Below are 57,671 nucleotides of genomic sequence, written 5' to 3'. Positions count from 1 at the left end.
CGTTGGGAATGAAAGGGACAAAAGTTTTATCGTGAATGTTAATCATTTTCTGAGGTGTCATTTTAGCAAAAGCTCTGAGGATCAATATTAACTCTTTTTTCAAAAACCGGGCCGCTGACAAACGTAAAATATAAATCGCTCGTTAATAGGACAAGTTCACCCCTGCTATGAAAAGTATCATTAACACCATCATATTCTGCTGTTTAGCTGTCATTATCACCTCCAAGGCAACTGCTCAATTGTACTCTTCGGCCGAACTGGACAAGAACTACGATATGATCCTGAAAAACCCGAGCGTGCAGATCGAATCAACCGAGGCGATCAATATGCTTTATAATTATCAGTTTCATGAAGCCGATGCCGAGTTCAGGTGGTTGAAATACAGGTATCCGAAGCACCCGATGCCGCACTTCCTGATGGGCCTGGCAGAATGGTGGAAAATTGTGCCGAATACAGACAATGAAGCCTACGACAAGACCTTCCTGGCACAAATGGATTCCACCATTAACCTGGCTGAGGAGCTGTACGCGAACGAAAAGAACAAAGTGGAACCCGCATTCTTTCTGGCTGCTGCTTACGCATTCAAAGGTAGGTTATACGCGGAACGGGAGAGCTGGACGAAAGCTGCATTTGCCGGAAAAAAGTCATTGAAATATTTTGAACAATGCAAAGGAAATGGCGATTTGACACCGGAACTGCTCTTTGGTGACGGACTTTATAATTATTATGCGGAATGGGTGCCCAAAGAATATCCCATTCTCAAACCTATCCTGGCGCTTTTTCCAAAAGGAAATAAGAAGCTCGGCGAGCAGCAGCTTGAAAAAGTAGGTAACAATGCATTTTATACGCGGGTAGAAGCGAGATACTTCCTGCTGCAGATTTACAGCATGGAAAATGAGCACAACAAGGCTTATGAAATGGCGAAGTACATGTGGCAGACTTACCCTAACAATCCCTATTTTGAAAGGTATTTTTGCCGGACTGCATTTGTCACCGGTAAAATGGGCGAAGCTGAAAGAGCAGCACAGAATATCATCGATAAAATCAGCAAGGGAATGCCGGGTTATGAAGGAGTAAGCGGCCGAAATGCAGCTTACGTGCTCGCTTACTACAACATGAACTACCACCGCAACTACGATCTGGCGGGGCAATATTATCAAAAAGCCATTGATTACTCCACGCAGACAAACTCGATGAATGCGGGCTATTACGTCTCTTCGCTCATTGGTTTGGGTAAAATCGCGGAGATGAAAAAAGACTATGAAGCCGCATTGAAATACTACAAACTAGCCGCTGACCGTGCTGACAAAAAAACCAGCCAGGACCGGGAAGCAAAAGCCGCGATTTTGAATCTGAAAAAAATGAAACGCGAGCAGCGGCGGAAGAGGTAGTTGTGCCTGCCCTTCGACTGCGCTCAGGGTGACAGGTGCTTTTGTCACCCTGAGCCCCGGGACGCCGGGCGGTCGAAGGGCAAGGCGCTATCGCTTCAACTCAGCGTAATGCTTGAAAAACAGCGGGATCGTTTCTATTCCTTTATAATAATTGAATAACCCGTAGCTTTCATTGGGTGAATGCAGTGCGTCTATGTCCAGGCCGAAGCCCATCAAAATGCTTTTACAGCCGAGTTCCTGCTCAAAAAGCGCTACTATCGGGATACTTCCTCCGCCTCTTGTCGGGATTGGTTTCTTACCGAAAGATTCTTCCATTGCCAACTCAGCCGCCTTATACTCGATCGAATCAGTAGGTGTTACGTAAGGCAATCCTCCATGATGCGGCGTTACTTTAACCCTCACCGAAGCCGGCGAAATTGATTCAAAATGCTTTGTGAACAATTCTAAAATCTCGTCGTCTGTCTGGTGCGGAACAAGCCGCATTGAAATCTTCGCATTTGCCTTTGACGGCAGGACTGTTTTCGCGCCTTCACCAATATAACCTCCCCAGATCCCATTTACATCCAGTGTCGGCCGCACGGAAGTCCGCTCGATGGTCGTGTACCCTTCCTCTCCGCGGATATCATCTATGTCCAGATCCTTTTTATATTCGTCAAGATCAAACGGAGCGGCATTCAACGCATCCCGCTGTTCCGCTGAAAGCGCTTCAACTTTGTCGTAAAAACCCGGGATGGTAATGTGTCCGTCTTCATCTTTGAGTGACGCAATCATCTCACAAAGCACATTGATCGGGTTCGCGACGCCGCCGCCGTAAACACCTGAATGCAGGTCACGGTTAGCACCTACCACTTCCACTTCCACATAAGTAAGCCCGCGCAGGCCGGTTTCAATGGAAGGCACATCGTTGGCAATAATGCTGGTATCGGAAATCAGGATCGTGTCACATTTGAGCATATCGCGATGTTCCCGCACGAAAGTGCCGAGATTGGAAGAACCGATTTCCTCCTCGCCTTCAATCATCACTTTTACATTACAGGTAAGCGTATGTGTCGCCAGCATTGTTTCCAATGCCTTGATATGCATATAGAACTGGCCCTTGTCGTCGCAAGCTCCGCGTGCGTAGATTCGCTCGTTTTTGATCACAGGCTCAAACGGAGGCGAGTTCCAGAGTTCGTAGGGATCTGCCGGTTGTACATCATAGTGGCCGTAGATAAGTACAGTAGGCAACGCAGGATCGATGATTTTTTCTCCATAAACAACAGGGTGCCCGGCCGTTTCATAAATTTCAGCTTTATCTGCTCCTGCTTTTTGAATGCTCTCGCGCACAAATTCAGCGGCTTTGAGCATATCTCCCTTGAATTTCGAATCGGCACTTACCGATGGAATGCGGAGTAAATCCAGGAGTTCACTTAAAAATCTATCGCGGTTTTCTTCAATATATGTCTGCATTGCTGTGTATTAAATGATGGGCCAAGATAAAAAATAACCCCTAAGGTTTCCCCAGGGGTTTACATTTCTTGAAATACGCGTTTGTTACGCTCTGTTAGACTTACGGGCAAATATGTTAACCCGGTTCTCATTTCCATTTAAAAGCCTCACAATGTTTTTCTGGTGTGTAAATACAACAAGAACAAACATGACAAAGCCGAAAACAATCAGCAGCGGCTCAGGATGCCCGAATGCGCCGGTCCAGGAAAGAACAGGAAACGCAAGTGTAGCCAGTATCGAACTAAGCGAAACGTATTGAGATGCAATTAGTGTCAGAATAAATATGGTAATGCAAACAGAAGCAAGCTCGGGGTGGATCGCAAGTACCATTCCCAGTAATGTCGCGATTCCTTTTCCGCCTTTAAAGTTGACGAACACAGGAAAAATATGCCCGATGATGGCGATAATTCCGAACAGAATCTTGTAGACCAGCAGCTCCGTTTCGCCGATTTCGTTCATATAAAACAGCATCGAAGCCAGACAAGTAGCAGTCCAGCCTTTCAATACGTCAATCAGCATCACGACCGTTCCGGCACGTTTTCCCAGAACCCTGAAAGTATTGGTAGCACCGGCATTGCCGCTACCCTGCTTGCGAACATCAATTCCAAAATATCCTATTCCGTACCACACTGAACTTGGAATAGACCCCAGCAAATAAGCGGCAACAATTGATACTATTAATAAAGCAACACTCATTTTGTACTATTCAATGATAATATTAAATTAGAATCAGATTTCTTCAAAAATACAATGTTTGCGGCATTTTACAACAAAACTGTACCTAAAAACCATGATTATGTATGGAAAATTTCATTTTCTAGCATAAAGTACTGCATTTATTAAAATTTGCTTAGAATCCTTCGGTAGGTTCTTCCTTTTTCTTCTTCTGTTCCGCGGGAGCACTTACCGGTTTTTTCTTTGCAGTTGTTTTCACAAGCTTCGCTTTCTTGACAGCAGGCTGATAAAAATCGTCGAACCGGTTTACAAACATATCCTTCTCCTCAGATCCGATCGACACCAGCGTCATATCTTTTGATTTCACATTTTTGGACTTTGCTGTGATCTGATCATTGAAGTCGACCATGGAAGAGACAACGCCCAGCTCGCCCATTTTGTAATCTATATAGTACCAAATGTCGGGCGAAGCCTGTATGAAAAGGCTGAATTCATCCCCTTCTACGCCACGGCGGATTTCGAGCAATGCATCCATTTGTGCATTGATGTTGTTGTGTCCCAAATGCGCCACGCCAATCGGTCCCTGAGAATAATAAGCCTGGTGCGAAGGCGACCAATGCAGGTTTACATTCGACAGTACCATCGGAACATCCAGGATCGGTGAAGCTTCGAAAAGTGGCTTATAGCCTGCCGCTGTCAGCTTTGCGTACGCGTCAGTCGCTTTCGCGCCAATCAATGCAGACAATTTTTGATTGAGTTGTTCAAAATCATCATCTGCCGCAGTGCTGTTTTGTTCTTCCAGGTTCGTTTCGACGATCTTAGCTGCAATAGGCTGCGCGATTGGTTCCAGCGCAGGCATTTTCAACAGTAACATACTATTGAATTTGAACTTAGAACTATCCACCTGTACCTCGGCGCTTCCGACAGATTGCAGCCAGTCAGCGCCTACTAATTTAAATGGGCCTGAGAAGGTAGCCAGGCCTGTTTTATCGTCAAAACGAAGTGCATTTGCTTCATCAATTAACCCGTCGGCTCCCGGTGGCGGTACCACTTTGAATGCTTTCTGGTCTTCATCGTAATTCAATGCGCCTTGTGCGAGGTAAATATCCTCATCTCCATCAGATTCTTTCGGCGACAAAAAGCTCATGTAAATCCCGCGCGTTTCATTATAATGCAACCCTACTGACAGCGGAATTTCGTGCTCGTTTTTGAGGTCTTTGTTAATCTTGATCGCTACGGTTTCGCCCGGAGATTCTTTGTACACAATCCACGAGCTCTGAAAATTCTTTCTGAACTTGATAACCGGCTTTACAAATCCGTCCAGTTGCAGGGAAGGCTCGTAGGCAATCAGGTTAATGCCGCCTTTGAACTGGATACGCGGAGAAAGTACGAGGTTTTCTTCTTCTTTTACATCCGCACGCGCTGTAGTGTAGTACCTGATAGCGGCCGGCTGATTGTTGTTTCTGGAACGCTTTCCTTCCGTTTCCGAGCCGAATTCGCGCAGCTCGAAATTCTGCATTTTGATATTGAAGGTATCTTTTCTCGCCGTGATATACTGGTAGGTGGCCGAACCTTCAAAATGGTTGCGGGAGTCAATGCGTATGTTCGCGTCGCGCATTCTGTGCGCTACATTCAATGTATCGATTTCAATGCGGGCGTTTTTCAGAGGTGCAATTTTACCTTTACTGTCCACACTCACCACCCCTTTATCCGGAATGATCTTCACGTCGGCAGTCTGGATAAATGGAACACCTTTGATGTTAAGCGACACTTTTTCAATATCATACAGCGCCTCGGAACCATTGAATGTCAATCCCTCCTGCGTCGAATCGGTCGAAGTGTAAGTAGATGTTTCGCCAATTCCCTTCATCAGGATTGTCTTTTTATTCATATCCCATTTCGCACTTCCTATCAATGTCTGGTAAGAGGCTGTGGGGATCTGCATTCCGGAAGAATCATTTCCAAACCCGGTTTCATCAGTCAGGAAATTCGCTATTCCTGTCTTGAAGTTGAAATCAACGTTTACATTATTGCCTGTCAGCAGCTTTTTAGCCGATTTAACCTCGCTGCTATTGATGACAAACGAGGAGCGGTTGGCCAGGAATCCATCTTTATTGAATTTGATATCCGGCGAAGAAAGCTCTGAATCGGCCCGTTTCAACTTTCCATTACCATACAACCCCGTCGACCGCAATAGCAGGCTCCCTTCCAGGTTGGTTGTCCCATTATGAAAGGAGAACGATTTTCCGGTTGTATTGATGAACATACTATCTGCATTCGGGTACCATTTCAATGCATAATCTTTCAGCGCTACTGCCGGGAAGTACCCTTTTCCAATGGTCGCTTCCTTAATAGACGCGATTTCACCGGAAGCCATGAGCGAGTCAGATGCGAGTACGACGTTCTTGGCAGTAATCGTGGTTGATAGATATTTGATAACCGCTTTTGAATGCAAACCGGTATTATCCATTGTCAGCGTGTCGGTAAACTTTGCCTGAGCCTGCCCGTTGTAGATCGGCATATCTGTTACCGGCGGCTTGTATTCAAACCCGAGAGAGTTATCGGGCATGCTTTTCAGTACTGTTTTGATCGGCGGAATAATGCCTCCGGAAGTAAATGTACCGTCGAAAATCACGTCACGCTCATCAAGCCCGCCCATATCGAGTTTCGGTATTTTGAAAAACACATTTTCTTTCGGGTAAGTAATCGGACCACGTTCCTCCTGGTCAAAAAACACCGTCATACCATCTTCCACCACCAATCTGGGCGACTTCTTCACGCCTTTCTGCAAGCCGGATTTGTTCTTAGGATCGCTCAGGTAAAAGGTACCGCCTTTATCATACTTGACGTGGCCTCCAACTTCGCCTTTCTGACCCTTGGCAAATTTCTCTTTGGGTGTAAATGTGATCGAATCCGAAGGCGCCACATTCACGAAGAACTGGTTGTAATCAAATTTGATATTCTGACCGCGGAACTGGTAGTTGGAAGCCACCATTCTTCCATTCAATGTGAAATTCCTGTTTTTACCAATAATCAGCTTTTTGTCAGAAGGTACCGCATTGATTTTCAAGGAATCACTTACAACAAAACCCGATACACCCAAAACAGTAAGTAGGGTGTCGGGCATGTAAATGGTGGCATTCGCAGTTTCATTGTTGGCTGTGTACTGCGACGCGACCTGGAAATTGTCGTAGTCGGCCTTGTCGATATTTGCGAGTACATATAAGGCTCCTTTCTTGCTCAATGCATATTCGTCCGTGGCCTTATTGTAGATAAAATAACCTTGCAGCGTCAGTCTGTCGAGCGTATTGCGGACGATTTTGGGGTTCTGCTTGAATTTCGCCGCAAGCTCTTCTGAAAGGAATGCGGATTTTTTGGTCGCCTGCACGTAGCTGGCTGCCATATTCAGCGGCTGAAAACCATATTCCTTGGCAATTTCCCTGAAACGTTCTTTTTTGAAAAAATCCTGAGATTCCAGAGTAACCGGCACAACCTGCTTGCCGTCAATCCGCAAAAATTCAAGCTTGTCGTTTGTAAACCGCCAGCGCATTGCCTGCGCCCAGATGTTCATTTTGTGATAGCTGTCCTGATAGGGCAGCGGCGCATAGTCCGTCCTCTCCATTCTGCCGGTTTTCACCAGACCTTCATCATCATTATATTTAAGTGTAACTCCCTGATGATAAATAGAATCGCTGCCCAGCGGCATTGAAAAAATGGCAAATGAAGATGAAATCACCGAGTCGCGCAGGGCAAACTTCTTGCTTTTGGCAGTAAATGCGACTTTATCCTTATACTTCACATGGACGGTTGAAAGCTGATCGCTGAGCGAAGTACTGTACATATCCGTACCAATCAGTGAAAAGCCACCTTTATAATCAATGCTTTTGCGGGTATCTTTCAATCGCGCGTCAATTCCATTGGAAACAAAACGCGGGTAAGGTGCAGGCTGACCTTTAATTTTTTTTACGCCACGGTATTCCAGTTTACCCTTAATAGGCGCAGCAAGCTGCTGCTCGTGGTGCAGGGTTACATTCTCCGCAACAATTTTTGGCTGGCTAATATTGAAAGAATACGCATCCAGGTCCACATATATCGAAGAATCTCCGGCAGCAAGCCAGTCGAACTTTCCATTTTTACCCACAAAAATTCCGTCTTGTAAGGAAACACTGCCATTACTTGGCCCAAAAACAACCGAGTCGCTGCCCGTTACCATCGCGAACTTTGCATTTTGGAGGTCAACCAGCGCACCTGAAATGATAGGAACAGGCGTCGATTTGGGCGCAATTACAAAGTTGGTATCTACCGGCGTGTCCCAGCTGTCATTGATTGCAGCTTCCACATTCGCCCTTTCTACATTCGCCGAGTCGAAACGGAACTTATAGGAGCCTTCTACCAGGTAAAGAGAGTTATAGTTAGCCGCATACAACTTTTTACTTTCGTTCAGAACACGTACAGTTTCCAGTACTTTCTGCAATGTTTTACCATCGTACTTTTCTCCTGCCTGGGCCGCGAGATTGAGAAAACTATCAAAATTATCCGGCGCATTTTTGGCAAAAAAAGCTGCATTCCGCGAGAGCAGGTACAAAACAGGTCCCGCCTTCTGACCTTTTGCAACCTGCGCTTTTACAATGGATGTGAACTTCATCTGCTGGGCAGTATTGAATCCGGACATCCAGATACTATCCAGCTGGGCAGCCGCGCGGATATATTGCGGGTTGCGGCTTCCGTCCATTGCCTTTTTGAACTGCACCATAAACTGGGCGGGTTCGTCGGGCAATTTCAGGTTTTGGGCAAATGCAGTATTGCCAGTTAAAATGAAGCAGTAAAAAAGTAAAGTATAGCGGATTATTCTCATTTTTTTGGCTTTTAGCTATTGGCTGTGAGCGTTTAGCTGTTGGCTATCTGTCAATCGATTTTAGCCGATTTTTGGTTTTTCAAATACAACGGTTGCCCACTGGTTACGTGTATTTGATCTCAACTTTTTAAGGCCGCTATCCAATGCGCATTGCTCGATATCTGCCTGATCATTTTCATAAAAACCACTTGTTACCAGCCAGCCGCCTGGTTCCAGGTGTTGAATGTAAGTGGGGATTTCGGCCAGGAGGATATTTCGGTTGATGTTGGCCAGTATCCCGCCGAACATCCTTCCTTCCTGCACTTTGCTGATCGTGCCCTGAAAAGCTTCGGTCTCGGCGGTGAGTTCATTCATTTCAAAGTTCTCGACTGTATTCTCCACTGCCCATTCATCGATATCAAAGCCCAATAAACTGCTTGCACCCAATTTGGCAGCCAGAATAGCCAGAATACCGGTTCCACAGCCTACATCCATAATTGAAATTCCCTCATGAGGCAGATTCAGCTGTTCATTCATCACGAGCCAGGTGGTTTCGTGATGTCCGGTGCCAAAAGACATTTTAGGCTGGATCAGCAAATCGTATTTAAATGCAGGATCCGGGTTATGAAATGTTGCCCTCACCCGTACCTGGTCACCGACTTCGATCGGCTCGTAGCTTTTCTCCCACTCCTCGTTCCAATTTCTTCTTTCTAACGATTTCCATGTGGGCGCTATTGCCGTCAGATCCAGGTATTTGGCGACAATTCCCTGCAATGCGTTTTCATCGAATACCTCTTCCTGAATGTAGGCCAGCAAGCCGCTCTCGGTCTCAACAAAGGACTCAAATCCCAGTTCGCCCAGCTCTGCCATAATAATTTCTGAAAAGTCGGGTTCAATGGTTAAATCAACTTCTATGTAGTTCATAATTGCTTTTAATCGTTTTTGATATTGTAAAAGGTAACAAGAATCTGGGTTTTTGCTTCTTTAAATGTATTTTTATGAAGTGTGATCGTTTTTCAACTATACAAATCAAACGCTATTATGTACACAGCTGTAAAAGGAATTTACGAAAAAGGTCGACTTACCTTCATCGAAAGCCCTCCGGCTGTTGAGAAATCCGAAGTAGTGGTTTTGTTTATGAAGGAGCAGGCAACCGTTGAAAGCGTGAATCCGACCGGGAGAAAAGCAGGAGTGGTACTTGGTAGTCTTTCCGGAAAGGGATACAGTATTCCGGAGGACTTTAATGATCCGTTATCAGATCTGGATGAACATATGTGATTGAATGCAGAAACGTTACCTTTCCCATTCTTCCCAGATCATCGGGATCCTTTTGATAGGATTTTGCTGGCAACAGCACATGCGGAAAGCATCCCCATTATTTCAGCAGATCAAAATTTTAGACTTTACCCCGCAGTTTTGCGGGTGATCCAATAAAAAAGCCCGCAAATGCGGGCTTTTTGCTTCTTTGTCAAGGCTTTCTCCTTTTCGTAGCCAGATCGTGCGCGGTATCGTAGTAGGAACGCAGGTTTGTCCAGTCGAAAACGTCTGAGATATTTTCGACTCTGTTGCGCTGCATAATCCGGTCGCGGCGCTGCATTCGTACAAATTTGAAAAGTATATCAGCCAGCTGATCGGCGGCTTGCGAGAATGTCTGCGATTTTCTGTTGATCACATATATACCCCGGTTTTCGTAATCACGCATAATCTGCATGATATAATCACCGAAGCCCGACAAGTCACTTGTAACAGTAGGCACGCCCCGAACTACGCATTCCAGCGGCGTATAACCCCACGGCTCGTAGTAACTTGGGAAAACACCCAAATGGCAGCCCCGTACAAACTGACCGTAGTCAAGTCCGAAGAGTGGGTTGGTGGAAGATATAAAGTCCGGGTGGTAAACGATTTTCACACGGTCGCGCTCATTGTTGACCAGATTTGCCCTTTTGCAAAAATCCGTAATCCCGTCTTCCTCTTTCAAATCGTGCGTAACGAAAGCAGGTAACTTGTCCGTTTTCCAGCTCTGGATCGTTCTGCGCAACCTTAGTCTCCAATATTCGTCTACGAAGTTGTTTAAGTCAGGCATCTTGTGGTCGGCGCCCGAAGCGGTTGCCAGGAAGAGCTTTTCCCCAACTTCCTTCTCAATTGCGGTACAAGTTTCCTGCAATTCATTCAGCACGGCGCGTGACTGCAAAACATCCGGATTTACAGAATAATAAGGCTGCTTAGTCACAATGAACATCACCACCGTCATATCCATATTTGCCTGCACCATTTTCCAGTTCAGGCGCGCAAGCGCTTCCAGGGTAAGGTCGTAACCTTTGTTACTGTATTCGTAGCGGCCGGAAGTAAAAAAGTAAAGTGTTTTGTCAAGATCAAAAGAATAGCTTGGGAAGAAATGTCCCAGGACAAACTCGTGAATGCGTTCCTTATGTTTTAAATGCAGGTTCTGAAACTCGTGCACTGCCTGAAAGCGAACTACATTCAGCCCGTTCGGCGTCACAAGATCAGGCATACGCCCCAGGAAAACCTCACATTCACGGGCAGTAACGTCGCTCACTGTGGTGAGTACATGCGCATTCAATGCGGCTTGTCTCTCCACTGAACATTGCGCTAGGATATTGTAATTTTTGGCTTCCTGTTCCCAGTCAAAAAATGGCAGTTTGTTGTAAAAACCGGAGACATTCTGGGCAAGATAGCGGCCGAGCATGGTCGCGTGGGTTGTAAATGTGAGCGCCACTTTTACATTGTCCCTTTTTAGCTCAGGCAAGCCGCTGCTCGCCATCCATTCGTGAAACTGCGCAGATATATCTTCCCTCTTTGCATTATCTTCTGCATATTCTTTCAGGAAAATGCGCACCATTTCACCAAAACACAGGGTTTGGTTTACAAGATGCTCCACATTAATTGTAGGAATGCGGCTTTTTTCCCAGAGGTTGAACTTGATCGCATCAAGCTCTTTTGCAATGCTGTCAAGGTCAAAAAGAACGACACGGGGCTTGCCTGTAACGAGCCAGTATCCGTAATAAACCGAGTAGCCCATTTCACGCATCCTCTTCACTACCCTTCCCGCCGGTGAGTCATCAAGATCATTGATCACCTCAAATTCGGAACTCGCTTTTTTCTCAAAATATGGGCCCAGCAAAAAGTAGTTTTCATCCCACTTTTCAACCATTGCCGGCACTTTGGTCCTTATAACAGTATATATTCCTCCAACTTGATTACAAACCTCCCATGCAACTTCAAACAGGACGTTTTTCTTCGTGGTTTTAACAAAAGGTTCCAATATGGGATGTATGTTTAAACGTTACCATCGGTAATTCAGCAAGTAAATGCGCTTTTTTAGTCACAAAAATCCTTGTAATTACACAATAAATATGCAGAAAAATTATTCACAATAACAACAATCGTGCACTTGATTATTCGCTGAAATACAGTGCCGAAAACGGCGAAATATAACAATGGCAAGAATTTCTCAAATGGCCGCCTGCTGAATTCAGAGCCGTAAATGAGCTCCTCCTCACATGAATTTAAGTGCCTTGTCGGCTAACTTTGTTCCAAATTACGTTACTTTGATTGGATTAACATTTTGCATTGGTCAGATAGTGAAAAAAATTAAAATAGTTGCGCTTTTCTTTGCAGTGATCATGTTCTCGTTGGAAAGTTGCATTGCGCAGACTACTGAAAGTGATAATCTTTTGCCTCCAAAAAGAGAATTCAGGGCTGTTTGGATCGCAACAGTCGATAACATTGACTGGCCGAGCAGTAAAAATCTTATACCAGAAGAGCAGCAGGAAGAGTTCTCAAATCTACTTGATTTTCATAAAAGAGTCGGAATGAATGCGGTGTTTGTCCAGGTAAGGGCAGCGGGTGACGCATTTTATGCTAAAAGTCCCGAACCGTGGTCTGAGTGGCTGACAGGCCGGCAGGGAAGACGACCTGAGCCGATGTGGGACCCGCTGGATTTCATGATCGAACAGGCGCATCAGCGCGGCCTTGAATTTCATGCCTGGCTTAATCTCAACAGGCTTGTACACAAATCCTCCACCAGCGTTTCTGCTGATAACATCAGCAAAACCCACCCGGAGTGGATCCTCAGCTACGATGGTTACAAACTTTTCAATTTCGGGATCCCGGAAGTACGGCAGTTTATTACAGATATGACTGTAAATGTTGCCAAAAACTACGATGTGGACGGGATCCATTTTGACGACTATTTCTATCCTTATGCTTCTCCCGGGCAGGTGATTCAGGATGAAGCTACTTACCGTAAATACGGCGCGGGCTTTGCCAACAAGGCCGACTGGCGCAGGCATAATGTGGATTTACTTGTAAAACAGATTCACGATGCATTGTACGCTGCCAAACCCAAGCTGAAATTCGGCATCAGCCCGTTTGGGGTGTGGCGGAATAAAGACCGAGATCCCGAAGGCTCCAAAACTTATGGTGCCCTGGCTTCCTACGATGATCTTTTTGCAGACAGCCGGAAATGGGTGGAGCAAGGCTGGATTGATTATATCGCACCTCAGGTTTATTTTTCATCAGGCTTCGGAAGGGTTCCGTATCGTAATCTGGTCGACTGGTGGACTGAAAACCGCTTCGAAAGACATTTATATATAGGAATGGGCGCATATCGCGTCGGGTATAAAGACCGAGACACTTTTTGGGCAAATCCCAAAGAGATTCCCAATCAGGTAAGGTACCTCAGAGAAAGTGAAACAGACGGGGCCATATTTTTCAGTTCCAGATCTTTGCGTGCGAATAGTCTGGGATTTGTGGATTCACTCCGCCGCGACTTTTTTAAATACCCTGCATTGGTACCCACAATGCCGTGGAAAGATAATGTACCTCCGCTTTCTCCGAGAAGCCTGAAAGCCACATTATTGTCGAAAGGGTTGGAGCTTACCTGGGAAAGGCCGGACGCAGCTCCGGACGGGGACAAAGCCTGGTATTACATTATTTACAGGTTTATGCCGGATGAAAAAGCCAGCGCGCACGATCCTACCAAAATCCTCGGAATGTGCTACCAGGGTGAAAAATTCGTGGATACCAGTGCTGAATCAGGACAAAGATATGTTTACTATGTGACTGCGGTAGACCGGCTGCACAACGAAGGTCGGCCGATTGGTCCATTAAAGGTCGAAGTGCACGATCAGAAACTCGTCAGATTTTAATATGAGCAACGCCATTCAATACGAATACAAACCCGAGTACCTGACCGCTTCGGTTCCCACCAAATACAACTCCGAAAATCTTCGTACAGAAGAAATGGTGTTGAATATGGGCCCGCAACATCCTTCCACGCACGGCGTTCTGCGTTTGGAGGTAGTAACAGACGGTGAGGTAGTTGTTGACGTGGTGCCGCACCTGGGTTACCTGCACAGGTGTTTTGAAAAACATGCTGAGTCGCTTCCATTCAATCAGACCATTCCTTACGTAGACCGGCTCGATTACGTTGCTTCCATGAACTCCGAGCATGCTTATGTAAGAGGCGTGGAAAAAATGCTGGGCATTGAAAATGATATTCCCAAACGGATTGAATACATACGCGTTGTAGTCACCGAGCTGAACAGGCTGGCTTCCCACTTTGTAGCATTGGGAACTTACGCCATGGACATTGGCGCCTATACCCCATTCTTGTGGATGATGCGCGACCGGGAGCAGATTCTGCGGCTGCTTGAATGGACCTGCGGGGCAAGAATGCTCTATAATTATATCTGGATCGGCGGTTTGTTCTACGACTTGCCTGTGGGATTTGAGGAGAGGTGCCTGGAATTTATCAAATATCTTAAACCCAAACTCATCGAGCTGCAGCAGCTGGTTGTCGATAATAAAATCTTCATTCAGAGAACTGCCAATGTGGGTATCCTTCCGCTGCCTGTGGCCATTAACTATGGCTGCACGGGACCAATGCTTCGAGGCGCGGGATTGAGATACGACCTTCGGAAAGTCGATGGGTATTCTGTTTACCCCGAGCTCGATTTTGATATTCCTATCGGAGAAGGCAAAATGGGTACAACCGGCGACTGCTGGGATCGTACCTGGGTGAGGGTAGTCGAATGCTGGGAATCAGTCAAAATGATTGAACAAAGCCTGGTGCAGCTTACGGGAGATTACAAAAGAACCCGCGACTTCGATCCGCAAGCTGTGGTACCCAAGAAGATCCGCCCAAAAGCAATGGATTTCTATATCCGAGGCGAAAGTCCGAAAGGTGAATTAGGCTTTTACTTCCGTGCAGATGGCCGCTCAGATGTTCCATTCCGCTGCAAAGCCCGCTCCTGCTGCTTTAATAACCTGCATGTAATCGGGGAAATCTCGAAAGGAGCTCTACTCGCTGACCTGGTAGCGATCATCGGTTCAATCGATGTCGTAATGGGAGAAGTGGACAGGTAATAAAAAAGAGCCGCCTTGCGGCAGCTCTCATTTATTTAATATTTCTAAAATTAAGCTTCCTGCGCGACGCCAACAAGCTCATTCTTCGCCAGGAACTCGGCGATTTGAACAGCATTTGTGGCAGCACCTTTACGAAGGTTATCTGCTACGATCCAGAGATTCAATGTTTTAGGCTGAGATTCGTCACGACGAATGCGGCCTACAAAGGTTTCGTCTTTTCCATGAGCTGTTAAAGGCATTGGGTAAACTGCATTCTTCGGATCATCCTGAACAACTACGCCCTCTGTCTGAGCGAGAAGCGCGCGCACTTCTTGCAGATCAAACTCATTTTCAAACTCTATGTTCACTGCCTCTGAGTGACCGCCGATGGTAGGGATACGAACTGTTGTGGCCGTAACCGCAATGCTGTCGTCGCTCATGATCTTTTTGGTCTCATTGGTCATCTTCATTTCTTCCTTGGTATAACCGTTATCGAGGAACACATCGATATGCGGAAGCACATTCAAGTCGATTTGGTGCGGATATACTTTGCCTTTGCTATGGTCGCCTGCGCGCTCAGAGAAAAGCTGGTCCACAGCTGCCTTACCTGTACCCGTTACCGACTGGTAGGTGGACACAACAACGCGTTTGATCTTGTATTTTTTATGCAATGGATTCAAAACCACTACCATCTGAATGGTAGAGCAGTTTGGATTTGCGATAATCTTGTCTTCTTTGGTAAGCTCACCTGCATTGATTTCCGGCACTACGAGTTTTTTCGTAGGGTCCATTCTCCAAGCAGAAGAATTATCTACTACTGTGATACCAGCTTCTGCAAATCTTGGCGCAAGTTCAAGAGAAGTGCTGCCGCCCGCCGAGAAAATAGCTATCTCAGGCTTAGCTGCAATCGCGTCCTCAAAACCGATCACCTTGACCTGTTTACCCTTGAATGTAACTTCCTTGCCAACAGACCTTTCTGATGCAACGGCCAACAATTCCGTTACCGGGAAATTACGCTCTTCGAGCACTTTGAGGATTTCGCCGCCTACCAAACCGGTAGCGCCTACTACTGCGATTTTCATTCTTGCATTGAGATTAAATGAATAAAATTGACCATTCCCGCCGAGAGGCGAAAAGTGCCGCAAATTTACGACGAATATTTAGGATTATGCCCCGAATCTTTCATTAATGTATTTAAATACAGTATTTAACAAAGGCTCTTCCTAGGTGATTTAACTCTTACATCAACTTAAAACCTGTAAATCTCATCGGGTGTAATGCAGGCGTTGAGTGGAATATCATAGAGGTCGGTATCTGTTATTTCCGGAACCGGGGCAAAAAACGATAAGCCGATTTTTACAATATCATCTCTGCATTCTTTTAAAAACCGATCATAATAACCTCCGCCGTACCCCACACGAAAACCGCGCTGATCAAATGCGAGAAGCGGAACCAGTACTACGTCAATTTGTCGGGGCTCAATGCGAACGGAAGTGTGAGGATCCGGTTCAGGAATACGCCATCGATTGGGAATCAGGGTAGTTTCTTGTGTCAGGAGATAATGTTCCATTTCCTTTGTTCCCGGTAAAACATGCGGCGCAACAATGCGAGGCGGCGCTGCTTTTTCCCTGAGCAACGAAATAAGCGGCAGGCAATCCACTTCATTTTTAGAGGGATGAGGCAAGAAAACGTGAACCGTCGAAAACGTAATTTCAGAAAGGTAACGCAGTGTTTTTTCTGTTATAGAGAGGTTAAGCGCTTCGCGTTCTTCCTGCGCCAGCGCCATTCTTTTTCTTAAAAATTCTTTACGCAGAAAGGCTTTTTTCATGAACTCATCACCGTTTTTCGCAGCCGACAATATCAAAAAATAACCTGATGCGGCCACGGTTTAGCGCGATTTTTCAGCCTTTTTATTCATTTGTTTGTACTTTCACGGTTTGATTTCAAATCTTTAACTATTGTATAGAATTTAAGACATGAGCAAAATTAAAGTTGACAATCCCGTTGTAGAACTGGATGGCGATGAAATGACCCGCATCATCTGGAAGTTTATCAAGGAAAAGCTGATTTTACCTTATCTGGATGTAGATATTAAATATTACGACCTTGGTGTTGAGTATCGTGACGAAACAAACGACCAGGTTACTGTGGACGCAGCTAATGCAATCCGCGAGTATGGTGTTGGTATCAAATGCGCAACAATCACTCCTGATGAAGACCGCGTTAAGGAATTCAATCTGAAACAAATGTGGAAGTCGCCAAACGGTACGATCCGGAATATTCTGGATGGAACTGTTTTCCGCGAGCCGATCGTCATGCAGAATGTGCCACGTTTGGTAACCAACTGGACTGCGCCTATCATCGTGGGCCGTCACGCATTTGGTGACCAGTACCGCGCAACTGATTTCGTTGTTCCTGGTAAAGGAAAGCTGTCTATCAAATTTGAAGGCGAAGACGGACAGGTGATCGAGCACGAAGTGTACCAGTACCAAGGTGCAGGTGTAGCAATGGCGATGTACAACATTGACGAGTCAATCCGTGGTTTTGCGCGTGCTTGCTTCAATGTGGCATTGGATAAAGGCTGGCCGCTGTACTTGTCTACCAAGAACACAATCCTTAAAAAATACGACGGGCGTTTCAAGGATATTTTCCAGGAAATTTACGAAACAGAATACGCAGGCAAAGTACATTACGAGCACCGTCTGATCGACGATATGGTAGCTTCTGCATTGAAATGGGAAGGTAACTTCGTTTGGGCTTGTAAAAACTATGACGGTGACGTTCAGTCAGATACAGTTGCACAAGGCTTTGGTTCACTGGGCCTGATGACTTCCGTACTTGTTACGCCGGATGGCAAAACAATGGAAGCAGAAGCTGCACACGGAACTGTAACCCGTCACTATCGCGAGCACCAGAAAGGAAAGCCAACTTCAACTAACCCGATCGCGTCTATTTTCGCGTGGACTCGTGGTTTGGCATTCCGTGGCAAGCTGGACAACAACCAGCCGCTGATCGATTTCTGCCAGGCTTTGGAAAAAGTATGTATTGAAACGGTTGAAAGCGGTAAAATGACAAAGGATCTGGCAATCGGTGTTTTCGGAAATGACGTAAAACATGGCGAGCACTTCCTTTATACCGAGGAATTCCTTGAAGCAATTGATACCAACCTGAAAGCTGCTCTGGCTTAATTTTCAGGTTTTCTATATTACTGCCACCGGCTTCTCAGTCGGTGGCTTTTTTATGGATTACAAAAATGGAATGTGTGGGCAAAAGCGACTTACTTCTTTTCCCTGAACTTCTTCACAGTCCGCACTGCGGTCATGATCAGAACTGCAAAAGCAATCAGACCCAAAACTCCCCAGAGCCAGTCAACCGTGTTTTTTAACACAACCAAAAAGACAATGGAGAACAGGAATACAGTTGCTACTTCATTGAAGAGACGTAGCTGAAAAGACGAAAACCGGAATTTTCCCTGGCGGATTTCCAGGAGAATTTTGCGGGTAAAAAAATGATAAACCACCAGACCGATCACAAAAAGCAGTTTGAGCTGCATCCATCCCTGATCCAGCCACGAAGGCGTAATGTAGATCATAGCTGCGCCGCACAGCAATGCAAGCCAGGAGGCGGGCGTCATAATCGCATTCCACAACAGTTTTTCCATTTTGGTAAACTGCGCGAAAAGTATCTCCCGCTCGGGACTTGGCTTTTCGTTTGCTTCTGTGTGATAAACAAACAGGCGCGGCATATAAAAGAGCCCGGCAAACCAGCTCACAACAAAAATGATATGCAGTGCCTTAAAATGGAGGTATGTCATAGCGGGGATTTTTGATCTGCAGTCCGGCATTGAAGTACCTTCCCTACCGATCTTTTTGCGGGCAAATTTCGTAAATAATGGATGAATACCTCAGAGAAAACTTTCTTTGTGAAGGATTCGTTAATCAATCTGTAAAGTAACCCAAACCAGTAAAATGAAAACCACAATCCCGATTTTGACGTTTTTATTTTTGTGTTGCATGGTTGTGATATCTTGCGCTCAGTCGGATAAAAAACAAAAGAGAAAAATGGACAAAGAAACCGCGTTTACGTCGCTTGACGAGAAGAATGTTGATACTGCCAATATGGAAACCGCTACTTTCGGAACCGGCTGCTTCTGGTGTACAGAGGCTGTAATGGAGTCTTTGGAAGGTGTAAAGAAGGTTGTTTCGGGCTACTCCGGCGGCCATGATCCCAATCCTAACTACAAGGCTGTGTGCACAGGAAATACCGGCCACGCAGAATGTGTGGAGGTGGTTTATGACCCAAAGGTGATCAGCTATGCAGACCTTCTTGAGGCATTTTTCCGCAGCCACGACCCTACAACTTTAAACCGCCAGGGAAATGATGTGGGTACCCAGTATCGTTCAGTGATTTTTTATCACAACGATGAACAAAAAGCGCTTGCTGAAAAAGCCAAGACAGAACTTGATAAATCGGGCGCTTACTCAAACCCAATTGTTACCGAAATCACGAAGGCTGTGAAGTTCTATCCTGCTGAGGATTACCATCAAAACTACTTCGCCAACAATCCGGAACAAGGCTATTGCGCATTTGTGATCGCACCGAAACTGGATAAGTTCAAGAAGGTATTCAAAGAAAAACTGCGCAAGGAAATCTGATTTTCGGACTGCAACATGAATGGAAGGCCACTAATAAAGTGGAGCGACCCGGATAATAAGTAACAATGGCACAAGTTTTGAAGCATTCAATTAAACGCTTTAATTTGTGCCATTATTAACAATAACTTATCTATTACGATGAAAAAGATTCTATTCATGTTTTTCGTTGCGTCCGTTCTAAGCGCGACCTCGGAAAAGGCTTTTGCGCAATTCGAGAAAGGAGATAAATTACTGAATGCAGGTATCAACCTAGGCGGCACATATGGCGGCGGCGGAGTTGGAGCGGGTGCATCCTTTGAAGGTGGAGTTCATGATTTTATCAGTGTTGGTGGACAGCTGGATTTTGTTCACTGGGGTTACGGCGGCGGAATTTATGGTTACGGATGGAGCTATAACTTTATCAGCATTGCGGCAAGAGGTTCTTACCACTTTGGAAAACACTTCCTTACAATGGATAACCTGGATCTTTACGCAGGTCCATCACTTGGCTACCGTATTGCGAGCTCCTCTTATGACGGAATTGGCTACGACGCTTATGGCAGTGGTGTATTTTTCGGAGCATTTGCAGGTGCCCGCTACTATTTCAAGCCTACCATTGGCGTATTTGCAGAAGTAGGTTACAATGCATCCCCATTGAAAGCAGGTATTACTTTCAAGTTCTAAGAAGACATAATAAATGCAAAAGCGGCCTGGAATTACTTCCAGGCCGCTTTTGCATTTATATCAATATCAAAATTGTATGTTCACTGTCAGAAAGCCGGTTTGCGTTCTTGCGTTGAATCCCGGGCTGAACTTAAATGTGATCGGCTCTCCTCTTTGAAGCAGCTCTCTCCTGATTTTGCCTGCTTTTGATCCATTCCGGCCTGCTTTTACGAACCCTACTGTCCCGAATGTAGCTGCTCCTGCAAACCCGCCAATTATCATCCAGGCACCACGGATTGCCTTCTGCTCATCGGCATAAGTGAGGAAATTCCCATTTACATCGGTCTGAATGTTAGCAATAATGCCGGTACCTACTCCCATTAAAATGAGCCCGGCGGAAGTACCCGCAATACCAATCGCAAGTCCGTTCTTTGACTTGGTCCGGTAATATTTGTAGATCCCTCTTAAATGTTCGGAAGAGCTGGTTTGCAGTTCCTGCTGAAATTTATTTCCTGAGGGTATAACTGCTGCGGGAGTTTGCCTGGGGCCAGCGGAAGAAGGTGCGTAGTAATTAGGCACTTCCAATGTGGCCTCAAATGTTTCCACTTCACCATTTCCATACTGAATTGACGCAATTTCCGACTTTTTGATCGTGAATAATGGACCTTCCTGATCGTTAACTTTCTTGTATTTGACTACGTTATCATCTACTTCCTGGATAAGAACTTCCAGTTTGGTCTCGTTCCGCATCAGGATAATGTCGGGCTTCCGCGTTGTCTGGGCGGAAGCCGCATGAAGGAGCAAAAAACAAATAGTGATCAGGAGCTGAAATCTCAGCACAGGTAAACTTACTTTCATTGCGGAAGGAGCTAATATGAATATTTTGCTCCGAATGAAGTAATAAATTTATCCTTATCAAAATGTCACACGCATTGTGAGCTGGCCGGATTTATTAAACGGATCAAAGCTTGGTCCTATCCTGAATGTAGTAAGTGGCTGACCGCGGCGTTCGAGCTCTGATTTGACCTTATTGGCCTTTTTATGATTGACGCGGTACTTGTTAAAAGTAATCAAACCGAAGACCCCGCCAAAAACAGGTCCACCTATCGCAAGCGCAGTGCCAAATTTCTTATCATCCTGATCTTCACCTACTGCACTTACAATGATTCCGGAAACCAACGTAGCTACTGCAATAGACGTAAAAACGATCGCACCTGTTTTACCGTCTATTGCCTTGTTATTGTAGTATTCGTATTTGTCTCTCAACTGATCCGAATTGGCCATGACCACACTTTTTTCAAATGGATCGGTCGGCAGGTTATTCAGATCCGCATATTGCCCAACTGAATCAGGTGGTGTTTTACCTACCAGGACCGAATCGCGTACATTTAAGATCTTGCCATTTTTCAACAAAACCCTTGCAACCTGATCCATATAAATGTAGGCTTTCGCGCTATCGGCTGTGCCCAGATCACGGTAGTTGATCTTTTCGTAGGTCATTTGTGTAATAAGCGCCTGAATTTGGGAGCTATCACGCTTGACGATCACGTCGTTTTTACGAGCGGTTTGTGCAAAAGAATTCTCTACGAGAGAAAGGGACAGAAGAGCGATCAGAATGACCGACAGGGAGTTAGATGTGTGTATCCGCATAATATTAGGTTTGATGAAAAATGTGTTTAAACCTACACAAACTTTCATCAAACCTGTAAAAAATTATGCTACTACATTCCGAATTTGTTCAACTGCTTCACGAGTACCTCAAAATCTTTGGGATAAGGCGCCTCAACGCGCACCGGCTCTCCGTCCATTAATGCGAAGGAAAGCGAATGCGAATGCAATGCAACCCGCTGAATTAAAGGCTGTTCCTCGGTTTCTTTTTTCAGGTTGAACTTGCGTTTCAGACTTGAAAGATAGATCTGCTCCCCACCATATTGCGGGTCACAAACTATCGGTGCTTTAAGGCAGGAAAGGTGGATACGGATCTGGTGCATGCGTCCCGTGATGGGGATACATTCCACTAATGTATAACCCCGGTAAACCTGTAAAGTGTTGAAAATCGTCTCTGCAACCTTGCCTTCTGCACGATCGATTTTTACCGCTGTTCCGTTTTTCAAAGGTAAAATCGGCAGGTACACAGAGATACTATCGAGCTTGTGAATGCCATTTGTGACCGCGTGGTAGCGCTTTGTAACTTCCCTATGTTCAAATTGCATTGCAAGATGGCGGTAAGCGGCCGGGTTTTTAGCAAAAGCCAGTGCGCCGGATGTTTCCTTATCGAGCCTGTGTGCGGCCTGCAATTCTGAATTGTATTCCTTGGCAAGCCTGAGTACGCTTCCTCCCCTATCCGCAGTCCGTTCGTCCAGTGTCGCCAGATGCGGCGGTTTATTTACCACGAGAAAATCCTCGTTTTCAAATATAATGATGTCGCTGAAATTGATTTTCATGTCTGTTCTGATAAAAATAATCCGAATGAATTACCTGAGAGTAACTCATTCGGATTTTGCTTACTAATGAATGTAAGCGATTTTACTTACAAAGATGACTATTTGTTTTTGTAAACTTCTCTTCGGTGTGCGACTTTGATAACATCTATTATCAACCTGTCGTCATAAATCTGATATACAATTCTGAAATCGCCAACTCGGATCCGGTAATCATTTTTTGAGCTTTCCAGCTTTTTTACACCCTGAGGTCTGGGATCAAAGGCGAGCTCATCTATTTTGGTGATTATCTGCAATCTGAGTGTTTTCGGTATATTCCGTAGTTCTTTTAAAGCCGATTTCTTGATAATTATTTCATACATCTCAATCCTCGGAAAGTAGCTGATCTTTCACATCTTTCCAGTTGAGTGATTCTTCGTCCTTTCTTAATTCTATTGCTATTTCGTCTTCAATATCTTCCAAAATGTTTGATAGGCTGTCTTTTTCCCTTAAAAGAGCAACATCAATCACGACCGCCTTTTTTTCTCCAATCTCATCAATCAAATAGCTGATACCTTTCATCTTAAATGTGTTTTTAGAAAGTTAGCACTTTATAGCAGTCAAGTCAACTATCACACTAACGCACTCACTTTCGTAGGGTTGGGATTGATGGTATCTGACTCAACCAGTCCGTCACGGAGGCGGACAATGCGGTGGGCGTAATGGGCAATATCCTCTTCGTGGGTTACCATTACGATGGTATTGCCGCGGCTATACAGCTGATCAAATAAATCCATGATTTCGTAGGAAGTCTTTGTATCGAGGTTACCCGTAGGTTCATCCGCCAGCAAAATACTGGGATCATTTACAAGCGCCCGCGCAATTGCAACCCGCTGCCGCTGACCGCCCGAAAGCTCATTAGGCTTGTGTCCGGCGCGATTTTCGAGCCCAACGTTTTTCAATGAAAGCATCGCCTTCTCAGTGCGGTCCGACTTGCTCAGTCCTGCATAAATCAATGGTAATGCAACATTGTCGAGCGACGACATTCTTGGCAAAAGATTGAAGGTTTGGAATACAAAACCGATTTCCTTGTTCCTGATCTCTGCAAGCTCGCTTTCCGTCATATCACTCACATCCTTGCTGTTCAGAACATAGCGCCCGGTTGTGGGTGTATCGAGGCAGCCGATGATATTCATCAACGTAGATTTGCCGGAACCCGAAGGACCCATAAATGCGACGTACTCACCTTTATTGACCGAAATAGTAACAGATTTGAGTGCCTGGATCACCTCGCTTCCCATTACATATCGTTTCGCAATCTCGTTAGTCTCGATGATTTTCATATTGAAATTCCTTGTTGAAAGCGTTTAAAGGTGATAGTACTATGACGCCGCAGTCATCCGGCGAAAATGTCCCTGAACAAAAAGCGATGCGAGCAAAACAGCCGACGGGATTCCTTCATTGAACAGCTCGCCTTCATATTTCCAGAAACTGGTTGATTTAAATGAAGCCTCGTTTTCCTCCCTTTTCACAACCCATTGCTGTTGCATCCAGTTACTGAACTTCCAGCTATAACTTGTTTCTTCGTAGCTAATTTCGGCAGAGCCTTTGAACAAATTATACTTAATGCTGCCCAGTACCCTTACCCCTTCAATGTCCCTGATTTCAGTAACCCTATTCCAGAAGCCGCGTGTTTTAAAGCGTAGCATACTTCCGTCCAGTTCACCGTAACCATCCTCTTTCCAGGCATTGATTTTCAGCAATCCTACAATCAGCTTACCCCTGAACAGTCGGCTTTCGGTTCCGCTGAAATTCGAATTGATGATTAAAGACATATTCAGTCAGGTATAATTTACAGCAATCTAAAATATTAAATCACTGAAACTCCGCTCTTTGTTTTTCGATAAGTGCCCGCATAGGTTGATAGCGGCTCATAAATTGCTGATAACCGGCTGGATCGGCATACTGCTTCACTTTACTTTCCCCTTCGTCAGCCTGCCCTGTAAGCCCCTGGTCGAGGCTCAGTAATGCATATTGCTCCCATAATTGCGGCGCATACGTGTTATAGGCAAGTGCGTCCAGCACCAATTTATAAGCTTTGTCCGTTTGCTTCTTTTTACGCAGATACTCAGAAGTTGCAGAAACACTTTTGGCATCAAACGGGTTGGCACGCACTGCTTTTTCAAAATTCGCGTCGGAAGGGGAACGTACTGCAACTGCAAGCAGCGAGTCCGTTGCAGACTTTGGCTTAATGCCTGAGAAAAGGTTTTGTTTCAAATTCTCGATTGCGCCGCTATTCTCAGGTTTCTGGATTTTATCCAATAAAATAACTGCTACCTCTTTCTTATCATAAAGCGCATTGGCAACCGCCATTCCAATCGTTCCCTCCACTCCTTCCACATCAGCCAGACTCTCAATGGCTTTTTCATACAATCCCAGTTGTAGGAACCAATGTCCCAGCACTTTATGGTACAGCTCGCTTTGTTCCTCTTCATCAGATGCCAGTGCAGTAAGTACCTGTAAAGCTTTGAGTTTATCACCGCTATAAAACTCCGGGTAAAGCGCCGCCCAGCTCAGGTCCTTTGAAAGTACCGGATTTTTAGACGCAAGTTTGTTGAGCAACAGCGCTGCAGATGCATCTGACCTCGCCTGGTTTAATGCATAATTGAGTACGTAAACAGATGACGAAACGCTCAGGAGTGAGTCTGCCGGGATTGCATTTGCATTCCATTCGTCCTTTGCAAATTGCTGCCGCAGATTTTGAACAGCCAGCCAGTTGGCCTGCCACGACAGGTAATCGCGCTTTTCTGTTGTCGACGCAAGGGAATCCAGCAACTCCGAATCCGTGTTCCTCGCGAGAATAGCTAGCAAGTTTGTTGCCGGTATCTCTGCGCGGGTGCTACTGTTCTCTGCTCTCTCCAGGTAATAATATGCCGAGTCGGCTACATTGGTTTTTGAGTAAAGCATGCCCAGATTATTGAGCAGCTCTCCGCTTTTCGGAAACTTACCGACGCCTTCCTGTAAACTGTGCACGGCATCGAAAAACAAATTCTCCTGACTTAGAATACTACTTAATCCTACATACGCTTGCGGAGACGGATTTTTCAGCAATGCCTGCCGGAAGTAAAAAGCCGCGGCAGTGCGGTCGCCCTGGCGAATAGCGAGCGAAGCGAGGGAGTAATTTGACTTATGGTTTTGAAATTCCTGCTGCAATGCTAGTTTGTAGTATTGCTCTGCCAATGCAAATTCCTCAGTTCGGGTGTGCAGGTCGCCTAATCCATTGAAATATCCGGCAAAAGCCTGGTTGATCGGCAGCAGTCTTTGTAACGAAAACAAAACGACCACGCCTACAAATCCAAACAATCGCGTTTGAGTCAACCCAAAACTGAGCGGTTTGTACAAGACTTTATAGACTGCCAGCTTTTGTTGAAAAAGAGGATAAAAGTTGACGAGGATATAAAAGAAGAATAAAACACTCATCGCGAGCTGACCTTGTACTACCACATCTTCCAGCGCTTCCAGCACAGGATCGTTGGCCATTCCGGCCATTAAACCTGTGAATGCAGCTGAGATAATGAATAGCCCAATGTAAATCCAGAAGCCGGCGCTCCGGAACGGGAGCACGCCGCCCGTCGAATCGGCACGCCTTCTGAAACCCCAGATCCCGGCAACGCCCGATATCAAGGCAAGCACAACCGGGCTGACCAGCGTCACATTCCAGTCAATTTGCTTTGTATTTTTGAGATAAATCAACAATAGTAAAATCAGGTATAATACACTGATTACAATGAAGTTGATCAAACCTGTACTTCCCTTCCTGACCGAGCCGCTGGTACTCAACCAAACCAGTCCAGCCATAATTTCGGTTGAAGAAACCAGCAGGAACAATGCGGTTAACAGTACCCAGAACGGAAAAGAGTAAGTGGCAGCAGCCAGCGCAGTAAAACTGATCGGAGATGTAAAATACGCAACTGCACAAATCAGTACAGACGCGCCGAGTGTACCTGCTATCCGCATACTTATACCCGCATCCTGCCTGAATGCATGGAAATAATAAGTAGTAATGCCGTAGATCATCACGGTTATAATGAATAGCAGCTTGTTTCCTTCCCCTGCTCCGGACAAAATTTCCAACTTTGAAAAGCCCAGGAACATAATAAATACCACCATTCCCGCCAGGTACCAAAACCTGGATAACGTTGTGATTGCCGCCAGGATCAGGCTGATACCGATAATTGCAAAGAACCAGAATACCTGCACAGTAAGGTAATCAATGTCCATTACCGAAGCCATGAAGCTCTCAGTTACAAGGTGAGAGGGGGTAGAAACCCCGTACTGCCACTGTCCGATCCGGAGAAAGTCCACAACAGTACCAACCTCCGACATTTCACTCACCACATTCCACCTTACTACATTTTGAAGCGGATCTATGCATTTAAGTACAAAAAATACAATTGCAAAAAACAGAATGGCCAGCATTGCAACTGCCATCCTGCGCTCAGATACTGACCAAACCTTCCAGAAAAAAACTTCCTTCATATAATAGATTAACAGACTTCCTTTTGGGATTTAAATAATTGTAATTACCTCAACGAAAATATCAACAACCTGTTATTTCGACCAGATCTGATGTTTGAAGTAATGTCAGGGCATTGATCAGGTTGGCGCTGAGGATTTCTTTCAGCCTCAATTTAGAGGTATTGCCGCAAGTCAACCAGATAATCTTGGGAGGGCTGCCATAGCGATCCAGGAGTCTTACAAAATCGTCATCTTTTGTAATTACTATGGCATTTAACGATTTGGCGCGATGGAAAATATCACTATCGGAGGAATGTCGAAGGTTCAGGAATTGCGCGGAACTACATTCGCAATCAAAGTTTGATATAATCCACGGAGCGAGCCCTGGCGAAAGATGAGCATCAAGAATGATCATTAAGCTGCCTGAAGAACCGGGTGATTGAGCTTAGCCGCAGCGTAAAGAAGGCAGGCAGTAACATCTTCCGGTTCAAGATCCGGCAATTCCTCGTCCACAATCTGCGCGGGTGTAAGACCGGCAGCAAGCAGTTCGATTACATCTGTCACCCTGATGCGCATATTACGTATACACGGCTTTCCACCACATTGGTCAGGATTGAATGTTATACGTTCCAGCAACTGCGCATTCATGTTTTCTTCTATTTAAAGCTGATACTTCATTTACATATTCCGGTGTTATTGATACTCCGACATTTTTTCTATCTGCAACAATGTTAAACGCTAAGCTTTCCTCAGTTGCAAACATTCAAAATTCTATTTACCTCCTAACAAAGTAGCTATTTTCTAAAAAATATCCAATAAATCAATAATTCCGCTCTTGGTACTGACCAAATTATCTCCTACTTTTGCGGTCTGAAAAAAACCTCATTCGAGATAATCAAATTCATATAATGGCAAACGCGACAAACATAGGAAAAATTACGCAGGTAATTGGTCCGGTTGTAGACGTATCATTTGAAGATGCCACAAGCATTCCTTCGATCCTCGATGCGCTGGAAGTCATCAAACCAAACGGTTCAAAAGTAGTTCTTGAGTGCCAGCAGCACTTGGGCGAAGACCGTATCCGCACTATCGCAATGGATAGTACCGAGGGTATGCAACGCGGAATGGAAGTTCGTCCGCTGGGTGCTCCTATCAAAATGCCAATCGGTGAAGGCATTAAAGGTCGACTATTCAATGTAATCGGTGAAGCGATCGACGGACTTACACCTTTGGATACTACAAATGGTATCTCTATCCATCGTTCAGCTCCGAAATTCGAAGAGCTGGCGACATCAACCGAAATCCTTTTTACAGGTATCAAAGTAATCGATTTGCTTGCTCCTTATGTAAAAGGTGGTAAAATCGGTTTGTTCGGTGGTGCCGGTGTTGGTAAAACCGTTTTGATCCAGGAATTGATCAACAACATCGCGAAAGCCTATGCAGGTCTTTCAGTGTTTGCCGGTGTGGGCGAACGTACCCGTGAAGGAAATGACCTGATGCGTGAAATGATCGAAGCCGGTATTATCAAATACGGCGAAGAGTTCAAGCATAGTATGGAAGAAGGTGGCTGGGATATTTCGAAAGTGGATTACAACATGCTGAAAGATTCACAGGCAACTTTCGTATTCGGACAAATGAACGAGCCTCCTGGCGCACGTGCACGTGTGGCATTGTCAGGTTTGACGATGGCGGAATATTTCCGTGATGGTGACGGCGAAGGTCAGGGACGTGATATTCTTTTCTTTATTGACAATATCTTCCGTTTTACACAAGCAGGTTCAGAGGTATCCGCTCTTTTGGGACGTATGCCTTCTGCGGTAGGTTACCAGCCTACGCTTGCGACTGAAATGGGACAAATGCAGGAACGCATTACCTCAACAAAACGTGGTTCGATCACATCCGTACAGGCTGTTTACGTACCTGCGGATGACTTGACCGACCCGGCTCCTGCAACTACATTTGCCCACTTGGACGCAACGACGGTACTAAGCCGGAAAGTTTCTGAAAAAGGAATTTACCCTGCGGTGGATCCACTCGATTCAGCTTCACGGATTTTGAATGCTGAAACATTGGGCGCAGCTCACTACGATTGCGCACAGCGCGTGAAAAATATTTTGCAACGCTACAAAGAATTGCAGGATATCATTGCGATCCTTGGTATGGAAGAACTTTCTGACGAAGACAAGCTGGTTGTATCCCGCGCTCGTCGTGTAGAACGTTTCTTGTCGCAGCCATTCTTCGTTGCTGAGCAGTTCACAGGTTTGAAAGGAACTTTGGTAGATATCAACGATACCATCAAAGGATTTAACCTGATCATGGACGGAGCTTACGATCATCTTCCTGAAATGGCGTTCAACCTCGTTGGAACCATCGAAGATGCGCAGGCAAAAGGAGAAAAAATGCTTGCAGAAGCAACAAGATAGTTTGATAAGTCTATGAGTTCGTGAGTTAATGAGTGTAACTCATGAATTACACGGAGGCAGCTCTCAACTCATAAACTTTTGACCGCAGCGGCGGACCGCTCATAAACTTGCAACCATGCATTTAGAAATAATTACCCCAGATAAGAAAGTTTTTGCCGGAGAGGCAACTGCTGTAACGTTACCGGGTACGGAAGGACAATTTCAGGTTCTGAACCGCCACGCGCCACTTGTAAGTACGCTTGGAAAAGGTGATGTGGTGATTGACACAGGAGCTGCAAAGCAATCCTTTTTAATCGACGGCGGCGTTGTGGAAGTACTTAACAATAAAGTACTTGTATTGGCAGAAGCGATTCTTTAAGGAAATAAGGTTATAAAAATGAAAACGGATGTCGTGAGAACGGCATCCGTTTTTTTGTATCAAAATTTATCTGTCGGGTAAATCTTACTTTTTATGGGATTTGTAGAACAATATGCATTGTAGTTGCTTACGAATATAGAAGTTACAAAAAGAAAAAGTTTTCCTATTTTCGAAAAGCATAATCCTTCACTCCCAAACATGACACAACCCTCTTCGAAAAATGAGCTTTTCAAAATATTAGGAGTAGGGTTTGGCATAGCAGTTACTGTGGGTGGCACAATTGGTACCGGCATACTGCGCAAACCAGGGCCCATTGCAGCCCAACTCGGCGAACCCTGGCTGATTATGCTACTTTGGGCAGCAGTAAGTCTGTATGCATTCCTCGGCACACTTTGTACCATCGAACTGGGTACGTCAGTTCCAAAAGCGGGGGCCTGGTATGTTTATGCGCAGCGCGCTTTTGGCAATTATGCCGGATTTGTGGTTGGTATCAACAGCTGGCTCGGCACCTGCTCTGCGCTCGGTTTCGGGGTGTATACCATGAGCGAGTACCTGGCATTGCTTATTCCCAGGCTGGTAGGCTACGAACCTTATGTAGCAGCCGCCATTCTGCTGGTACTGACCTGCATACACTGGATCGGACTGGCATTGGCGAGCAGTTTTCAGAACATCATGAGCGTTTTGAAAGGAATCGGGCTTTTTGTATTTGTGGCTGTCTGCTATATCTACGGAGATGAAGTTACTGCCGAACAAGCACATACAACCACCAGCAAGATCATTGCCACCGGCAGCTGGATTGCACCGGTGATTTTCTCATTACAAGCTATTTTTTACACTTACGACGGCTGGCACACTGCGGCCTATTTTTCAGAAGAAGACCGGGATCCAAGCAAAAATCTGCCCCGCTCTATGATGGGAGGCGTTTTGTTGATCATAGCAATTTACCTCCTATGTAACCTGGCAATTCTGCATGTATTGCCTATGAGTGAGCTAGCACAGTCCAAACTGGCTGCGGCAGACGCGATACGCCTGATTTTTGGGGAAGGCTCCGGAAAAATCGTTACCCTGTTTCTGATGATATCGATTTTAGGGATTGTCAATGCGCAGTTGCTCTTTAATCCGCGCGTACTTTATTCGATGAGCCGCGACGGGTTGTTTTTACCTTCCGGGACTTCCGTTAACAGCGGCGGCACACCAGCGGTAGCCATGCTTGTAACTTCCGGGGTCGCCATTCTTTTGATATTAATTGGAAAAGATGCGTGTGAGAAGCTGTCAGATATCGCCACTTTCTTTTTTGTGCTCGGATATGCTTCCGGATTCGCATCACTGCTCGCATTGAGAAAGAAAGAGCCGGCGCTTCCGCGGCCGTGGAAGGTACCTGCATACCCGATTTTGCCCATTGTCATGCTGATCTGTTCCATCGCATTTCTAATCGGCGCGGTGATACAGGACCTGGCAAGCAGCCAGTTTGCCTTGTTATTTCTTGTAATAAGTTACCCGGCATACCTGCTTGTGCGCCGGGCAAATAGCTAAGTACCTTTCATCCACAACAAACTAAAACATGCCACAATGCACAAAAGTCGAATCAGGATTCTCGCGGCCGCATTATTCCTTTTTATAGTCGCATTTAAATGGGCGGACGAGGATTTCACCAAAATGATCTCCGAGAAGCTGCTCCGGTACAGACAGGCTTTTCCGATCGAAAAAGCCTATCTGCACACAGATAAGCCTTATTATATGAAGGGCGACACGCTGTGGTACAATGCATTTCTGGTGGAAGGCGCCCTGCACAATCCCGACAGCGCCAGCAATTTGCTCTATGTTGACCTGATCGACCAACGTTCCGGGAAGAACTTCGCATTAAGGCGCACTTACCTGACTGGCGGGGTTGGAAACGGGGAAATTATACTGGCGGACTCCATTCCGCCCGGCTCCTACTCGCTACGCGCCTATACAAACTGGATGCGCAATGCTCCTGAATCATTTTTCTTCCACAAGGATATCCAGGTTTTTGATCCGGCGGGAAGTATGCCGGCCGCAGCTACCGGCAAAGTTGATTTGCAATTTTTCCCGGAAGGCGGCGCGCTCGTCGCCGAGATTGCCACCAGAATTGCATTCAAAGCAGTAAATGCTTCTGGTAAGGGAGAGGATGTGGCAGGTTTTATTATGGACCAGAACAATGATACCGTCGCTTCTTTCAAAAGTGAGCATCTGGGAATGGGGCGGTTTCAATTTGCTGCGAAATCCGGCGCTTCTTACACCGCCTTCCTGAAAGAAAAAAGCGGCAGCGTGATGAAATATGAGTTTCCGAAAGTGAATGAAACAGGGTATACACTCGTTGTCGACAATACTTCCAATCCACTGAAAACGAGGATAATTGCTTATGCAAAGGTTCCCGGTAAAGCGGAGGTCCCTGTCAACATAGTTGGGCACTCCCGTGGTATCGTTGCTTTCGTTGCCAAAGGTAAAATTTCAGGCAGGGGCTTAATGATGAATATTCCAAACACGGATTTGCCGGACGGAATTACGCATTTAACCCTATTCAATGAAGAAAACAGGCCGGTGAGCGAGCGGCTGATCTTTATCGACCATAATCATAGCCTCCGGGTTCGGATAGCACCGTCAAAAGCTGCTTACAAGCAGCGCGAACAAGCGGAGATCGAGATTGCGGTAAGTGATACAGCAGGAAAGCCGGTGGAAACGCACCTGTCGGTTTCCATTACCGATGCCGGACAAATACAACAGCAAGTTCACGATCAAAACATTGTTTCTTACCTGCTGCTTTCCTCTGATTTAAAAGGATTTGTCGAACAGCCTGGCTATTATTTTGACGATACCCAGACAGAACGGAAAATGCACCGCGACTTCCTGATGATGACGCAGGGTTGGAGCAGGTTTAAATGGGATGAAGTACTCCGCGACTCGCTTGAAGCGCCAAAATACTACCTGGAACAAGGGATTACATTTGCCGGGGAAGCGCGCAGAAACAAGAGGCCCGCAGAAAAAACTGCGCTTTCTATTTATGTAAGCACAGACAGCCTGAGCAATTTCCTGACTGCTGAAACAGACGAAAAAGGACAGTTTGCATTGTACAACCTCATTTTTGAGGATTCTTTGAAGGTTCGCGTGCAGGGAATGGGCAAAAAGGGAAATCAGAATCTGAATTTCAGCATTTTCCCTCAGGAGATTCCAAGAATAGCTCCCAGCCAAAATCCCTATTTCCCGCTCACGGTAGATGCAAAGCTGTTAAACGATTTTCTGACAAGGAATGCACAGGATCAGGAGATTAGCAGAAAAATTCGTGCAAACCGGGAGCGGTTATTGCAGGAAGTGACCATCAAAGCCAAAAAGCAGGTACAGCGTGATCCGCGAAAGATTTACGGTAACGCAGACGCATCCATTAAGGTAACGCCTGAACTGGCCGCTGGCAGAACGAGCGTACTCGATATACTTGCGGGAAGAGTGGCTGGCGTATCAGTAACGGGTTTTGGGATGAATGCAAGGGTAAGTATCCGTGGCAATCAGAACGAGCCCCAGTTTGTGCTGGACGGGATGCCGGTTGATAAAGACTTTATTGCTTCAATGAATGTCAATGATGTAGAGTCCATTGATGTACTGAAAGGCGCATCGGCAGCGATTTTTGGAATGAACGGAGGAAACGGGGTCATATCTATTTTGACTAAAAGAGGAAACTCAAACTACGACTACACACAGGACATTGTACCCGGCGTGCTGGTGTCAAAAATAGCAGGGTTTAATGTGCCAAAAGTGTTTTATGCACCTGCCTATTCGCCAAAGGACCCACCAAACCTGAATCCCGACTATCGCTCGACTATTTTTTGGGCACCAATGGTAAAAACAGACAAGAATGGAAAAGCGAAGATCCGGTACTTCAATTCTGATGCAACAACTTCCGTCGACGTGAGAGTTGAAGCGCTGAGTACCAGCGGCTCGCCGGGCTTTGCCAAAAGCACATATTCAGTGAATTAGGCAGACAAGATTACTTGCGTTTCCGCGTTAGTATCTTTATTTGAACAGTCTTGCGAACTAGTCGTACAGACAAAATTGGTACCTTTGTTGTTTATTCTGAAATAGCCGGTCAAGTCTCGGAAACTGATGGCATCTGATTGAAATATGAAGACCGTATATTTAAAACTAAACCTTCCGATCTTAATGCTGGCGAGTTTGCTCGTCACGCATTCCTCGCTTGCCCAGCGCCGCAACAAAGACCGTGAAAAAGATGCTGTAAAAACCGAGGATGTAGGTCTTCGTCTCGAAAAAGAGTCACTTGCGGCTGACGGAATGAAGTTTATGATGAAAGATGAGCCGACTAAGGCCCTGCCTCTTTTTGAAAAACTGGCGCAGGAAAACAGTCAGGATGCTGCCAGCCAGTACCTGGTTGCCACGGCATTGATGAAGCTCGAAAAGTTTGATGATGCCATTGCCCCTTCCAAAAAGGCTTACGAACTGGATAAGGACAATATATTCTACGCACAGCAGCTGGCAGAGCTTTATGCCAAACGCAGGAAATATGCCGAGGCGGCCGCCATTTACGAAACCCTGGTGGCCAAAAACCCGGAAAACATTCAATACGGAATTGAGCTGGCAGCGGTATATGTGTTTAACGATCAGCCCGACAAAGCGATTGACACTTATAATGTCCTTGAAAAATCAATGGGCATTACAGAAGAAATCACGCACCAGAAACAGCAGCTTTATCTGCGACAAAATAACCTGGACAAAGCTGTTGCAGAAGCAAAAAAGCTGATCAATGCGGAACCGACAGAGGTAAGCTACCGGGTAGAGCTGGCCGAGCTGCTGATCGCCAACGATCGCATTGTAGAAGCGGTTACGCCGCTTGAAGAAGCGCTCAAAATCAATCCCGACGAAGCGCAGGCACACGTGCTGCTGGCTGATATATACCGCCGCAACGGCGATGTGCAGAAATGCAACCAGGAGCTTAAACTGGTTTTTGCCAATCCAAACCTTGAAGCAGAGCCTAAAATCAGGGTACTGACGGGTTATCTAAGCATGCTAAAATCAGAAAGCGAGATTACCGAGGCGGTTACATTGGCTAAGCAGCTGTTGGAGACGCACCCGAACGAAGCCCTCGCAAATGTGATTTATGCCGATCTGCTTGTACGTCAGAATAAAAAAGAGGAAGGCCGCGACTTTTATTCAAAAGCCAGCCGCATCGACGGCTCCGATTTCAAGATATGGATCGCTCTGATCCAGCTGGATGGAGAGCTTAACCAGGTGGATAGCATGCTGGTGCATTCTGAGAAAGCATTGGAGCTTTTCCCAAATCAGGGCCTGTTCTGGTACTCCAATGGAACTGCGCATTTGATGAAAAAAAATTACAGGGAAGCTGTATCCTCGCTGGAAGAAAGCCTGAAGCTGGTCACCAATAATCCTGATCTCGTTCCGCACATTTATGCTTCTCTTGGCGACGCATTCAATGGACAAGGCGATCATGCCAAATCCGATGCTTCCTACGAGCTCGCATTGAAAGCCAATCCCAATAATGATCATGTTTTGAATAATTACAGCTATTTTCTTTCGCTCCGGAAGGAAAAGCTTGATCTCGCTTTGAAGATGTCGGAAAGACTGGTGCAGCAGCATAAAGACAATCCGACGTACCTGGATACCTACGCCTGGGTACTTTATATCCGGAAAGATTATAAGAAAGCGAAAGAGTTTTTGGAGAGAGCAATGCTCGACAGCAGCAGTGTAAGTGGCACGATTGTTGAGCATTACGGAGATGTTCTTTTTAAGTTAGGTGAAAGGGACAACGCGGTGGCTCAGTGGAAAAAGGCGAAGAGAATGGGAGAAACCACTGAACTTCTTGACAAAAAAATAGCAACAGGTGCATTACATGAGCAATAAAATAGTAGCCGGGCTGTTCGCCTTCTCATTTCTTTGGTTGACAGCTTGCCACAAACAACGTACATCCAAACGTACCAGCGAAAAACCATTCTCGGACTCTACGGCAGCGAGCACTGTCATACCGGGTGATTCTTCCAAAACAGCAGTTGCCGAAACCGTTGCACCTGTTAAAATCAATGAAGTTGCTTTTGATTATCTCACTGCCAAGTCAAAGGTTTCTCTTCAAAGTAAATCTCAGAATTTCGATAATGCCAATGTGAATATCCGGATGAAGAAAGACAGTATCATCTGGCTTTCGGTAACCGGAGTGGGCCTGGAAGTCGCCAGGGGCATTATTACGCGTGATTCCATTGTTTTCATGGACAAGATTCACCGCGACTATTTCGTATTTAACTACGAACAACTCAGCAAGCAATACAATTTTGACCTCAACTTCGACCTTCTGCAATCAATGATTGTAGGAAACCTGCCATTTGCCCAGGAGCCGGATGCAAGATTTGTTAAAATGAATGAGTTTTATGTTTTGAGGCAGATCAAAGACCGTCTTGAAATAGAAAATTTTATCAGTGAAAGCACATTGAAACTCTCCCGGCTCAAAGCAACCGAAGTGCCTACTCAAAACACTTTCCTGCTTGATTACGAAGATTTTAAAGATGTAGGCGGAGTTCTGTTTCCTTTTGCAAGTGTTATCAATTTGAATGTGAAATCGTTGAAAGACCAGCAGGTAAACCAAACCGATATGCGCATTAAGCACAGCAAAGTTGAAATGCAGCGTGAAAGCCCCGGATTTCCATTCAATGTCCCTTCCAGCTATAAACGCAAAAAATAAAGTCAGAAAGTCTGCTTAAATTTGCCGGCCATGAATTGTATTTTGCCTGCAAGAATCAATAATATGCTTTTTAGTACCCCTGGTCGCCGTCGTTTGATATTAATGCTGACGTTCATTCTATGTTCGTTGGCTGGCGCTTATGCCCAGAAAAGCAGGGAGCAGCTGGAACGCGAAAAAAGTGAAAACCAGAGCAAAATCCGGGAGATCCAAAGTATCCTCAAACAGACTTCTTCCCAGAAGAATGTCAACCTCGGACAATTAAAAGCGCTCAATCAACAGATTAACACCTATAAAAGGCAGATTGACCTGCTTTCTGACGATCTGGAACTGCTTGACGGCGAGTTGAAGGTCCTTGAAGGAAAACGTCAGTCCCTCGACAGCAGCCTCAACATTCTCAAAGAAGAATACGGGCACATGATCTACGAGGCTTCAAAAAGAAATGCGTACTTCAATCAGCTTGTGTTCCTTTTTTCTGCCGGAACATTCAATCAGTTCGTATTAAGATATAAATACCTCAAACAATATACCGAGGCGAGACAGGGACAAGCTAAGGAAATCGGTGTTTTGCAGGACAAGCTCATGCAGGAACGCCGTCGCATTACCGCGAAAAAGACCCAGCAAAAAACCGTTCTGGATACCCGTGTATCTGAAAATACCAAGCTGGAAGGCTTGAAAGTGAAGCAGAATGAAGTGATTCAGGAGCTTTCGCAAAAAGAGGTTGAACTTAGAAAACAGATCGCCGAAAACAAGCGCGCTACCGATTTACTGGAAGCCAATATCCGCCGGATTGCGGAACGGGAAAGAAGAGAGCGGCTTGAAAGGGAGCGGAAGGAGCGCGAGGAGCGTGAAGCGCGCCGCCGTGCAGAGCGGGAGCGGCTTGCACGTGAGAATGCAGAAAGAGAGAAAAAGGGCGAGGCAGCTATCGTAGCCGCGCCGAAGGAAGAGGAGGAGCCTGTTGTTTCAAGCGGTATGAGCGAGGAGGAAACCACTCTGGCTTCTTCATTCACAGCATCGCAGTCGCGCCTGCCGTGGCCGGTTAAAGGTTTCGTATCAGGACATTTCGGACAGCGGCCACATGCGGTTTTGAAGGGCGTAATGGTAGATAACCTCGGCGTGGATATCCAGACAACTGCGGGTGAGCCGGTAAGGTCTGTTTATGACGGCGTAGTACTTGACGTAACAGAAATGCCTGGAATGGGGAATGTTGTTGCAATCCAGCATGGTAATTACATGACGATTTATGCCAAAATGAACGGTGTAACAGTTCGCGCCGGACAGAAGGTAAAAGCAAGGGAAAACATCGGCCGCGTGGCTACTGACAGCGACGGGACCTCAGAGCTTCAATTTCAGATCTGGAAGAATACTTCCCGCCTCAATCCCGAAAACTGGCTGATCAGGCGGTAGCGAATTTCGCCGCCAGACACGCAACCCAATCCATTAAATACAAAAACATATGTCTGTCCATACACCTGACATTAAACGCGTTACAACTCACACCATTCAGGAAATGAAAAACCGTGGCGAGAAGATATCCTGTCTTACCGCATACGATTATTCAATGGCCGGTATTGTGGACGCAGCTGGCGTGGAATTGATCCTGGTAGGCGACTCGGCTTCCAATGTAATGGCCGGTCACGAAACGACGCTGCCGATTACCATTGATCAGATGATCTACCATGCTACCTCGGTGGTACGTGCAGTCAAACGTGCATTGGTAGTTGTGGACCTTCCGTTTGGTTCTTATCAGGGTAACTCGCGTGAGGCTTTAAACTCCGCGATCCGTATCATGAAGGAGTCAGGCGCGCACGCGGTCAAGCTGGAAGGCGGACTTGAAATCAAGGATTCAATCACCCGGATATTAAGTGCGGGAGTTCCGGTAATGGGACATTTGGGACTCACACCACAGTCTATCTATAAATTTGGTACTTATACGGTACGTGCGAAGCAGGAAGCAGAGGCAGCGAAGCTGCTGGAAGACTGCAAAATGCTGGAAGAAGTAGGCTGCTTTTCCGTCGTTTTGGAAAAGATACCTTCTGCATTGACCAAGAAAGTATCGGAAAGCGTAACAATCCCAACGGTAGGAATTGGTGCAGGACCGCATGCAGACGGTCAGATATTGGTACTGCACGATCTACTGGGTATCAATAAAGAATTCAAACCCAGGTTTCTGCGTCGCTATGCCGATTTAAATGGTGTAATGACCGACGCAATTTCTAATTATATCAAAGATGTGAAAGGCAAATCATTCCCGAACGAACAGGAATCTTATTGACCTTTTTAAAAGTATACAACTATTCAAATGGCTAAAAACGCACTCCACGTGGTATATGAGGATAACCACCTTCTCATTATCAATAAAGAACCTGGTATTCTGGTGCAGGGAGATGCAACAGGTGATAAGTGTCTTCTGGATATGGGAAAAGAGTACCTGAAAGAAGCATACAACAAACCAGGAGCAGTTTTCCTGGGGACAGTCCACCGTCTCGACAGACCTGTCAGCGGGCTGGTCGTGTTCGCGCGGACCTCAAAATCGCTGGAAAGAATGAATGAAATCTTTCGCAAGCGTGATGTTCAGAAAACTTACTGGGCGGTAGTAAAAAACAAGCCTGCGGAGAAAAAAGGCAAACTGGTACATTGGCTTTCAAAAGACGAATCGCGCAATGTTACTACGGCTTACGACTATGAAGCACCTGGAACGCAACGCGCCGAGCTGTCGTACCGCTGGCTGGGAGAGGTGAATAAGTTTCATTTGCTGGAAGTAATGCCCATAACAGGCCGCCCGCACCAGATCCGCGTGCAGCTTGCTTCCATGAATTGCCCGATTCGTGGTGATTTAAAATATGGTTATCCAAAAGCAAACCCCGACGGAAACATCAATTTGCACGCACGCAGGCTGTACTTTGAGCACCCGGTAAAAAAAGAACCGGTGATTTGCCGCGCAGGTGTACCAAATGATCCGTTCTGGGAAGAATTTTTGTCCCTCGACAAAGAGGAAATCAAGCCTGAACATCTGGACTTCTTTCACGAGTAAGCCCGATGATCGAAAAACTGAAAGAGCGCTGGAATGTCAAAAACGGTTGGGATGTGCTCATTATCCTTATTGTTTTTGCCTGCACAGGCTTTTCGGTCTTGTATGTCAAACGCGCCCTCTTTGATCTGATCGGGTTAACAAAAGAGTCGCCCTCCTGGCTTCGATGGACAGTTAATATCCTGATCATACTTCCGCTATACCAGGTTATCTTACTGATCTGGGGCTGGATTTGGGGCAAGTTCGCTTTCTTCTGGGAGTTTGAAAAACGAATGTTCGGCAGGATAGGCGGCTTATTTAAAAAGAAAGGTGCAGGTGTCTAGCAGGCTACCTATTACTTTCCTGCCACTTCAATAATCTTTCGATATACATTCCTCGCAGCTTCATAAGCTTCCGCAGCAGCTGCTTTTTCATTGGCACGAATGTTGGGCTCTTTCATTTTCCAGCATTGATCCAGCGCCGCGAGGCACCATTCTGCACTCTTCTTGTCCGCGATAGGTTGGTCGGCTATTTTCACAAAGAATGGATTTGAATGCGAGCTGGGGAAAATACGCAATGCAACCCACGCCGATTTGTCGAGCCTGTAATTGTATTTTAAATCCTTGATAGCCCCGTCAGCGGCTATCGCTACCGTATCGACCGCCTCTCCATTCACGATCAGTTCCACCCTTACCTTTCGTGATTTCTCTATTCGCGCTCTTTCTATATCCCAAAAGGGCATGGAAGTAATTGGTGTTTTCGCGATCTTTTCACCGGTACTATCCTGTTGTACTGGCAAATAGGCTGCAACGCGGGCAGTCACCTGGATCTCACCTCCTGATTTGAGCAGTAGCTCGCTTTCCTCTACACCCGCCAGCTTGCCATTGACTGCAAAGTCCATGATGTGCGATTTTCCATCGGAAACGTAACTTCTTCCTTTTTTGAGCGCATCCACGTACCCGTCATAATTCATTTGGCCGTCCATCTTGAAATAGCTCCTCGCCTGCCCCACTCTTGCGTCGGTAATGCAGGGGAAATCCGTTTCACCACTTAGCCTCGGCCGAAATCCGCAATTCAGCGTATGGTAATACATATTCAGCTCCCAGGGAGCCGGTGTATCGCCGGCGCTGAAAAAGTCCACCAGGTTTTGTGTAACTGTCACGATGTATTCATTTGCACCGATCCCATCCATTTTGGGTAGAATGTAGTTCGGTATTTTGGTGACGGGCTGCACAGGTTCTAATCCCCAGCCTGAATGCGCATAGCCTACCAGCCCGCCCTGCTGTTTTGCCCACGAAAGTACTGGCGCAGTCCAGCTGGGCCAGTCTTCGATCACCTTTGTACCCGGATAATCATCTTCTTTAATCCGCAATAAAACAATGTGACCTGCATGAGAAGAAGGAAATCCGGAAACCTCCACATCATTTCTCATGATATTCTGGCGGGTCGACAGCGCGTGATCTTTTCCCGTGAAAAACGTCTTCTGCCGGTACCAGCTCGGCCCCCATGCGAGATTAGCCGCCATATCCAGGTTTTCGCCCAGCGCTTGCCTGAACATATCAGCGGGATCAACTCCCTCTGTCGGACTGTCGTAGTGACTGCAACCAGCTGCATGGATGTGGTGATCTGCGCTGTACCAGCCCAGTTTAGATAGCTGGATCCAGCGTTTCAGTTCAAAGCCAACACTTACCGAATCTGCATTGCCTGGTACGGTAATCTCTTTCGTTTGAGGTACATATTCCGGTCCCCGGCTGTATGTAATTTTGTAAGAACCCGCCGGAAGCCACACGTGCTCTCCGTCTTTGCGGTATATCTGGGGCTGGAAGAAGAAATCTGGGTATTCGTCAAAAGCAGTAACCCGCCGCGAGGGCAATGGATAATAGCGTTTGAACCTCCCTCCCGATTTTGCTTTTGAATCTGTGATCAAAAAAGAAGCCATGACCGGACTTCCGTCTGCATCCTTCACCCTGAATTTTACCTTTACCGCCGGCTTGACATCGAACAGAATGTGCGTAGCGTTTCGGAAACCAATATCCTGTGAGCCCTGACCGACATTGTAGCCGATCTCCGCTTCGCGCTTTCCGGCATCTTTTGAGTAGATCTGCACAACCGTGTATTCAAGCTTTAAGCCTGACAGACTGGGTTGCAGAGGCCGGTTGGTATACATTTGCACCTCCAAAAATCGGTTCGCTACCTGTCCCGGCGTGAGCTTGTGCTCTTCTTTCACCCGGTGCTCAAAATTGGGAGAATGGTAAGGTTTGGCTGCATTCGGGCTCTTCACTGCCAGTTTGGCCGTGATACTCGCTTCATTATTGACTTTCACCAAAAAGCTAGTCCATCCTGACTGGATCAGCTCCGCTTTGGCTTTCCCGCGCTCCACTTTCACGCGGCCCTCGGGATTAATGTCGACAATATTTAAACAATATGGATCAAGAATGTCCTGAATAGCACTGACTGTCTCCGCATTAAGAGGTTTGTTAGCCAGCTCATTCAGTCTGTTCTGGTCCTGATCAGGCAATGGATTTCCTGAGAATGCGAGTGCGTCGCGGAGGCGCATTGCCTGTGCAAGTAGCGGCTGAGGCTCTACGGCTATGTTTTTGGGCGCGGCAGCATGATGTTCGTGCTGCGCATACACTGCTGTCGGACAAATGAAATGCAAAAACAGTAGCGTAAAGATTTTCCTCATATCAATCTTTGTCTTTTTTACGATTTAATTTCCACGCTGTGAACCCGAGGTAAACCATACTTCCTCTTGCTCCTCCCCTTTTCCAGAGCCCGTTTACGCTGCTTAACCCCAGGAATATAGGTCCGAAATGGCCAACTGCTCCGATCGAAGGCCGGTTGTTGCCATCTATAAATGAAATAGGAAAGGCAAAATCCGAGTCTTCATCCTCAAATCTTGGCGTAATTGTGAAAACATTAGGTTGATAAATGTCCAGATACTCGCCCGATCTTTCTTTAAACCGCTTTGTTTGGGATAAGGTCACAAAAAATCCTTTTACCAACTGAATGTCGGCTTCCAGATGCAGTGCCTGCGGAAGGCGCACTGTTTTGTTGAAAGTAGAATCCGACTCCGCTGCGTAAAGGCTCATAAACCCTTCTACACCCTTGTCAGCGATGGTTTCCAGCTCTGTCTGCCCTATCAATGCATTAGCCTGACGGCCACGTTCTACCCTGGAATCGTTTGTTTTGTACCGGATCGAACCAATATCCGTTAAAGATGCACCAAGTCTGATCAGGTATTCGGGACTTTCGTCGAACACTTCCTTGGATTTCCCCCAGTAAGATCCCAGCTCATAGGTAAAGCCCAGATCATAACCCCAGCCCGAACCATACTTGTCAGAATTGAACAAGTTGCCGAGCGATACTCCCCAATTGGGCGCACTGTATCCACTTTCATAGGTAAATCCACTGATTGACAGATCACTGATGTCGCTGTTTGCTGCTTGTGGTGTAATGCTGAAACGATCCACGGAACCTGCCAGGTAACCCACACGCGCCCCGAAAACACGTTTGACAGTGGCGCCTACTTTGACTTTATGGGATTCAAGATCAAGTATTTGTGCTCCGTACGACAGGCTTACATCTGAAAAGCTTTGCTGAACAATATTGAAATCGCCCCATTCTTCATTGGTTACTGACGGGGTACTGCCGGTGTCGAGCCTGTGAAAATACAGATTGCGAACTGCTGCCGGAATATGGTTGGCGAGCACGTAACCTCTTGTACGGAACTGCAAGGCAAGTCCCTGGTACTTACCAAGCGAGATCATTGCCGAAGGCCAGCGGATTTCACTCGCAACATGGATCGGATCTTCGTGGGAAAGCGAGCCCATCGTACGCGACCGCCCGTAAAGTTCCTTGGTCGAATGCGGGGTAAGTAGCGGATAGAGCAAGGAATTTTCACCCAAAAACCTGAAATAGCGATAGTTAATGCTACCACCCAGGGTCACAATGTTAATCTGCCACTTGTGCTTCGGCCCACTGAGGACGGATGGGTTGTAGGTAGCACGATAGATCCCGCCGTAATTGCTGGTGGTTAAGCCGGGGATCTGCTGTGCGAAAGTTGCTGTTGAAAATACTGAAAGGAATAGTGCTGAGTAAAGTGCGGACTTTTTCAATGTTGAGCTTTGTTAGTAATGGACAAATTTCCGGAGGCATCGTATCGGACAACCTCCTCTTCAAGCAAGGTTTGTAACGTTTTCAGGAAAATACTTTCGTCGGTATCCTCAAATGCGTGACTTAGTTTTACAGGTGTGATCAGGCCTTCATTTGTAATGTGCTGAATGATCCTGAGTGGCAGAGTATCTTCGCCGGCAGCTTCATATTTTTTATTTTTAATACAGATATCACAAATCCCGCATTCTTCCGCGTCAAACTCATTAAAGTATTCCAAAAGCAGCAATGTGCGGCATATCCGGGTGTGTGAAGCATACCTGGCCACTGCGCTGGCTTTGGTAAGGTCTCTTTCTTTTTTTCTTTGTATTTCAAAAACATTCAGCGGCAATAGACCGGCGTTGTACCGCGGCGTCATAAATGTAAGCTGCGGTTTGTCTCTCCTCGGCTGGTAATCAAGTATATCGCGCTCAGCCATAAATTTCAGTTTTTTGATTACCTCCGCTTCCGGGGCAAAATATACCTGCGCTATTTCCACTTCCGAAATCCGGACATATTCCGTAAAAACCTCGCCGCCATATAGCCGCAAAATCACTTTGATAAACGAATCGAATTCCTGGTAGCGTATCTGAAAATCGTATAATTCCCGGTTGTCGACCAGGAAGTGTACGCGCGACGGATCACTAAAATTTTCACTCAGCTGAATAAACCCTTCTTCTTCAAGTAGTTTGAGTGCGTAATGCGTTTCGTTGGGAGCCAGTCCGAAAATGCCTGTGAAATCTTGTATATCGAAGCTGTAACCGCTCATTTCACCGCTGCCCACCGGCACCTGGTAGTAATTGGCGAGAGATTGATAAACCCTTCGCAACATTTCAATGGGCGGATATCGTCTTTCGATATTGTCTGACAATTCTCCCAGCTCCAGCTGGTTAAACAGCGCGACTGCGTATGCTTTTTTCTCGTCTCTTCCTGCCCTGCCCGCCTCCTGGTAATAGGCTTCCAGATTGTCTGGCAAATCAAAATGGATCACTGTCCGCACATCAGGCTTGTCAATTCCCATTCCGAATGCATTCGTCGCCACTACCGTACGCACCTGGTTCTTGATCCAAGCGGATTGTCGCTCTGATCGTTCTTTAAAAGGTAAACCCGCATGATAAGCCTGGGCAGAAATCCCGTGGCGGTTGAGCCAGTCAGCAATTTCCTTCGTGCGTTTCCGCGTTCTAACGTACACAATGGCCGAACCGCTTACATTTTTTAGTACCTGTAATATTTTTTTTTCCTTATTATCCTCGGCAAAGGCAGAGTACGAAAGGTTCGCGCGCGCAAAAGACTGTTTGAAAACGCGCGCATTCTTCATTTCAAGTTTATCGAGGATATCTGCACGTACCTCTTCCGTGGCGGTAGCTGTGAGCGCCATGACAGGTACACCCGGTATCCGCTTCCGGAAATCCGAAATAAGCAGGTACGAAGGCCTGAAATCGTACCCCCAGGCTGAAATGCAATGCGCCTCATCAATCGCCAGCAAGCAGATTTTCATTTGCGACGCGCGCGCAATCATGATATCAGTCCTGAGCCGCTCGGGGGATACATACAGAAATTTGGTATTTCCATGAATGCAGTTGTCCAGTGTAATGTCGATTTCATTCTTGCTCATACCGGTATGTATCGCAGCGGCAGGTATCCCGCGTTTTTTCAGCTGCTCTACCTGGTCTTTCATCAGGGCAATCAATGGGGTAACTACAATGCAAACGCCTTCCATTGCCATCACCGGTACCTGAAAACAGATAGACTTTCCTCCTCCTGTCGGAAGCAGCACAAGTGTATCAATCCCATTCAGTACCGTTCTGATCGCGTCCTCCTGGAATGGACGAAATGTATCATACCCCCAATAATTTTTTAGAACTGCCCTTAAATCAATCATTTACGGAAAATAACTTTTGCTATCTGTAAAGAAGTTAGTACAAAGTAATATGATATGTTTGTGATCTGTAAGCTATACTGTTATTATGATGCATCAGGCAACGCGCTCGGCCGAGTACATAAAAGTACTTGCCTGGATCTTCACGATCAGTTTTATCCTGATTACATTTTTGCCGAGATCCATGGACGACACAATGTTTATGGACGGAGTAACCTATGCGTCCATTGCCCGGAATATGTCAATCGGTATAGGTTCTTTCTGGCGGCCCTTCTTTGCGCATTCCTTCTGGCTACCGTACGATAATCACGATTTTTTTTCCGGTCACCCTCCATTACAATTTGGAATGCAGGCGGTGATGTTCCGTTTAATAGGCGATTCTATTGTGGTAGAGAACATTTATAATCTGCTTGTTCTCGCCTCCTCCATTTTCCTGATCATAAAAATCTGGTGCCTGCTGCTGGCCGGCAAACCCCTGCTACGGAAATTTTCGTGGCTGCCTGTTTTGTGCTGGTATGCAATGGAAACTGTTTGGTACAGCATTCCAAACAACTTTTTGGATAGTACCTTATCGGTATTTTGCCTGCTATCGTGCTATTTTCAACTTCTCTTTTTCACCAACAGACCTGCAATTCTCAACGGATATTTATTTGCTGTTGCTGCTGGTATTTGCATTGCTGCCGGTTTTCTGACCAAAGGTCCGGTAAGTCTCTATCCACTTGCATTCCCCTTAATTTACACAATCAGTTTTGATACCAGGCGCATTAAACAAGCGCTATTTTGTACAGTAACCATGCTCGGTACATTGCTGGTAGGCTTCCTGCTTCTGCTGAGCTACCAACCTGCCTGCGATTTTATGCGTACTTATTTCGAAGGTCAGGTTGTACAGGCTTTGCTTCAAAAGCGGGAAAAAACGGGGGTTGGTTTGGCTGGCCACTTTTATCTTCTAACTGAATTGCTGAGAAACGTATATCCGCATTTGTTAGCATTAATCGCATTAAATGCAGCTGCCTGGCTGGTTGGTCTGCGGGTGGCCATTTCAAGAAAATTGAAACAAATAGGTGTACTATCCTTAATGGTCACCGCCTCCGTGACATTGCCCATGCTGGTAAGTATCAAACAATATCCCCATTACCTGGTACCTGCATTGCCTTTTGCAGCTATGTTCTTTGCCACATTATTTGTTGAAAAAACCGCCGCATTTTCCCAGCTGTACAGCAAATTGCTTTTGCCTGCATTGTTTGTGGGTTGCATAGCCTGCTGGACGCTTACTGCATTCAAGGTAAGCCGCATTGAGCAGGATATCATGGCGGGAAATGCACTCAGGATCCAGAAGTTTGTGCACCGCTCTGCTACTATTGGAGTGTGCCACGAATTGTTTCAGGACGCAAACATTCACGCTAACTTTCAGCGCTATCACTGCTTGTCACTTACGACCGACACGAATACTTCCAAATACATTTTCGCTGATTCAACCTGCCTGCCCCAGTTCAGTGCAGAAACGGATTCTATTATACCTCTGAAAAACGATTATCTGCTTGTGATCAGGAATATGCGACCTGCTACTGCAAAGCCGGCGATCAGCCAAAACATTAAAATTACTTTGCCCGACAGCTAACTACCAGGTCGTTAAATGTCTGAAAATATTAACTTTGTTTTCATTCATTATCAAATCGTTTTCATGCGCACGCTACTGTTCCTGGTCAGTATCATTACATTATCCGGCTGCTCTGTTTCGCATTATATCAACAAAGAAATCAGGAACTCGCCTGTTCTGAGCCAGCAGCATACCGGAGTTTCCATTTCCGGAATCAATGAAACAAAAAGCCTGGCTGCTTACCAGGATGACAAGTATTTCACCCCGGCTTCCAATACCAAGCTGTTCAGTTTTTATGCGGGCTTATGCGCCTTGGGCGACTCCATTCCCGGGCTGGAATATCTGGAATGGGGCGAACTGCTGATCATTCGCGGTACCGGGGATCCTTCTCTTCTCCACCCCGATTTACCTCACAGCAAGGTATTTGACTTCCTGAAAAGCAGAAAAGAACCTATTTTTTTCACACCATTCAATTTTGAGAATAAACGTTTTGGTCCCGGCTGGGCTTGGAGCGATTACAACGATTACTACCAGGCTGAGGTTACACCAATGCCCGTTTACGGTAATATAGCCCGTTTCAAAGCAGGCAATGGGGCGCCTTTTCATGTATCTCCTGCTTATTGGAAGAATTATGCGGTACTGGATACAATGGCTTCCGGGATACAGCGGGAAGAGTTTCAAAATGTTTTTCACCATTCCAAACTGGCAGTACCACAAGGTTTGGAGCAGGATGTGCCTGTTCGCATGACCGATCTGGTGACTGTTCAGCTGCTTAGTGACACTCTGAAAAAAGAAATTAAACTGATTAATATTCCACTGGACATTGAACTGCAAAAAGTCAACAGCATTCCCTCCGATTCGTTGTATACCAGAATGATGCAGGTGAGTGACAATATGATCGCGGAGCAGCTCCTCTTACTTTACGCATCTGCAAACGGACTTCCATTAAACACCGAAAAAGCGATTACGCACGCGATTGAACATCATTTAAAAGATCTGCCCGATCGGCCCATCTGGAAGGATGGATCGGGGTTAAGCAGGTATAATCTCTTTACTCCAAGAAGTATTGTCGCATTGCTACAGAAGATCCATTCAAAAATGCCGCAGGAAAAGCTTTTTAAAATCCTCCCTTCGGGCGGTAAAAGCGGTACATTGAGCAATTTGTTCAAAGGCAGCGAGCCTTTTGTTTTTGCCAAAACAGGTAGCCTCAGCAATATCTACAACCTGAGCGGCTATCTGGTCACTAAAAAAGGCAAAACGCTCGTTTTCAGCTTTATGAACAACAACTTTACGCGGCCAAGCTCGGAAGTAAGGAAGGAAGTTGAACGTATTCTGACCGGCTTGCACCAAAAGTTTTAAGCTATTGCTTTTCACCCCAGGTACTGCCTGTACAGTAAATGCGGTTGAGCCCATTTTCACGTACCAGCAAATAAATCTGGTAAATGCCCGGTTCCACATTGGCTTCGTGAAAACTGGCAAATGCACCTTTCGAGAAGTACATCCGTCTGCGAATGGTCGTTTTCAGCGGTACCGCAGCCTGAAACGGTGGTGACGCGTAGGTATGTTTGTCAGATTTGAGTAATACGTAAGCGCCGTCAGAAAAATCCTTTTTCGTGTCAAAGAACCTGTTTTGAAATTCGATGACAATGTGATTTCCCATCTTACCGACTTTATCTGGCTTGTAAAGACTGTCACAAGGGATTGAAGCAAGGTTCAACTGCGGGTTCCAGCCTTCGGCAAGCGGGTCTGCTGAACCGTAGTAGGATCTGATATGCTCAAAGTGCTTTTGATCCATTGAAAACATCCTGATTCCCAGCCAGTCTGCATTATAGCGCGCATTGAATTCCTGCGCAATGGCGGCGCGGCGGTTGTTCACAGCATCGGCAAAGTTGCTGTGTAAAATAACCAGATTTAAACCGATTGCAGCCAGCAGGATGAACGGAGCCAGCTTTACCCGCACATTGATTTTGGTAAAAGACAGAAACGCAAAGTACAGCGCAATACACCAAAGCGTCGAATACATGCGGTACCGGCCTTTGAACATCCCTTCAAAAGTGTCAGTTGGAATGCGTTTATAAGTCAGCGCAAGCGCCGTAATCCCCACGAAAACTGCTATTCCGGCTGCAAAAAGCGCAGTTTGATTTACATAACGCGATTTCAGCCAGGCGGCATCCCAGAGTTTTACAAATTCATTTCTGTACAGGAAAATCAATCCGCCAATGAAGAGCATACCTGTCGCCGAAGCCAGGTAAAGCATCGTATAAGATGCATTGTAAGCGGAGAGCGTGGCAATGGAGCCAATAAATCCAAAGAAGCCGAAGAAACCTTCTTTTACCTGCTTCGGATTACCAAAATCAAGGTTTTGTGTGATAGGAGTAAAATCGATAAAATAGACGATTGCCACCGCAACCATCGCAGCAATTGTAACCAGGAACTCCTTGCGAAAGCCAGTCAGCAGGTACATCAAGGCCATTACCGGGAAAACCATCAGTCCATTTCCGTAAGAAAATGTAGCTGCGAGCGCAAATACTATGGAGAAAATGATCTTTCGGGGATGAAATGCTGTGCAGTACAGCGCCAAAAGAAAAAACAGGATTACGCCAAAATTGCAAAGTGAGCTTACGCCCCAGAATATATTTTCGAAGGATTGAATATTGAACCAAAGCCACATGACCGGAACAAAATACCAGAGTGAGACTTTTAACCGGGAGAAAGCACGATAAAAAATCACCGCACACAATGCCCAGCAGATATTGGCCACAATCATAGGCCACACCAAATTTACTTTGCCAGAAATGGCTTGCAAGAGCAGGATTACCGATCGGGAAAAAACTAGCCGGTGCTCGGGAAAAAGCTCGGTCAGCAGCCGCCAGCGCTCGGCCAGGTCAGCATTTCCGAAACGTGGAATAACACCCAGGATCATAATGTCGTCGAATGCAACATAGTTGACATTCAGCGCAATGGACTTGAAAACCAAAGCATAAATAACGACGGGAACAATGCACAAAAAAAATATAAGCCAGGTTTTATCCCTGACAAAACGGAGGAGAGTTTGAAGCATAAATTTAATTTTCGGTTTCCTCTTCGGCCGAAGCGCGGGGATCCTTCGTATAATCGTAAAGCAGCTTGCCTTTATCGTCCCACTCTCTCAAAACAAAAGGCTCAAATTCATCATCCCAGCCAGTTTTGGGATATTGTATTTCTTTTTTCCGCTGGCGACGGAACTGATAATATTCAATCCAGCGGCCGACTTTTTTACCATCGTCGTATTTCCCGCTGGTCATAAGCTGGCCTTCCTTGTAAAATTGGAGATACTCCCCTTCTATTTCACCAAACGCAACCGGAATCACTTCTTTCACCTGGGTATGTGCCGAATCGTAATACGCTATACGGGACTCTGCCGGAAAACCGCGGTCCCAGATTGCTTTATCGATCAGGTTGTACTTGGCATCATACTTTACCCACCTGCCGTCTTTCACACCCATATAATAATAGCCTTCTTCTATCAGGTTTTCGCCGCTATATTTTTTATAGGATCCATGAAGCGGAAGCGCCTGGTCTTTTTTCTGGACCACCGCAGAGCTCAGCTTTTTGCCTTTTCTATCATACCAGCGCGTTTCAGTAGCGCGAACATAGCTGCTGATAGGCTGATACTCTTTTAATACATGAAATGATTCCACTGTTGCCCGGTCGCCACTGCCGTATTTCACGGACAAACTTTGCATTGGGACACCTTTATATTGCACTTTTGCAAGCTTGGCCCGCTCCTTCCTGGCTTTTCGGTCTTTCTTCTGGCTCTTGTACTCTTTAACCCGCAGCCCCAGATCCGGGATTGTTTCCCCGAATAGCGTTGACAAGCTGGTAGATTTATCGTTTGATCCTGGTAATGAAGCACCTACAACGGGATCAAGACCAGAAATAAAGGAGTTTAATCCTTTTGGCCGGCTTGCCGTATCTTTCTTGACAGTCTCTTTGGGAAGCCAGGAAGGAGGAGTAGAATCCTTTTGAACGGACTGAGCGGACACCCCCCTAAGCATACAACACGAAATTAGGCCCCAGATCAGAACGATTCTTTGCATGTGAATTGGATTTTTCTTATCAACAAGATTGTTACTTTTGTAACGAATTGATTTTTTCTATATTGATATTCAACGTACAAATTTAAAAAAACACCGTGGAAAAAAGCGCTAAAATTTATATCGCCGGACACAGAGGAATGGTTGGCTCTGCAATACACAGGAAATTGGTAAATGAAGGTTTCGATAACCTGGTATTGAAAACATCTTCTGAGCTCGACCTCCGCAACCAGGCCGACGTGCGGGCATTCTTTGAAGCGGAGCGACCTGAGTACGTGTTTTTGGCAGCTGCAAAAGTAGGTGGTATTATGGCCAATAACATTTATCGCGCTGAGTTTTTGAATGATAATTTGCTGATTCAGAACAATGTAATTGATAGTGCTTACCGCAATGATGTCAAGAAATTGATGTTTTTGGGTTCCAGCTGCATATATCCCAAGCTGGCGCCGCAGCCACTTCGCGAAGATTCTCTGCTGACGGGTCTTCTGGAGCCAACCAATGAGCCTTATGCAATTGCCAAAATCGCGGGTATTAAGATGTGCGAAGCTTACAGGGCACAATATGGCTCTAATTTTATTTCTGCAATGCCGACCAATTTGTATGGTCCGAATGATAATTACGACCTGAATAACTCACACGTTTTGCCTGCTATGATCCGTAAGTTTCATGAGGCGAAAGAAGAAAATAAACCTTCTGTGGAGCTTTGGGGCACAGGTTCGCCGCTAAGGGAGTTCTTACACGCTGATGACCTGGCTGATGCTTGCTATTTCTTAATGCAGAATTATGATGAAGCCGGGTTTGTGAATGTTGGTGTAGGAGCTGACGTAACGATCAAATCTCTCGCTGAAATGATCCGGGACATTGTGGGTTACGAAGGTGAAATCAACTGGAATACGGACAAGCCTGACGGTACTCCCCGGAAGCTGATGGACGTTTCGAAATTACATGATCTGGGCTGGAAGCACAGCATTGAACTGGAAGAAGGAATCCGGATTACGTACCAGGATTTTTTACAAAAAATCGAAACGTATGCAGTGTAAAGTGATAGATACTAGTGCCTTTAAAACAATCGTAGCGTAATATTTCAGCACTAAATTCAATTTTGGCCTACTATAATTCTTTTTTTTGACAAATTTCCCATATAAAATTATAAGAATCTTCGGGAAACTAATTAGTTTTGCAGCGTCCTGAAAAAACGGGGCCTCGTAAAACACTTAGTCATAGAGAAATGTCCGCCATTATTAAGTTAGACCAGATAGACCGAAAAGTACTGGAGATCTTACAAACGAACGCAAAAATAACAAACGCACAATTATCGAAAGAAATAGGGCTGTCTCCTGCGCCAACGCTGGAGCGCGTTAAAAAGCTGGAACAATCAGGTATTATCAAGAGCTATCACGCTCAGCTTGAACCTGAGAAAGTGGGTTTGGGAGTTAGTACTTTCGTTCAGATTTCATTAGTCGGACACCGTAAAGCTGTTACTGAATCATTTGTTGAAAAGATTCACGCGATACCAGAAGTTATTGAATGCCACCACATTACAGGAACTGGCGATTTTTTACTTCGGGTTATTTCAAAAGATATCAGTACTTATCAGAAGTTGATGCTGGAAAAAATCAATGAAATTGAAGAAGTAGCCAGCACACAAACAATGGTAATATTATCGACTTTCAAGGAAAGCAAAGTTTTGCCAATACCTTGATCAGATCTTCTTCCGACATAAAAATAGCCGCAGAATATTCTGCGGCTATTTTTATGCTTTTGCCAAATATATTTGCCTACTGATGCTGCTCTCTCAGCAAGTCATTTACTGTTTTTACAGGATTGAATGTGATCAAAGGAACTTCCACAAAAAGCGTGTTCCAATCTGCCATTGATCCATTCCACAAACCAGGCAATTCCTGCGCCTTCAGGTCCTTCCCATCTTTTGACTTAGCAGTAATAAAGCCCGTCAAAGGGTCTCGGAATTTTTTCAGATCAAATAATTCTCCTTTATAATTCTTAACCGCACAGACAAGATCAACCGGATTAAAGTGCGTTGAATTCTTGAAAATCTCGTTCTGAGACGCATTATCTACGTCTACCTGAGCCGACTCAACTATCTGAAGAGACGAAGAACCATCTGCATTTTCAGCCCAGAATGGACCGCCCCCCGGCTCGCCCTGGTTCTTAACCATTCCACAGGCGCGTAAAGGCCTGTCCAGTTTTTGAATAAAGTATGCTTTCTTCTTTTCATCTTCCCACGACTCAAAACCAGCAGGAGGAATCACGCAAAGTTCATTGCGGAAAAAACCGTCAAGTTCCTGTAAAAGCGCAGCATCCGAGCCTTCCTGCAACTTGTTGATATAGCCGAAAATCCTCTTTTGTGATTTAAGAACAACACCGGCAAGCGCCTTTTTGTACTGGATTGTGTCGGCTTTAATGCGGTCAGGAACAACGTTATCAATGTTTTTGATAAAGATAATATCTGCATCAAGCTGGCCCAGATTCTCTAATAAAGCCCCGTGACCGGCTGGTCTGAATAAAATAGAACCGTCCTTTTCACGGAATGGAGAATTGTCAAGATTCACCGCAATGGTATCAGTAGCGCTTTTTTGTTCTGAAAACGAAACAATGTAGCGCACGCCAAACTGGCTTTGATAGCTCGGCAACACTTCTACTACTAGCTTCTCAAACTTATCTCTGTGCTCAGGCGAGACAGTAAAATGGATTTGAACGTTACTGCCTGCATTTGCATACTTTGCACCTTCAACCAAATGCTCCTCCAAAGGCGTTCTGGAACGTTCAGGGTAGTTATGGAATTTAAGTAATCCTTTTGGGAGCTCTCCGTAACCTAATCCTTTTGTAGTCAGAAAATAAGATACAATCGTTTGTTCATCAGCACTTTCGATTTGAAAACCATCAGATAAAAGAGATGCTTTCAGATCGTCGTAAAAAGCGAATTCTTTCAGCTTTGCAAAAAACTCGTCAACCGACTTGTCTCTTTTATTTTCCTGCAAAAAGCCGAACAACGATTTAAACATACGTGTTGCAGCTCCGGATGCGGGTACAAATTTCAATAAAGACACTTCTCCATCGGAAGCGCTTTTATCAAATTCACTGATCAGTTGTGAGATTTCGTCTTCTGTTAGCCTGATAATTCCGTCACCCACAGTCGCAGCCTTGGAAAGTTGCAGGAATGGAAATCCATTTACAAAATATCCAACCTGCTCTTCGACAGTGCGGATATCACTTCCACGTTCTTCTATTTGAGTTATATCTTTTTCAATGAACATACTATTATTGTTTAATCAGTGAAGTTTTAGGGCAATGTTAGTTTATAAAAGCGGCGTGAGAAGACACTATAACTATGCCTGATCTATTTATTTAAGTATCCTGAGTTTTGCAAAACTGAGTAAAAGGGTTTTTTCGCCGACAGTATCAAATTTCACGGTCGCCTTTCGGTCTGTACCATTTACATCCATTTTGGTTACTGTCCCAAATCCAAATTTCAAATGTTCAACTTTGTCGCCTTCCGCAAGATCGAAAGTGTCACTCGGTACAAAGTCGGGAGAAGGAACGTGGGCTGCCGCTGCTGCGGAAGCAACCGGCTGGGCAGGTTTTCTTTGCAGGTTTTTAACAAAAGAAGTAATCGGAGGCGCCGAGTCGCGTTCCAATGCATGCTGCGTCATTTTATTTACATTCAAAAAGCGCTGGTCCACTTCCAGTAAAAACCGGCTTGGTTCGCACATTTTAATGCGGCCCCATTGATAGCGGCTTTCGGCGTAAGAGAAAGTCAGCTTTTTTTCTGCCCTCGTGATCGCTACATAAAAAAGCCGGCGCTCTTCTTCCAGGTCCTGCCTGCTTTCCAGCATCATCTGGCTGGGGAAAAGGTCTTCTTCCAATCCTACAATAAATACATTCCTGAATTCAAGACCTTTTGCTGAGTGGATGGTCATCATCGTAACCCGATCGTGGTCTTCGTTTTCGTCAGGCTCGTCTGCATTGGTCAGCAATGAAACCGACTGTAGAAAAGCGCTTAGTGTTTTATCTTCGTTTTCTTCACTATCAACGAATTCCTTGATCCCGTTCAATAACTCCTGAACGTTCTCGTATCTGGACAGTCCCTCAATCGTCTTGTCTTCATACAACTCACGCAAAATACCAGATGCTTTGGCGATGTGAGATGCGATCTCGTATGCATCTTTTCCTTCTTCTACCTGTATTTTGAAGCTCTTTATTAGTGTACCAAATTGTTCAATGGGCGTGATAGTCCTGCCGGTGGCATATTTGCCGATGTTAGCGACGACGTCCCAGATCGCCATTCCATTTTCAGAAGCCGTAACAGCTATTTTCGCGACGGTTGCGTCACCAATTCCTCTTTTCGGAAGGTTAATGATCCGCTTGAATGCTTCTTCATCGCGCTGGTTTACGGTAAATCTCAGGTAAGCCAGCAGATCCTTGATTTCTTTCCTTTGGTAAAAAGATTGCCCGCCAATGATCCGGTATTTAATCCCAAGCTTTCGAAGTGCTTCCTCGAATGAGCGGGATTGTGCATTGGTACGGTACAGAATGGCGAAATTTTCGTTTCTCAAAGCCTTTTGCATCTTTTCCTCAAAGATTGCAGTAGCTACGAGGCGCCCTTCTTCATTGTCGGAATTAGCTTTGAGTACGTCGATCAGCGAACCTTCCTCATTTTGTGTAAAGGTTTTCTTTTCGAGCTGCGCCTTGTTTCTAGCGATAACAGAGTTTGCGGCTTCAACAATCGTGCTTGTGGAGCGGTAGTTTTGTTCCAGCTTGATTGTCTTTACATCCGGGAAGTCTTTCTCGAAATTCAGGATATTCTCAATATTTGCTCCGCGGAATGCATAAATACTCTGTGCATCGTCACCTACAATACAAATGTTACGGTGAACTGCTGACAGCTTTCTCGTGATCAGGTATTGAGAAACGTTGGTATCCTGAAACTCGTCGACCATTACATGCTGAAACTTGTGCTGGTACTTATATAGTACATCAGGAAAGTCACGGAAGAGCACATTCGTGTTGAAGAGGAGATCGTCAAAATCCATAGCATTCGCCTGAAAACAGCGGGTTGCATAGATCTTATACAATCTTCCTATCTCCTTCATTTTGGCCGCATCATCGTCAGCCTGGATAATGGGATTGTTAATGTAGTCTTCAGCAGAAATAAGGCGGTTTTTGGCTCCCGAGATTCTGTTAAAAACGACATTGGCCTTGTATACCTTATCATCCAGGTTAAGCTCCTTGATAATACTTCTCAGTAATGACTTGGAATCATCTGTATCATAAATAGAAAAGTCACTGGTATACCCCAGATATCGCGCTTCAATCCTCAGGATTTTCGCGAATACTGAGTGAAAGGTACCCATCCAGATATTTCTCGCTTCTGTTCCTACTGCACCTTCAATGCGCTGCCGCATTTCCCCGGAAGCTTTATTTGTAAAAGTCAGTGACAGAATACGAAACGGATCCACGCCATTACCTATCAAATGCGCTATTCTATAGGTAAGTACCCTTGTTTTCCCGGAACCCGCACCTGCTATGATCATCAGAGGCCCATTTCCGTGCAAAACTGCTTCACGCTGGGGCTCATTCAGGGTTGATAAATAATCCGCTTGATTAGATATTGTTTGTCTTTCAGATTTGCTCATGCCATTTGCTAAAACTCAAAGTTAGGAAAAACCATTTAATGGCTTCTTCCGGTAGTAGCAGAGAAGCCGTAAGTTTATGGTCAAATAATACTTCATGACGAGAACAAGATTGATGCATTAAGAGTTATGCTAGGCAGGTTGTGTCAAACCAATATATTAGATGGATATAGAAGATCAGCCTTTGGAGGCGCAGTGGGAATTTTTGTTGGATAAACTGGAGAGCGCGGTTGGAAAGAGGCCGGGAGATTTGAATAGCGTGTTATTTCTTATAGGAGTGCAGGAGCTGGGGCAAGGAGCTAAAAGATTTACAAAGGAGCAGAAACAAGATCTCATGCATATCGGCATTTGTAATGTGCTAAGCTTGTCGGGGTACTATACATTTGAATACCTCGATGGTGACGGCTGGCCCCACTATAAATTAGATCGCGCGCTGCCACCAGGCGATTTAATGAAGCAAGAATCCCTGTTGAAAATGCATGTTATTGAGTATTTCAAATATCTTTAAAAACTTTCCTTGCTGGATAGAATTCATTTTCAGGGGGTTAATATTGCTGGTGCAAAAAGTTTAAAAAATATTTTAGCGGGGGTGTTGCATTTAAAAAAATAAGGCTGCACTTTTGCACTCCCAATCGGGAACAACGGTAGCGAAAACGATCGCAACCACGAGTTCTGAGAATTTCAGAGCAACGTTCTTTGACATGATGAAGAGAGCAAGAAGATAGATTCGTTAGAAACATTGATGGCTTCTTTCGGGAGGTTACATCGGATAATATTTACAATGGAGAGTTTGATCCTGGCTCAGGATGAACGCTAGCGGC

At 45.6% G+C, this 57,671-nt stretch carries 48 protein-coding genes (1 of these 48 running past the window's edge); 22 read left to right on the top strand and 26 right to left on the bottom strand.

The features are described from left to right. A protein-coding gene (gene hpt, locus AC1XTG_RS13590; protein WP_484842358.1) for a hypoxanthine phosphoribosyltransferase crosses the window boundary here: on the bottom strand, window positions 1-46 show its start. Its footprint begins 482 nt before the window's first position; 46 of the gene's 528 nt are visible here — the first part of the coding sequence; it begins with the start codon at window positions 44-46; its stop codon lies off the left edge, out of view. Window positions 47-167: 121 nt separating this feature from the next. Here hpt and AC1XTG_RS13585 point away from each other — a divergent pair, with 121 nt between their 5' ends. Next, complete coding sequence (locus AC1XTG_RS13585; protein ID WP_484842357.1) at window positions 168-1,391, top strand: tetratricopeptide repeat protein; 1,224 nt, start codon at window positions 168-170, stop codon at window positions 1,389-1,391. Between the two features lie 87 nt (window positions 1,392-1,478). On the opposite strand, the gene AC1XTG_RS13580 is transcribed toward AC1XTG_RS13585, so the two are convergent. The 4 genes from AC1XTG_RS13580 to prmA all read right to left on the bottom strand — a co-directional run bounded on the left by AC1XTG_RS13580 (window position 1,479) and on the right by prmA (window position 9,312). Continuing rightward, window positions 1,479-2,840 (bottom strand): dipeptidase, encoded by a 1,362-nt coding sequence (locus AC1XTG_RS13580; protein ID WP_484842356.1) that lies wholly within the window; start codon window positions 2,838-2,840, stop codon window positions 1,479-1,481. 84 nt (window positions 2,841-2,924) lie between these two features. After that, the gene (gene plsY, locus AC1XTG_RS13575; RefSeq protein WP_056290701.1) at window positions 2,925-3,575 is read right to left on the bottom strand and encodes a glycerol-3-phosphate 1-O-acyltransferase PlsY; all 651 of its coding nucleotides are present in this window, start codon (window positions 3,573-3,575) and stop codon (window positions 2,925-2,927) included. 154 nt (window positions 3,576-3,729) lie between these two features. Next, the gene (locus AC1XTG_RS13570; protein WP_484842355.1) at window positions 3,730-8,409 is read right to left on the bottom strand and encodes a hypothetical protein; all 4,680 of its coding nucleotides are present in this window, start codon (window positions 8,407-8,409) and stop codon (window positions 3,730-3,732) included. Window positions 8,410-8,469: 60 nt separating this feature from the next. Further along, complete coding sequence (gene prmA, locus AC1XTG_RS13565) at window positions 8,470-9,312, bottom strand: 50S ribosomal protein L11 methyltransferase (RefSeq protein WP_484842354.1); 843 nt, start codon at window positions 9,310-9,312, stop codon at window positions 8,470-8,472. Between the two features lie 117 nt (window positions 9,313-9,429). Here prmA and AC1XTG_RS13560 point away from each other — a divergent pair, with 117 nt between their 5' ends. Then, window positions 9,430-9,666 carry a hypothetical protein gene (locus AC1XTG_RS13560; RefSeq protein WP_056290694.1) on the top strand — a complete coding sequence of 79 codons (237 nt, stop codon included), beginning with the start codon at window positions 9,430-9,432 and terminating at the stop codon, window positions 9,664-9,666. 190 nt (window positions 9,667-9,856) lie between these two features. Here the strand turns inward: AC1XTG_RS13560 and AC1XTG_RS13555 are convergent, their stop codons facing one another. Further along, window positions 9,857-11,671: a glycosyltransferase gene (locus AC1XTG_RS13555; protein WP_056290691.1), complete on the bottom strand. Its 1,815-nt coding sequence runs from the start codon at window positions 11,669-11,671 to the stop codon at window positions 9,857-9,859. Window positions 11,672-11,990: 319 nt separating this feature from the next. Between AC1XTG_RS13555 and AC1XTG_RS13550 the strand changes: the two genes are divergently transcribed. Together AC1XTG_RS13550 and AC1XTG_RS13545 are read left to right on the top strand one after the other, a co-directional pair. Next, a complete protein-coding gene (locus AC1XTG_RS13550) occupies window positions 11,991-13,559 on the top strand; it encodes a glycoside hydrolase family 10-like protein (RefSeq protein ID WP_229238799.1) in 1,569 nt (522 codons plus the stop codon). A gap of 1 nt (window position 13,560) precedes the next feature. Next, window positions 13,561-14,778, top strand: a complete 1,218-nt coding sequence (locus AC1XTG_RS13545; RefSeq protein ID WP_484842353.1) for an NADH-quinone oxidoreductase subunit D — start codon at window positions 13,561-13,563, stop codon at window positions 14,776-14,778. 50 nt (window positions 14,779-14,828) lie between these two features. On the opposite strand, the gene AC1XTG_RS13540 is transcribed toward AC1XTG_RS13545, so the two are convergent. Beyond that, complete coding sequence (locus AC1XTG_RS13540) at window positions 14,829-15,839, bottom strand: aspartate-semialdehyde dehydrogenase (RefSeq protein ID WP_056290686.1); 1,011 nt, start codon at window positions 15,837-15,839, stop codon at window positions 14,829-14,831. Between the two features lie 167 nt (window positions 15,840-16,006). After that, the gene (locus tag AC1XTG_RS13535; protein ID WP_484842352.1) at window positions 16,007-16,585 is read right to left on the bottom strand and encodes a 5-formyltetrahydrofolate cyclo-ligase; all 579 of its coding nucleotides are present in this window, start codon (window positions 16,583-16,585) and stop codon (window positions 16,007-16,009) included. A gap of 148 nt (window positions 16,586-16,733) precedes the next feature. Here AC1XTG_RS13535 and AC1XTG_RS13530 point away from each other — a divergent pair, with 148 nt between their 5' ends. After that, entirely contained in the window at window positions 16,734-17,945 is a 1,212-nt protein-coding gene (locus AC1XTG_RS13530) for an NADP-dependent isocitrate dehydrogenase (protein WP_056290683.1), read from the top strand. 89 nt (window positions 17,946-18,034) lie between these two features. Here AC1XTG_RS13530 and AC1XTG_RS13525 read toward each other — a convergent pair whose 3' ends face one another. Continuing rightward, a complete protein-coding gene (locus AC1XTG_RS13525; RefSeq protein WP_484842351.1) occupies window positions 18,035-18,571 on the bottom strand; it encodes a CopD family protein in 537 nt (178 codons plus the stop codon). A gap of 154 nt (window positions 18,572-18,725) precedes the next feature. Here AC1XTG_RS13525 and msrA point away from each other — a divergent pair, with 154 nt between their 5' ends. Both msrA and AC1XTG_RS13515 read left to right on the top strand, forming a co-directional pair. Next, window positions 18,726-19,412 carry a peptide-methionine (S)-S-oxide reductase MsrA gene (gene msrA, locus AC1XTG_RS13520; RefSeq protein ID WP_200942850.1) on the top strand — a complete coding sequence of 229 codons (687 nt, stop codon included), beginning with the start codon at window positions 18,726-18,728 and terminating at the stop codon, window positions 19,410-19,412. A 138-nt stretch (window positions 19,413-19,550) separates the two neighbouring features. Next, window positions 19,551-20,075: a hypothetical protein gene (locus AC1XTG_RS13515; RefSeq protein ID WP_484842350.1), complete on the top strand. Its 525-nt coding sequence runs from the start codon at window positions 19,551-19,553 to the stop codon at window positions 20,073-20,075. Window positions 20,076-20,141: 66 nt separating this feature from the next. Here the strand turns inward: AC1XTG_RS13515 and AC1XTG_RS13510 are convergent, their stop codons facing one another. From AC1XTG_RS13510 to AC1XTG_RS13465, 10 genes are all read right to left on the bottom strand, one after another. Beyond that, window positions 20,142-20,912, bottom strand: a complete 771-nt coding sequence (locus AC1XTG_RS13510) for a hypothetical protein (protein ID WP_484842349.1) — start codon at window positions 20,910-20,912, stop codon at window positions 20,142-20,144. Between the two features lie 57 nt (window positions 20,913-20,969). After that, on the bottom strand, window positions 20,970-21,704 hold the full coding sequence (locus AC1XTG_RS13505) for a hypothetical protein (RefSeq protein WP_484842348.1): 735 nt from the start codon (window positions 21,702-21,704) through the stop codon (window positions 20,970-20,972). 71 nt (window positions 21,705-21,775) lie between these two features. Then, window positions 21,776-22,498, bottom strand: a complete 723-nt coding sequence (locus AC1XTG_RS13500; protein WP_484842347.1) for an RluA family pseudouridine synthase — start codon at window positions 22,496-22,498, stop codon at window positions 21,776-21,778. 98 nt (window positions 22,499-22,596) lie between these two features. Beyond that, entirely contained in the window at window positions 22,597-22,857 is a 261-nt protein-coding gene (locus tag AC1XTG_RS13495; RefSeq protein ID WP_484842346.1) for a type II toxin-antitoxin system RelE family toxin, read from the bottom strand. A gap of 1 nt (window position 22,858) precedes the next feature. Then, window positions 22,859-23,056 (bottom strand): hypothetical protein, encoded by a 198-nt coding sequence (locus AC1XTG_RS13490; RefSeq protein WP_056290667.1) that lies wholly within the window; start codon window positions 23,054-23,056, stop codon window positions 22,859-22,861. Window positions 23,057-23,106: 50 nt separating this feature from the next. Next, entirely contained in the window at window positions 23,107-23,817 is a 711-nt protein-coding gene (locus AC1XTG_RS13485) for an ABC transporter ATP-binding protein (RefSeq protein WP_056290664.1), read from the bottom strand. 39 nt (window positions 23,818-23,856) lie between these two features. Further along, entirely contained in the window at window positions 23,857-24,309 is a 453-nt protein-coding gene (locus tag AC1XTG_RS13480) for a hypothetical protein (RefSeq protein ID WP_484842345.1), read from the bottom strand. Between the two features lie 40 nt (window positions 24,310-24,349). Then, entirely contained in the window at window positions 24,350-27,013 is a 2,664-nt protein-coding gene (locus AC1XTG_RS13475) for a tetratricopeptide repeat protein (RefSeq protein WP_484842344.1), read from the bottom strand. A 61-nt stretch (window positions 27,014-27,074) separates the two neighbouring features. Further along, the gene (locus AC1XTG_RS13470) at window positions 27,075-27,407 is read right to left on the bottom strand and encodes a DUF5615 family PIN-like protein (RefSeq protein WP_484842343.1); all 333 of its coding nucleotides are present in this window, start codon (window positions 27,405-27,407) and stop codon (window positions 27,075-27,077) included. Beyond that, on the bottom strand, window positions 27,407-27,640 hold the full coding sequence (locus tag AC1XTG_RS13465) for a DUF433 domain-containing protein (protein WP_056291170.1): 234 nt from the start codon (window positions 27,638-27,640) through the stop codon (window positions 27,407-27,409). The genes AC1XTG_RS13470 and AC1XTG_RS13465 overlap by 1 nt, the downstream gene beginning before the upstream one ends. Before the next feature lie 260 nt (window positions 27,641-27,900). Here AC1XTG_RS13465 and atpD point away from each other — a divergent pair, with 260 nt between their 5' ends. From atpD to AC1XTG_RS13415, 10 genes are all read left to right on the top strand, one after another. Continuing rightward, window positions 27,901-29,415 carry a F0F1 ATP synthase subunit beta gene (gene atpD / locus AC1XTG_RS13460; RefSeq protein ID WP_056290656.1) on the top strand — a complete coding sequence of 505 codons (1,515 nt, stop codon included), beginning with the start codon at window positions 27,901-27,903 and terminating at the stop codon, window positions 29,413-29,415. 115 nt (window positions 29,416-29,530) lie between these two features. Next, window positions 29,531-29,773 carry an ATP synthase F1 subunit epsilon gene (gene atpC / locus AC1XTG_RS13455; protein WP_056290653.1) on the top strand — a complete coding sequence of 81 codons (243 nt, stop codon included), beginning with the start codon at window positions 29,531-29,533 and terminating at the stop codon, window positions 29,771-29,773. 198 nt (window positions 29,774-29,971) lie between these two features. Further along, the gene (locus tag AC1XTG_RS13450; protein WP_056290651.1) at window positions 29,972-31,306 is read left to right on the top strand and encodes an APC family permease; all 1,335 of its coding nucleotides are present in this window, start codon (window positions 29,972-29,974) and stop codon (window positions 31,304-31,306) included. A 36-nt stretch (window positions 31,307-31,342) separates the two neighbouring features. Next, window positions 31,343-33,763 carry a TonB-dependent receptor plug domain-containing protein gene (locus AC1XTG_RS13445; protein ID WP_484842342.1) on the top strand — a complete coding sequence of 807 codons (2,421 nt, stop codon included), beginning with the start codon at window positions 31,343-31,345 and terminating at the stop codon, window positions 33,761-33,763. A gap of 144 nt (window positions 33,764-33,907) precedes the next feature. Beyond that, window positions 33,908-35,659, top strand: a complete 1,752-nt coding sequence (locus tag AC1XTG_RS13440; RefSeq protein WP_484842341.1) for a tetratricopeptide repeat protein — start codon at window positions 33,908-33,910, stop codon at window positions 35,657-35,659. Continuing rightward, complete coding sequence (gene lolB1, locus AC1XTG_RS13435) at window positions 35,649-36,488, top strand: lipoprotein insertase outer membrane protein LolB1 (protein ID WP_484842340.1); 840 nt, start codon at window positions 35,649-35,651, stop codon at window positions 36,486-36,488. Before AC1XTG_RS13440 ends, lolB1 begins: the two co-directional genes overlap by 11 nt. A gap of 30 nt (window positions 36,489-36,518) precedes the next feature. Next, the gene (locus AC1XTG_RS13430; protein WP_229238797.1) at window positions 36,519-37,892 is read left to right on the top strand and encodes a murein hydrolase activator EnvC family protein; all 1,374 of its coding nucleotides are present in this window, start codon (window positions 36,519-36,521) and stop codon (window positions 37,890-37,892) included. Between the two features lie 49 nt (window positions 37,893-37,941). Further along, window positions 37,942-38,760, top strand: a complete 819-nt coding sequence (gene panB / locus AC1XTG_RS13425; RefSeq protein ID WP_056290640.1) for a 3-methyl-2-oxobutanoate hydroxymethyltransferase — start codon at window positions 37,942-37,944, stop codon at window positions 38,758-38,760. A 27-nt stretch (window positions 38,761-38,787) separates the two neighbouring features. Next, the gene (locus tag AC1XTG_RS13420) at window positions 38,788-39,519 is read left to right on the top strand and encodes an RluA family pseudouridine synthase (protein ID WP_056290639.1); all 732 of its coding nucleotides are present in this window, start codon (window positions 38,788-38,790) and stop codon (window positions 39,517-39,519) included. 5 nt (window positions 39,520-39,524) lie between these two features. Next, the gene (locus AC1XTG_RS13415) at window positions 39,525-39,839 is read left to right on the top strand and encodes a DUF6787 family protein (RefSeq protein WP_484842339.1); all 315 of its coding nucleotides are present in this window, start codon (window positions 39,525-39,527) and stop codon (window positions 39,837-39,839) included. A gap of 11 nt (window positions 39,840-39,850) precedes the next feature. Here AC1XTG_RS13415 and AC1XTG_RS13410 read toward each other — a convergent pair whose 3' ends face one another. From AC1XTG_RS13410 to AC1XTG_RS13400, 3 genes are read right to left on the bottom strand one after another with little or no spacing between them, the layout of a single operon-like run. Beyond that, the gene (locus tag AC1XTG_RS13410; RefSeq protein WP_484842338.1) at window positions 39,851-42,181 is read right to left on the bottom strand and encodes a CehA/McbA family metallohydrolase; all 2,331 of its coding nucleotides are present in this window, start codon (window positions 42,179-42,181) and stop codon (window positions 39,851-39,853) included. A gap of 1 nt (window position 42,182) precedes the next feature. After that, complete coding sequence (locus tag AC1XTG_RS13405) at window positions 42,183-43,613, bottom strand: DUF5723 family protein (RefSeq protein WP_484842337.1); 1,431 nt, start codon at window positions 43,611-43,613, stop codon at window positions 42,183-42,185. Beyond that, entirely contained in the window at window positions 43,610-45,529 is a 1,920-nt protein-coding gene (locus tag AC1XTG_RS13400; RefSeq protein WP_484842336.1) for a RecQ family ATP-dependent DNA helicase, read from the bottom strand. Before AC1XTG_RS13400 ends, AC1XTG_RS13405 begins: the two co-directional genes overlap by 4 nt. Window positions 45,530-45,614: 85 nt before the next feature. Here AC1XTG_RS13400 and AC1XTG_RS13395 point away from each other — a divergent pair, with 85 nt between their 5' ends. Both AC1XTG_RS13395 and dacB read left to right on the top strand, forming a co-directional pair. Next, window positions 45,615-47,144 carry an ArnT family glycosyltransferase gene (locus AC1XTG_RS13395; RefSeq protein WP_484842335.1) on the top strand — a complete coding sequence of 510 codons (1,530 nt, stop codon included), beginning with the start codon at window positions 45,615-45,617 and terminating at the stop codon, window positions 47,142-47,144. A 63-nt stretch (window positions 47,145-47,207) separates the two neighbouring features. Then, on the top strand, window positions 47,208-48,482 hold the full coding sequence (dacB, locus tag AC1XTG_RS13390) for a D-alanyl-D-alanine carboxypeptidase/D-alanyl-D-alanine endopeptidase (RefSeq protein WP_484842334.1): 1,275 nt from the start codon (window positions 47,208-47,210) through the stop codon (window positions 48,480-48,482). 1 nt (window position 48,483) lies between these two features. Here the strand turns inward: dacB and AC1XTG_RS13385 are convergent, their stop codons facing one another. Both AC1XTG_RS13385 and AC1XTG_RS13380 read right to left on the bottom strand, forming a co-directional pair. Next, window positions 48,484-50,184: a hypothetical protein gene (locus AC1XTG_RS13385; RefSeq protein ID WP_484842333.1), complete on the bottom strand. Its 1,701-nt coding sequence runs from the start codon at window positions 50,182-50,184 to the stop codon at window positions 48,484-48,486. 4 nt (window positions 50,185-50,188) lie between these two features. After that, window positions 50,189-51,160, bottom strand: a complete 972-nt coding sequence (locus AC1XTG_RS13380) for a toxin-antitoxin system YwqK family antitoxin (RefSeq protein WP_484842332.1) — start codon at window positions 51,158-51,160, stop codon at window positions 50,189-50,191. Between the two features lie 137 nt (window positions 51,161-51,297). Here AC1XTG_RS13380 and fcl point away from each other — a divergent pair, with 137 nt between their 5' ends. Both fcl and AC1XTG_RS13370 read left to right on the top strand, forming a co-directional pair. Continuing rightward, the gene (fcl, locus tag AC1XTG_RS13375; RefSeq protein ID WP_056290620.1) at window positions 51,298-52,239 is read left to right on the top strand and encodes a GDP-L-fucose synthase; all 942 of its coding nucleotides are present in this window, start codon (window positions 51,298-51,300) and stop codon (window positions 52,237-52,239) included. Between the two features lie 188 nt (window positions 52,240-52,427). Next, window positions 52,428-52,901, top strand: a complete 474-nt coding sequence (locus AC1XTG_RS13370; RefSeq protein ID WP_015813234.1) for an Lrp/AsnC family transcriptional regulator — start codon at window positions 52,428-52,430, stop codon at window positions 52,899-52,901. Between the two features lie 76 nt (window positions 52,902-52,977). Here AC1XTG_RS13370 and AC1XTG_RS13365 read toward each other — a convergent pair whose 3' ends face one another. Together AC1XTG_RS13365 and AC1XTG_RS13360 are read right to left on the bottom strand one after the other, a co-directional pair. Further along, window positions 52,978-54,474, bottom strand: coding sequence for a DUF4301 family protein (locus AC1XTG_RS13365; protein WP_484842331.1), 1,497 nt, complete (start codon window positions 54,472-54,474; stop codon window positions 52,978-52,980). 87 nt (window positions 54,475-54,561) lie between these two features. Further along, entirely contained in the window at window positions 54,562-56,853 is a 2,292-nt protein-coding gene (locus tag AC1XTG_RS13360; RefSeq protein ID WP_056290613.1) for an ATP-dependent helicase, read from the bottom strand. Window positions 56,854-57,013: 160 nt separating this feature from the next. Here AC1XTG_RS13360 and AC1XTG_RS13355 point away from each other — a divergent pair, with 160 nt between their 5' ends. Next, window positions 57,014-57,358, top strand: coding sequence for a hypothetical protein (locus AC1XTG_RS13355; protein ID WP_056290610.1), 345 nt, complete (start codon window positions 57,014-57,016; stop codon window positions 57,356-57,358). The last annotated feature ends 313 nt before the right edge of the window (window positions 57,359-57,671 follow it).

Source organism: Dyadobacter sp. HNCC25DJ183, assembly GCF_056895175.1.
The sequence above is the reverse complement of the archived record's forward strand: the minus strand, read 5'-3'. Positions and strand labels throughout refer to the sequence as shown.

Bases quoted from the DNA above. Each gene is read 5' to 3' on its own strand.
- AC1XTG_RS13585 (WP_484842357.1), top strand. From the start codon at position 168: ATGAAAAGTATCATTAACACCATCATATTCTGCTGTTTAGCTGTCATT.
- AC1XTG_RS13580 (WP_484842356.1), bottom strand. From the start codon at position 2,840: ATGCAGACATATATTGAAGAAAACCGCGATAGATTTTTAAGTGAACTC.
- plsY (WP_056290701.1), bottom strand. From the start codon at position 3,575: ATGAGTGTTGCTTTATTAATAGTATCAATTGTTGCCGCTTATTTGCTG.
- AC1XTG_RS13570 (WP_484842355.1), bottom strand. From the start codon at position 8,409: ATGAGAATAATCCGCTATACTTTACTTTTTTACTGCTTCATTTTAACT.
- prmA (WP_484842354.1), bottom strand. From the start codon at position 9,312: ATGAACTACATAGAAGTTGATTTAACCATTGAACCCGACTTTTCAGAA.
- AC1XTG_RS13560 (WP_056290694.1), top strand. From the start codon at position 9,430: ATGTACACAGCTGTAAAAGGAATTTACGAAAAAGGTCGACTTACCTTC.
- AC1XTG_RS13545 (WP_484842353.1), top strand. From the start codon at position 13,561: ATGAGCAACGCCATTCAATACGAATACAAACCCGAGTACCTGACCGCT.
- AC1XTG_RS13540 (WP_056290686.1), bottom strand. From the start codon at position 15,839: ATGAAAATCGCAGTAGTAGGCGCTACCGGTTTGGTAGGCGGCGAAATC.
- AC1XTG_RS13535 (WP_484842352.1), bottom strand. From the start codon at position 16,585: ATGAAAAAAGCCTTTCTGCGTAAAGAATTTTTAAGAAAAAGAATGGCG.
- AC1XTG_RS13530 (WP_056290683.1), top strand. From the start codon at position 16,734: ATGAGCAAAATTAAAGTTGACAATCCCGTTGTAGAACTGGATGGCGAT.
- AC1XTG_RS13525 (WP_484842351.1), bottom strand. From the start codon at position 18,571: ATGACATACCTCCATTTTAAGGCACTGCATATCATTTTTGTTGTGAGC.
- msrA (WP_200942850.1), top strand. From the start codon at position 18,726: ATGAAAACCACAATCCCGATTTTGACGTTTTTATTTTTGTGTTGCATG.
- AC1XTG_RS13515 (WP_484842350.1), top strand. From the start codon at position 19,551: ATGAAAAAGATTCTATTCATGTTTTTCGTTGCGTCCGTTCTAAGCGCG.
- AC1XTG_RS13510 (WP_484842349.1), bottom strand. From the start codon at position 20,912: ATGAAAGTAAGTTTACCTGTGCTGAGATTTCAGCTCCTGATCACTATT.
- AC1XTG_RS13505 (WP_484842348.1), bottom strand. From the start codon at position 21,704: ATGCGGATACACACATCTAACTCCCTGTCGGTCATTCTGATCGCTCTT.
- AC1XTG_RS13500 (WP_484842347.1), bottom strand. From the start codon at position 22,498: ATGAAAATCAATTTCAGCGACATCATTATATTTGAAAACGAGGATTTT.
- AC1XTG_RS13495 (WP_484842346.1), bottom strand. From the start codon at position 22,857: ATGTATGAAATAATTATCAAGAAATCGGCTTTAAAAGAACTACGGAAT.
- AC1XTG_RS13490 (WP_056290667.1), bottom strand. From the start codon at position 23,056: ATGAAAGGTATCAGCTATTTGATTGATGAGATTGGAGAAAAAAAGGCG.
- AC1XTG_RS13485 (WP_056290664.1), bottom strand. From the start codon at position 23,817: ATGAAAATCATCGAGACTAACGAGATTGCGAAACGATATGTAATGGGA.
- AC1XTG_RS13480 (WP_484842345.1), bottom strand. From the start codon at position 24,309: ATGTCTTTAATCATCAATTCGAATTTCAGCGGAACCGAAAGCCGACTG.
- AC1XTG_RS13475 (WP_484842344.1), bottom strand. From the start codon at position 27,013: ATGAAGGAAGTTTTTTTCTGGAAGGTTTGGTCAGTATCTGAGCGCAGG.
- AC1XTG_RS13470 (WP_484842343.1), bottom strand. From the start codon at position 27,407: ATGATCATTCTTGATGCTCATCTTTCGCCAGGGCTCGCTCCGTGGATT.
- AC1XTG_RS13465 (WP_056291170.1), bottom strand. From the start codon at position 27,640: ATGAATGCGCAGTTGCTGGAACGTATAACATTCAATCCTGACCAATGT.
- atpD (WP_056290656.1), top strand. From the start codon at position 27,901: ATGGCAAACGCGACAAACATAGGAAAAATTACGCAGGTAATTGGTCCG.
- atpC (WP_056290653.1), top strand. From the start codon at position 29,531: ATGCATTTAGAAATAATTACCCCAGATAAGAAAGTTTTTGCCGGAGAG.
- AC1XTG_RS13450 (WP_056290651.1), top strand. From the start codon at position 29,972: ATGACACAACCCTCTTCGAAAAATGAGCTTTTCAAAATATTAGGAGTA.
- AC1XTG_RS13445 (WP_484842342.1), top strand. From the start codon at position 31,343: ATGCACAAAAGTCGAATCAGGATTCTCGCGGCCGCATTATTCCTTTTT.
- AC1XTG_RS13440 (WP_484842341.1), top strand. From the start codon at position 33,908: ATGAAGACCGTATATTTAAAACTAAACCTTCCGATCTTAATGCTGGCG.
- lolB1 (WP_484842340.1), top strand. From the start codon at position 35,649: ATGAGCAATAAAATAGTAGCCGGGCTGTTCGCCTTCTCATTTCTTTGG.
- AC1XTG_RS13430 (WP_229238797.1), top strand. From the start codon at position 36,519: ATGAATTGTATTTTGCCTGCAAGAATCAATAATATGCTTTTTAGTACC.
- panB (WP_056290640.1), top strand. From the start codon at position 37,942: ATGTCTGTCCATACACCTGACATTAAACGCGTTACAACTCACACCATT.
- AC1XTG_RS13420 (WP_056290639.1), top strand. From the start codon at position 38,788: ATGGCTAAAAACGCACTCCACGTGGTATATGAGGATAACCACCTTCTC.
- AC1XTG_RS13415 (WP_484842339.1), top strand. From the start codon at position 39,525: ATGATCGAAAAACTGAAAGAGCGCTGGAATGTCAAAAACGGTTGGGAT.
- AC1XTG_RS13410 (WP_484842338.1), bottom strand. From the start codon at position 42,181: ATGAGGAAAATCTTTACGCTACTGTTTTTGCATTTCATTTGTCCGACA.
- AC1XTG_RS13400 (WP_484842336.1), bottom strand. From the start codon at position 45,529: ATGATTGATTTAAGGGCAGTTCTAAAAAATTATTGGGGGTATGATACA.
- AC1XTG_RS13395 (WP_484842335.1), top strand. From the start codon at position 45,615: ATGATGCATCAGGCAACGCGCTCGGCCGAGTACATAAAAGTACTTGCC.
- dacB (WP_484842334.1), top strand. From the start codon at position 47,208: ATGCGCACGCTACTGTTCCTGGTCAGTATCATTACATTATCCGGCTGC.
- AC1XTG_RS13385 (WP_484842333.1), bottom strand. From the start codon at position 50,184: ATGCTTCAAACTCTCCTCCGTTTTGTCAGGGATAAAACCTGGCTTATA.
- AC1XTG_RS13380 (WP_484842332.1), bottom strand. From the start codon at position 51,160: ATGCTTAGGGGGGTGTCCGCTCAGTCCGTTCAAAAGGATTCTACTCCT.
- AC1XTG_RS13370 (WP_015813234.1), top strand. From the start codon at position 52,428: ATGTCCGCCATTATTAAGTTAGACCAGATAGACCGAAAAGTACTGGAG.
- AC1XTG_RS13365 (WP_484842331.1), bottom strand. From the start codon at position 54,474: ATGTTCATTGAAAAAGATATAACTCAAATAGAAGAACGTGGAAGTGAT.
- AC1XTG_RS13360 (WP_056290613.1), bottom strand. From the start codon at position 56,853: ATGAGCAAATCTGAAAGACAAACAATATCTAATCAAGCGGATTATTTA.
- AC1XTG_RS13355 (WP_056290610.1), top strand. From the start codon at position 57,014: ATGGATATAGAAGATCAGCCTTTGGAGGCGCAGTGGGAATTTTTGTTG.